At 61.9% G+C, this 57,671-nt stretch carries 48 protein-coding genes and 2 tRNA genes (1 of these 50 running past the window's edge); 19 read left to right on the forward strand and 31 right to left on the reverse strand.

Annotated elements, in window-relative coordinates:
- Positions 1-56: 56 nt before the first annotated feature.
- The 6 genes from OOT43_RS02230 to OOT43_RS02255 all read left to right on the forward strand — a co-directional run bounded on the left by OOT43_RS02230 (position 57) and on the right by OOT43_RS02255 (position 3,860).
- Entirely contained in the window at positions 57-332 is a 276-nt protein-coding gene (locus tag OOT43_RS02230) for a hypothetical protein (protein ID WP_266023050.1), read from the forward strand.
- Entirely contained in the window at positions 329-553 is a 225-nt protein-coding gene (locus OOT43_RS02235; protein ID WP_266023051.1) for a hypothetical protein, read from the forward strand. Before OOT43_RS02230 ends, OOT43_RS02235 begins: the two co-directional genes overlap by 4 nt.
- 93 nt (positions 554-646) lie before the next feature.
- Entirely contained in the window at positions 647-901 is a 255-nt protein-coding gene (locus tag OOT43_RS02240) for a hypothetical protein (RefSeq protein WP_266023052.1), read from the forward strand.
- Positions 888-2,075: an AAA family ATPase gene (locus tag OOT43_RS02245; protein WP_266023053.1), complete on the forward strand. Its 1,188-nt coding sequence runs from the start codon at positions 888-890 to the stop codon at positions 2,073-2,075. Before OOT43_RS02240 ends, OOT43_RS02245 begins: the two co-directional genes overlap by 14 nt.
- A 278-nt stretch (positions 2,076-2,353) precedes the next feature.
- The gene (locus OOT43_RS02250; RefSeq protein WP_266023054.1) at positions 2,354-2,656 is read left to right on the forward strand and encodes a helix-turn-helix domain-containing protein; all 303 of its coding nucleotides are present in this window, start codon (positions 2,354-2,356) and stop codon (positions 2,654-2,656) included.
- Positions 2,657-3,278: 622 nt separating this feature from the next.
- Positions 3,279-3,860 carry a recombinase family protein gene (locus OOT43_RS02255; protein WP_266023055.1) on the forward strand — a complete coding sequence of 194 codons (582 nt, stop codon included), beginning with the start codon at positions 3,279-3,281 and terminating at the stop codon, positions 3,858-3,860.
- Positions 3,861-4,122: 262 nt separating this feature from the next.
- Here OOT43_RS02255 and OOT43_RS02260 read toward each other — a convergent pair whose 3' ends face one another.
- Positions 4,123-4,497, reverse strand: coding sequence for a hypothetical protein (locus tag OOT43_RS02260; protein WP_266023056.1), 375 nt, complete (start codon positions 4,495-4,497; stop codon positions 4,123-4,125).
- A gap of 440 nt (positions 4,498-4,937) precedes the next feature.
- Between OOT43_RS02260 and OOT43_RS02265 the strand changes: the two genes are divergently transcribed.
- On the forward strand, positions 4,938-7,415 hold the full coding sequence (locus OOT43_RS02265; protein WP_266023057.1) for a putative bifunctional diguanylate cyclase/phosphodiesterase: 2,478 nt from the start codon (positions 4,938-4,940) through the stop codon (positions 7,413-7,415).
- Between the two features lies 1 nt (position 7,416).
- On the opposite strand, the gene OOT43_RS02270 is transcribed toward OOT43_RS02265, so the two are convergent.
- The 15 genes from OOT43_RS02270 to OOT43_RS02340 all read right to left on the reverse strand — a co-directional run bounded on the left by OOT43_RS02270 (position 7,417) and on the right by OOT43_RS02340 (position 21,469).
- Positions 7,417-7,725: a hypothetical protein gene (locus OOT43_RS02270; RefSeq protein ID WP_218806482.1), complete on the reverse strand. Its 309-nt coding sequence runs from the start codon at positions 7,723-7,725 to the stop codon at positions 7,417-7,419.
- 120 nt (positions 7,726-7,845) lie between these two features.
- Positions 7,846-8,349, reverse strand: a complete 504-nt coding sequence (locus OOT43_RS02275) for a phosphatidylglycerophosphatase A family protein (RefSeq protein ID WP_266023059.1) — start codon at positions 8,347-8,349, stop codon at positions 7,846-7,848.
- A 2-nt stretch (positions 8,350-8,351) separates the two neighbouring features.
- Positions 8,352-9,341, reverse strand: a complete 990-nt coding sequence (thiL, locus tag OOT43_RS02280; protein ID WP_317134037.1) for a thiamine-phosphate kinase — start codon at positions 9,339-9,341, stop codon at positions 8,352-8,354.
- Positions 9,338-9,934 carry a transcription antitermination factor NusB gene (nusB, locus tag OOT43_RS02285; RefSeq protein WP_266023060.1) on the reverse strand — a complete coding sequence of 199 codons (597 nt, stop codon included), beginning with the start codon at positions 9,932-9,934 and terminating at the stop codon, positions 9,338-9,340. The genes thiL and nusB overlap by 4 nt, the downstream gene beginning before the upstream one ends.
- Positions 9,931-10,410, reverse strand: a complete 480-nt coding sequence (ribH, locus tag OOT43_RS02290) for a 6,7-dimethyl-8-ribityllumazine synthase (RefSeq protein ID WP_218806478.1) — start codon at positions 10,408-10,410, stop codon at positions 9,931-9,933. Before ribH ends, nusB begins: the two co-directional genes overlap by 4 nt.
- Before the next feature lie 12 nt (positions 10,411-10,422).
- Complete coding sequence (ribBA, locus tag OOT43_RS02295) at positions 10,423-11,538, reverse strand: bifunctional 3,4-dihydroxy-2-butanone-4-phosphate synthase/GTP cyclohydrolase II (RefSeq protein WP_266023062.1); 1,116 nt, start codon at positions 11,536-11,538, stop codon at positions 10,423-10,425.
- Positions 11,535-12,194, reverse strand: coding sequence for a riboflavin synthase (locus tag OOT43_RS02300; RefSeq protein WP_266023064.1), 660 nt, complete (start codon positions 12,192-12,194; stop codon positions 11,535-11,537). Before OOT43_RS02300 ends, ribBA begins: the two co-directional genes overlap by 4 nt.
- A 4-nt stretch (positions 12,195-12,198) precedes the next feature.
- A complete protein-coding gene (ribD, locus tag OOT43_RS02305; RefSeq protein ID WP_266024976.1) occupies positions 12,199-13,335 on the reverse strand; it encodes a bifunctional diaminohydroxyphosphoribosylaminopyrimidine deaminase/5-amino-6-(5-phosphoribosylamino)uracil reductase RibD in 1,137 nt (378 codons plus the stop codon).
- A gap of 25 nt (positions 13,336-13,360) precedes the next feature.
- Entirely contained in the window at positions 13,361-13,858 is a 498-nt protein-coding gene (gene nrdR, locus OOT43_RS02310) for a transcriptional regulator NrdR (RefSeq protein WP_266023065.1), read from the reverse strand.
- Between the two features lie 53 nt (positions 13,859-13,911).
- Positions 13,912-15,168: a serine hydroxymethyltransferase gene (glyA, locus tag OOT43_RS02315; RefSeq protein ID WP_266023066.1), complete on the reverse strand. Its 1,257-nt coding sequence runs from the start codon at positions 15,166-15,168 to the stop codon at positions 13,912-13,914.
- 140 nt (positions 15,169-15,308) lie between these two features.
- Entirely contained in the window at positions 15,309-17,333 is a 2,025-nt protein-coding gene (locus OOT43_RS02320) for a methyl-accepting chemotaxis protein (RefSeq protein WP_266023067.1), read from the reverse strand.
- Positions 17,330-18,616: an ABC transporter substrate-binding protein gene (locus tag OOT43_RS02325; RefSeq protein WP_266023068.1), complete on the reverse strand. Its 1,287-nt coding sequence runs from the start codon at positions 18,614-18,616 to the stop codon at positions 17,330-17,332. Before OOT43_RS02325 ends, OOT43_RS02320 begins: the two co-directional genes overlap by 4 nt.
- A gap of 36 nt (positions 18,617-18,652) precedes the next feature.
- Positions 18,653-18,979 carry an STAS domain-containing protein gene (locus OOT43_RS02330; protein ID WP_266023069.1) on the reverse strand — a complete coding sequence of 109 codons (327 nt, stop codon included), beginning with the start codon at positions 18,977-18,979 and terminating at the stop codon, positions 18,653-18,655.
- Between the two features lie 35 nt (positions 18,980-19,014).
- Positions 19,015-20,742 carry a solute carrier family 23 protein gene (locus OOT43_RS02335; RefSeq protein WP_266023070.1) on the reverse strand — a complete coding sequence of 576 codons (1,728 nt, stop codon included), beginning with the start codon at positions 20,740-20,742 and terminating at the stop codon, positions 19,015-19,017.
- A gap of 10 nt (positions 20,743-20,752) precedes the next feature.
- Complete coding sequence (locus OOT43_RS02340) at positions 20,753-21,469, reverse strand: carbonic anhydrase (RefSeq protein ID WP_266023072.1); 717 nt, start codon at positions 21,467-21,469, stop codon at positions 20,753-20,755.
- 121 nt (positions 21,470-21,590) lie between these two features.
- Here OOT43_RS02340 and OOT43_RS02345 point away from each other — a divergent pair, with 121 nt between their 5' ends.
- The 8 genes from OOT43_RS02345 (at position 21,591) to mrcB (ending at position 30,269) form a co-directional block, all read left to right on the forward strand.
- A complete protein-coding gene (locus OOT43_RS02345; RefSeq protein WP_266023073.1) occupies positions 21,591-22,064 on the forward strand; it encodes an ATP-binding protein in 474 nt (157 codons plus the stop codon).
- Positions 22,065-23,154: 1,090 nt separating this feature from the next.
- Positions 23,155-23,700: a hypothetical protein gene (locus OOT43_RS02350; protein ID WP_266023074.1), complete on the forward strand. Its 546-nt coding sequence runs from the start codon at positions 23,155-23,157 to the stop codon at positions 23,698-23,700.
- Positions 23,701-23,745: 45 nt separating this feature from the next.
- Positions 23,746-24,489 carry a pyridoxine 5'-phosphate synthase gene (gene pdxJ / locus OOT43_RS02355; RefSeq protein WP_266023076.1) on the forward strand — a complete coding sequence of 248 codons (744 nt, stop codon included), beginning with the start codon at positions 23,746-23,748 and terminating at the stop codon, positions 24,487-24,489.
- 114 nt (positions 24,490-24,603) lie between these two features.
- Complete coding sequence (locus tag OOT43_RS02360) at positions 24,604-25,263, forward strand: hypothetical protein (protein ID WP_266023077.1); 660 nt, start codon at positions 24,604-24,606, stop codon at positions 25,261-25,263.
- A gap of 67 nt (positions 25,264-25,330) precedes the next feature.
- On the forward strand, positions 25,331-26,380 hold the full coding sequence (gene dusA, locus OOT43_RS02365) for a tRNA dihydrouridine(20/20a) synthase DusA (protein ID WP_266023078.1): 1,050 nt from the start codon (positions 25,331-25,333) through the stop codon (positions 26,378-26,380).
- A gap of 12 nt (positions 26,381-26,392) precedes the next feature.
- Positions 26,393-26,950 carry a GTP cyclohydrolase I FolE gene (gene folE, locus OOT43_RS02370; RefSeq protein ID WP_266023079.1) on the forward strand — a complete coding sequence of 186 codons (558 nt, stop codon included), beginning with the start codon at positions 26,393-26,395 and terminating at the stop codon, positions 26,948-26,950.
- Positions 26,951-26,954: 4 nt separating this feature from the next.
- Positions 26,955-27,932, forward strand: coding sequence for a ferrochelatase (hemH, locus tag OOT43_RS02375; RefSeq protein ID WP_266023081.1), 978 nt, complete (start codon positions 26,955-26,957; stop codon positions 27,930-27,932).
- A gap of 78 nt (positions 27,933-28,010) precedes the next feature.
- Positions 28,011-30,269 carry a penicillin-binding protein 1B gene (gene mrcB, locus OOT43_RS02380; RefSeq protein WP_266023082.1) on the forward strand — a complete coding sequence of 753 codons (2,259 nt, stop codon included), beginning with the start codon at positions 28,011-28,013 and terminating at the stop codon, positions 30,267-30,269.
- Positions 30,270-30,365: 96 nt separating this feature from the next.
- Here the strand turns inward: mrcB and OOT43_RS02385 are convergent, their stop codons facing one another.
- The 4 genes from OOT43_RS02385 to hypE all read right to left on the reverse strand — a co-directional run bounded on the left by OOT43_RS02385 (position 30,366) and on the right by hypE (position 39,614).
- Positions 30,366-34,403, reverse strand: a complete 4,038-nt coding sequence (locus OOT43_RS02385; RefSeq protein ID WP_266023083.1) for an EAL domain-containing protein — start codon at positions 34,401-34,403, stop codon at positions 30,366-30,368.
- A 59-nt stretch (positions 34,404-34,462) separates the two neighbouring features.
- Positions 34,463-36,535 carry a methyl-accepting chemotaxis protein gene (locus OOT43_RS02390; RefSeq protein WP_266024977.1) on the reverse strand — a complete coding sequence of 691 codons (2,073 nt, stop codon included), beginning with the start codon at positions 36,533-36,535 and terminating at the stop codon, positions 34,463-34,465.
- Positions 36,536-36,683: 148 nt separating this feature from the next.
- Positions 36,684-38,399: an ABC transporter ATP-binding protein/permease gene (locus OOT43_RS02395; protein ID WP_266023084.1), complete on the reverse strand. Its 1,716-nt coding sequence runs from the start codon at positions 38,397-38,399 to the stop codon at positions 36,684-36,686.
- Between the two features lie 189 nt (positions 38,400-38,588).
- Positions 38,589-39,614, reverse strand: coding sequence for a hydrogenase expression/formation protein HypE (gene hypE / locus OOT43_RS02400; protein WP_266023085.1), 1,026 nt, complete (start codon positions 39,612-39,614; stop codon positions 38,589-38,591).
- Between the two features lie 125 nt (positions 39,615-39,739).
- Between hypE and OOT43_RS02405 the strand changes: the two genes are divergently transcribed.
- A tRNA-Gly gene (locus tag OOT43_RS02405) sits at positions 39,740-39,815 on the forward strand.
- 53 nt (positions 39,816-39,868) lie between these two features.
- Positions 39,869-39,942 (forward strand) — tRNA-Cys (locus OOT43_RS02410).
- Positions 39,943-40,170: 228 nt separating this feature from the next.
- Here the strand turns inward: OOT43_RS02410 and glnA are convergent.
- The 4 genes from glnA to secA form a co-directional block, all read right to left on the reverse strand.
- On the reverse strand, positions 40,171-41,580 hold the full coding sequence (glnA, locus tag OOT43_RS02415) for a glutamate--ammonia ligase (protein ID WP_266023086.1): 1,410 nt from the start codon (positions 41,578-41,580) through the stop codon (positions 40,171-40,173).
- A 167-nt stretch (positions 41,581-41,747) separates the two neighbouring features.
- Positions 41,748-42,668, reverse strand: a complete 921-nt coding sequence (locus OOT43_RS02420) for a Nudix family hydrolase (protein ID WP_266023087.1) — start codon at positions 42,666-42,668, stop codon at positions 41,748-41,750.
- A gap of 37 nt (positions 42,669-42,705) precedes the next feature.
- Positions 42,706-43,932: a bifunctional glutamate N-acetyltransferase/amino-acid acetyltransferase ArgJ gene (argJ, locus tag OOT43_RS02425; RefSeq protein ID WP_266023088.1), complete on the reverse strand. Its 1,227-nt coding sequence runs from the start codon at positions 43,930-43,932 to the stop codon at positions 42,706-42,708.
- Positions 43,916-46,633, reverse strand: coding sequence for a preprotein translocase subunit SecA (gene secA / locus OOT43_RS02430; RefSeq protein WP_266023089.1), 2,718 nt, complete (start codon positions 46,631-46,633; stop codon positions 43,916-43,918). Before secA ends, argJ begins: the two co-directional genes overlap by 17 nt.
- 176 nt (positions 46,634-46,809) lie before the next feature.
- On the opposite strand from secA, the gene uvrC reads away from it, so the two are divergent.
- Complete coding sequence (gene uvrC, locus OOT43_RS02435) at positions 46,810-48,642, forward strand: excinuclease ABC subunit UvrC (protein WP_266023090.1); 1,833 nt, start codon at positions 46,810-46,812, stop codon at positions 48,640-48,642.
- 3 nt (positions 48,643-48,645) lie between these two features.
- Positions 48,646-49,215 (forward strand): CDP-diacylglycerol--glycerol-3-phosphate 3-phosphatidyltransferase, encoded by a 570-nt coding sequence (pgsA, locus tag OOT43_RS02440; RefSeq protein ID WP_266023091.1) that lies wholly within the window; start codon positions 48,646-48,648, stop codon positions 49,213-49,215.
- 59 nt (positions 49,216-49,274) lie between these two features.
- Here pgsA and OOT43_RS02445 read toward each other — a convergent pair whose 3' ends face one another.
- The 7 genes from OOT43_RS02445 to OOT43_RS02475 all read right to left on the reverse strand — a co-directional run.
- Positions 49,275-51,533: a PAS domain S-box protein gene (locus OOT43_RS02445; RefSeq protein WP_266023092.1), complete on the reverse strand. Its 2,259-nt coding sequence runs from the start codon at positions 51,531-51,533 to the stop codon at positions 49,275-49,277.
- Positions 51,530-51,682, reverse strand: coding sequence for a PAS domain-containing protein (locus OOT43_RS02450; protein ID WP_266023093.1), 153 nt, complete (start codon positions 51,680-51,682; stop codon positions 51,530-51,532). The genes OOT43_RS02445 and OOT43_RS02450 overlap by 4 nt, the downstream gene beginning before the upstream one ends.
- Before the next feature lie 11 nt (positions 51,683-51,693).
- Positions 51,694-55,071 (reverse strand): NAD-glutamate dehydrogenase domain-containing protein, encoded by a 3,378-nt coding sequence (locus OOT43_RS02455; protein ID WP_266023094.1) that lies wholly within the window; start codon positions 55,069-55,071, stop codon positions 51,694-51,696.
- 29 nt (positions 55,072-55,100) lie between these two features.
- On the reverse strand, positions 55,101-55,529 hold the full coding sequence (locus OOT43_RS02460; protein ID WP_266023095.1) for an ATP-binding protein: 429 nt from the start codon (positions 55,527-55,529) through the stop codon (positions 55,101-55,103).
- 13 nt (positions 55,530-55,542) lie between these two features.
- Positions 55,543-55,878, reverse strand: a complete 336-nt coding sequence (locus OOT43_RS02465; RefSeq protein WP_266023096.1) for an STAS domain-containing protein — start codon at positions 55,876-55,878, stop codon at positions 55,543-55,545.
- 94 nt (positions 55,879-55,972) lie between these two features.
- On the reverse strand, positions 55,973-57,613 hold the full coding sequence (locus OOT43_RS02470) for an ATP-binding protein (protein WP_266023098.1): 1,641 nt from the start codon (positions 57,611-57,613) through the stop codon (positions 55,973-55,975).
- 31 nt (positions 57,614-57,644) lie between these two features.
- Positions 57,645-57,671, reverse strand: partial view of a hypothetical protein gene (locus tag OOT43_RS02475; RefSeq protein ID WP_266023099.1) — the 3' portion only. It continues 111 nt past the right edge of the window; only the last 27 of its 138 coding nucleotides appear in the window; its start codon lies beyond the right edge, outside the window; the stop codon is at positions 57,645-57,647.

Below are 57,671 nucleotides of genomic sequence, written 5' to 3' on the forward strand. Positions count from 1 at the left end.
ATTGCACCGTGGAAAGTGCCGGTGACGGTTCCCAGCTACAGCATAGGAGCCACACCATGACACCCAAGCCTACGGGCGACCACCGCCCGGATTCCGTCCTGACCCTCCCCCAAACCACGGCCTTGGTCCGCGACTGCGGTTTCTTGGCCGGCGAATTGAACGCCTTGGCCAACTACGCCGAGAGGTTGTCCATCGCCAGCCCTGGCGACGGCCGAATCGACGACATCGCTAAATGGGCCGATGACGCCTACAGCCTGCTTCGTAGCGCCTATCGCGCCGCGTGTGCATTACAGGTTTCTGCCGAGGCGGGCAGCCAAGTGGGTGCGGCATGAACGCTCTAGACCGCGTTACCGCCACCCAAACCAACCCAGTGATTTCCCCGCTGGACCGCGCCGACACACTGGTCCAGGCGGCGATGGTTATCCGGCATGTGGCCTATGGCGTGTTGCCCGGCCGTGAACCTCTGTCTTTACAGCAAACGCAACTGCTTCTGGAAGCGGCGGCTCGGGCCTTGGAGTTCGAGGCCGGACAGGGAGGGCAGCGCCATGCTTGAGCGCATCGAGCTGTTCCTGACGGCCTTGGGGGCGGTGGATGTGGTTTGCACGGTGGCGGATGCGGTCGCGGCCTGGCTGGCGGGAGGTGGGGTATGAACGGCCGGAACGAACCCATCGACCTGAACACGGCGATGAACAACGGCATCCTGATGTCGCAGGCCATCGCGGCGGGGCTGGAACTGTTGCGGGTGAACCGCAGCGATGATCCCGGCCTGTCGGACGATCGCTACGCGGCGTTCTGCTGGTGGCTGGAGCAATCGGCCTTGGAACTGGAACCGCTGTTCCTACAAGCGATCGAGGAGCAGAACCGCCGGCAGCAACAGGAGGCGGAACGTGGCGATCCGTGACGGTAAACCGGTCACGGCGGCGAGCCTGGCACAACGGGTGGTCGATCTGGCGGAGCGCGCCAAGGCTTGCCCTGAGCGCAGCCGAACGCCGGGGCAGCCGGAAACGCCCTGGCCTGCGCCTTTCCCGGCTGAGCGCAACTGCGGACGGATACCGTTGGGGCTGGCCCTGGTGCAGGGTTCCAGCATCCAGCCGAAACCCATCCGCTGGCTGTGGCCGGGCTGGCTGGCGAAGGGCAAGCTGCACGTGATCGCGGGCCAGCCGGGGACGGGCAAGACCAGCATCGCCCTGGCCCTGGCGGCGACGGTGACGGCGGGCGGGTGCTGGCCGGACGGAACCGGAACCGATCCGGGCAATGTGCTGGTGTGGTCGGGCGAGGACGACTTTCACGATACGCTGGCGCCGCGCCTTCTGGCTTCCGGCGCCGATCTGGGGCGCTGCTTCTTCGTGGGCGACATGCAGGCCCACGACGGCCGGCGGCCGTTCGATCCGGCGCAGGATATGCCGGCCTTGGCGAGAGCGGCGCGTGAAGTAGGCGACATCCGCTTGATCGTGGTCGATCCCATCGTGGCGGCCATTGCCGGCGACAGCCACAAGAACGCCGAGACCCGGCGCGGATTGGCGCCCCTGGTGGAACTGGCGGCGCGGCTGGATTGCGCCTTGCTGGGCATCTCGCACTTCAGCAAGGGATCGGCCGGACGCGATCCGCTGGAGCGGGTGACCGGCTCCTTGGCCTTCGGCGCCCTGGCCCGGATCGTGTTCGCGGCTTTCAAGCAGTCCAAGGACGACGGCGGCGGGCGCTGTTTCTGCCGGGTAAAGTCCAACATCGGGCCAGACGATGGCGGGTTTGCCTACGACCTGAGCATCGAGGACTTGGCGGACCACCCGGGCGTGACAGCTTCGCATGTGGCCTGGGGTAATGCCGTGGAAGGCTCGGCACGGGCGCTACTGGCTCGGGCGGAGGCCTCGGGGAGTCTGGATGAGATATCGGCCTTGGAGGAGGCTTGCGCCTTTCTGGTGGAGCTGCTGGCGGATGGGCCGGTGACGGCCAAGACCGTTAAACAGGAAGCCGAAGACGCCGGTATTTCCGAAAGGACGCTGAAACGGGCGCGGAAGAAACTTGCCCTGTCCGTGACGAAAACCGGGATGGAGGGCGGCTGGGTCTGGTCGATCTGATGCCGAAGGGGGCCAAGCCGTTGGCACTCTTCGAAGGGGGCCAAATGTACCGAAGAGGGCCATACTTTTCCTTGGCACTCTTCATGGGCGTTTGGCCCCCTTCGGGAGCAGGAACCCCATGCCGGCCCCTTGCCTGTGGGTAGCGTTTCAAGTCCAGTGCGCCCCAAACATTCGAACACCCTGCCACAGACCGCCTATCCAGCCACGCCGGTCCTTGCAAAGACCGAGAACCGGCGATGGTGAGACAACGAAAACTACATATGGAGAGGAATTACTTTATGAAAGAAACCCTGGATACCGTCGAAGCTGCAGAACTCATGCGTGTGTCTCTTGGAAAAATGACAGAATTAGCCAGGACTGGAGAAGTACCCGCCGTAATGCTCGGCACGCACTACCTGTTTCTGCGCGACGAACTGCTAGAGTACCTCCGCACGCGCGCAAAAGAAGAACAACGGCTGCGCAGGGAGATGGCCGACGCTGCCCGCCGCATGGGAGATCAAGCAGCAGAAAAACGCGGTCGTGGACGCCCACGCCGTCGCCCGCCTATTGACCTAAGAGCCTATCCAGACCCGGCAGATTAACGGGCATCCGACCCGGCGCAAGCTGAAGAGATTTACCCCCAGCTGATCGCCGCCGCGAAGACCGACACAGGAGCGGAAGCGACAAATGCCAAGCGCTCCAAGAACGGGCACATAGTGCCGGCGACTCACCTGGATGGCTCGGAAACCGGCGCCAATGGCACAGCCAATACGAATACGCCTCTGAGCGTCTTAGCTGTCAACCTTCGGGCCAAACTATAGGAGGTTCACTTCGAAGCGCTCCAGCACCGGCTAGCATACCCGGCCTGCCTTAGCTCCAAGAGGCGTTGAAGGGGATCTTTTCCGAAGATAGCACGTGAAGTACCGCGGCGCGGCCGCGAGGACGGACACCAGCCACCTTACCGGCGGGGATGACACAGCTCGCCCCGCCACCGCGGGCGGGATGATAGCAAAGCCCATGCTCGAACGTCCTGCCCGATCCTGCCGCGATGCGCGTCTATCATTTTGTATACCTGTGAGAGACGTGATAGACCTGCCTGCAACCCGCATTCTACCGTCTACCTTAAGTTTATTTTTCGCTTTTGATAGACGGATGATCTTTTCTTTGAAGACTTATGATAGACTTCCTATCGTGTTCAATTCGTCTCCGTGGGGAGTGCTTGCCATGAAACACCAGACCATCGGTTACATTCGGGTTAGCTCGGTCGGCCAAAACACTGACCGGCAGTTGGTAGGAATAGCGTTGGATCGAGTCTTCGAGGAAAAGGCCAGCGGGAAGACAATCACCGCTCGTCCTGTCCTGGCAGAATGCCTATCCTACGTCCGGGCTGGGGATACGCTGGTTTGTCATTCCATGGATCGGCTGGCGCGCAACACGGAGGAGCTGCTGGGCTTGGTCCGGGCATTAACCGGCAAAGGCGTGACGGTCCAGTTCGTTAAAGAAAACCTGACCTTTTCAGGGTCCGACGCCGATCCGTTCAAGAACCTGATGCTCAGCATGCTGGCAGCGTTCGGGCAATTCGAGCGTGAGCTGATCAACGAAAGGCGGCGGGAAGGTGTAGCAGCTGCCCGTGCGAGGGGAAAGAAGTTCGGGGCACCGCCCAAGCTGACACCGGAACTGTGCCAGCAGATCGATACGCTCTTGGCATCTGGCGCGAACAAGCGGACCACTGCTAAGACGGTCGGAATTGGGGAGGCTACTCTGTATCGCTATCTGAGCGAAAAGAGCTTGAACACACAGATGTAAAAATAGGGGGCATATTTGGGGGCATGAAGCCCGGTCACCAAGATCATGTGATAGGTAGAATGCGGCTTACGAGGCACGTTCGATTGCCTCTCTCCCATCCGACTGTTCCAGGCAGTCCCAGAATGTCCCCAAGCCCGCTGATCTGCGGGCTTTTTCGTTGAGCTTTCCAACTCGGCATTTTCCATTCCCAGGCAGGTGCCGGCCGTTCCCCGCTCCAATGCCGGCGAGGAGACCGGCCAGATACCCTGCTCGGCCCCGGCCGCTACCGCTTCACGCCGCTGGAAATGCCGCCCGTACCGAAGTTGTTGCTCCACTGCCCCACGAAGACCTGCTTGTTTCTGGCAAGCTGAAGATCAAAAGTCGAGCTGCCGCCGCTGAAATCCATTTGCAGGGACGCTTCACAATTCTTGTCCGCACTGGCGGTTCCGGTTACATCGAATGCCATGTGATGGCCCATCACACAATGGCCGGTGAATGCTCCCCCCACGACGTTGATTTGGCGCCGTCCGGTGTGCTGCTCCGCGAGATTGGACTGGTACATGATCCATGTGCCGTTGAGGTCTGGGGTTTTGCATCCGGCCTGCAGTTGTGCACTGAACAGGACGGCAGGGAGGGCAGCAAGCAGCAGTTTTTTCATCTTCGTAATGCCTCATTTTCCTTCTTTTGGGACCGATCGCCCCATCCACAAGCACAAGGCGACATTTCTTGCGCGCGATGTCGCGGCCTGTCGCCTTTGCAAACCTCGTGCCCCACACATCGCGGAGCCATCCGATTGATTTCTGAGTGGGGGAAAGGAAGGATTTGTGCCTTGCATGCTTGTATAGAGTCATATACCGCAGTTCATGAGCGATATCACATACCCGCATAGGACCGCAGGCGACCATACTCAAGCTGGAACATTACTCGCCGAGTGATAAGCTTATTTTCGATGGCCACGACGCTCGAGGACAAATTCATGACGAAGGTCCCGCTCACTCAAGCGTTATTCCCTCATCCGGGCAGTCCAAGGCATCGCGCCGAGGTCGCCGGCACCCCCGCCGCCTCAGACTGAATTGCGGCCAGGAGGACGGAACAGCCATGGCACCAATCACGGTACTGAAGGCTTCACTGGATTACCTGCCCCATGGCTATTGCTATGCGTGGGTTCCCGAGCTGCTCTGGCTGCACGTGGTCTCCGATCTGGTCATCGCCGCCGCCTACTATGCGATCTCCATTGCCCTCCTCTATTTCGCGAAACGACGGCGAGACGTGGTTTTCCGCAGCGTATTCCTCCTGTTCGGCCTGTTCATACTGGCATGCGCCAGTACGCACTTCATGGGGGCCTGGACGGTCTGGTATCCCGCCTACTGGACCGACGGCGCCATCAAGGCGATTACGGCAGTGGTGTCCCTCGGTACCGCGATTCTGATCTGGCCACTGATACCGCAAGCCCTGCAGATTCCTTCTCCCAGACAATTGCTTGAACTTAACGAGAATTTGGCGAGTGAGGTCATCGAGCGCAAACAGGCGGAAGAACGCTTGCGCAAGCTCATCGACGCGGAACCCGAATGTGTCAAAACGGTAGGCGCTGACGGCACCCTCCTCGACATGAACCGGGCGGGCCTGCGAATGATCGAGGCGGAATCGATCGAAGATGTCCGAGGAAAGTCAGTCTCCTCGCTCGTCGTTCCTCCGGATCGGGAGCGGTTCGAAGCTTTCAATCGGCGGGTATTGGCAGGCGAAAGCGGCACGCTGGAATATCAGATCATCGGCCTCAAGGGCGGAAAGCGCTGGATGGAGACCCACGCAGTGCCTTTCGCAAGCAGGCCCGGCGCCCCCGACACGGTGCTAGCGGTCACCCGTGATATTACCGAACGTAAACTGGCGGAAGAAGCCGTCCGGCTGGCGGCAACGGCTTTCGAGACCAGCGAAGCCATCATGATCACCGATGCCGCGGGTATCGTGCAGCGCGTCAACTCGGGCTACACCGCGATCACCGACTATACCTCCGATGAAATCGTCGGCACGCCTTCGGAATTTCTACGCCCTGGCGCGAACGAAGGCAGGATTTCGTCGCCGACAATTTTGGAAACCTTGACCGCGACCGACTGCTGGAAAGGAGAGGTCACTGCCCGACGCAAGAACGGGGATGTCTTTCCGGTATGGCTTTCTATCAAAGTGGTACGGAACGACGAGAAAATCCTGACACATTATGTCGTGACGTTCGTCGACATCAGCGAGCGCAAGCGCGCACAGCAGGAAATCGAACAGTTGGCCTATTTCGATTCGCTGACGGGACTGCCGAACCGGCGCCTATTTCTCGAGCGGTTGAATCAGGCCGTCGGCGACAGCCGCGTCAACGGATCCCGCTGCTCACTGCTATTCGTCGATCTCGACCGGTTCAAGCATCTCAACGATGCGCGCGGCCACACGGTGGGAGACCAACTGCTGCGCAAGGTAGCCGAACGACTGACTGAGGGCATTGGTCGCGACGATATGGTCGCCCGCCTGGGCGGCGACGAGTTCGTGATCCTGCTCGACAACCTGGATGACGAAATCGAACCTGCATACCGGCGTACCATGGAAGTTGCAGAAAATCTCCGGCTGATGCTGCAACGGCCCTTTCTCCTTTCCAGCGGCCAGCATTACGTCACCGCGAGCATCGGCACCGCTGTGTATCCGTTCGATACCGGCTCGGCCGACGATCTGCTGAAAGCGGCGGACATGGCCATGTACCAAGCCAAGGCGGCAGGCCGAAATACGGTGAGGGCCTATGCGTCGACCATGCAGGCGGTGGCCGAAACGCGCCTGACCCTGGAGAGGGACATGCATGCGGCATTGGAACGCGGTGAGTTCCGGCTCTACTTGCAACCGCAGGTCGATGGGGCTGGCAGAACCGTCGGAGCGGAGGCGCTGCTGCGCTGGCAGCACCCGACCGAAGGACTCCTGCTGCCCGACAAGTTCATCGCACTGGCCGAAGAAACTGGGCTGATTCTGCCGATTGGGGAATGGGTATTCGAACAAACCTGCCGCGAAAGCGTCCGTCTGTCACAGGCCGGACATACGCTGAGCCTGTCCGCGAATATCAGCCCCCGCCGTTTCCAGCAATCCGACTTCCTCGAACGGGTCCAGCGAATCCTCACCCGAACTGGCGCCAATCCTCACGATCTGATCTTCGAAATCACGGAGGGGTTACTGGTTTCGGACATCGACGATGCCATCGCGAAAATGAGCGCCCTGGAGCGGGTCGGAATCCGGTTTTCGGTCGACGACTTCGGCACCGGTTACTCGTCGCTGGCCTACCTGAAGCGCCTGCCACTCAGCGAGTTGAAGATCGCACAAACCTTCGTGGAAGACTTGCCAGACGACCCCAACGACGTTGCGCTGGTCGAAACCATCCTGTCGATGGCCTACCATCTGAACCTGGAAACCATCGCCGAAGGCGTCGAAACCCGCCCCCAGCTTGAATTTTTGAAAAACAGAGGCTGCACGCGATTTCAAGGGTATTATTTCAGCCGGCCGCTCCCGGCTGCGGAATTTTTCGAGAGGCTGGCTGACGCCAGCCCCTCGCCTTGACTCAATCTGCCGGTCGCATCAGAGGCGTTTCGATACCGATCTCGCTCTCGCATTTCGGGCATGCATACCACGTCTCGGCGTCCGATCCCCAGGCATAACTGCCGTTCCCGTCCGCCTCCATCGGCACGAGTTCCCTGCCCCGCCCCCGCCAACCGCATTCCGGGCACAAGTACATGGACCGCTCCATCTCATCCAAGAAACGCTGAAAGGCGACGAAGCTCATCTTGTCCATCGACATTCGGGCGGAGCTGATATGAAAGCGGATCCCTGCCGCCTTATCGTCGCAATCCTTGATAATGCGTCTGGCCATGGCGATTCCCCGTTATTGTTGTTGGTAAGCTGGCGCCGGTAATTGTGCTATCTGTGTCGAATAACGTACTCCTTCTTGGATTAACAGGTCAAATCCCACACCCCAGCCGCCCGACCGTGGTCAGCGGAACAGGCCTGTCACCGACGAGGGCGATATGAGGACATGAAGGATTAGGGACGACAACAGTCCGGCTGCCACATCGTCGAGCATGACGCCCCAGCCGCCGGCCGTGCGGCGGTCGATCGCCCGGATCGGCCAGGGTTTGACGATGTCGAAGAACCTGAAGAGGGCAAAGCCCAGCAATACGTTCGGCCATGAGGCGGGGATGCCCCACATCGTGATGAGAAAACCGACGATTTCGTCCCACACGATCGCGGGGTGGTCGGCTTGACCCAGGGCTCGGCCGCAGCGCCCGCAGGCGACCACGCCGAGCCCCAAGAGCACAACGACGATAGCCGAATAGACCGCTGGACTGGCGCCGGTGAACAGAAGATACAGCGGGATTGCCGCCAGGGTCCCAAAGGTGCCGGGCGCCCAGGGTGCCAGCCCGGCACCAAAGCCGACGGCAATCAAGCTCCAGGGGTTTTGGCATGCCTGGCGGAACTCGATGCAGCGGCGCTTCATCTTTACGTCTCCCCGGAAGAAAAGTGCAGATAGCCGGACCGTGATAACTCGACTGGGCCGCCGGAGCGCCGGACGCTCAGTCCGGATCCGGCACGGATCGTGCCGATGCGCGTCACCGGCGTCGCGGCGGCTTCGGCGGCAAGCGCGATCGCCTGGGCATGGAGGGGTGGCGCGGTGAAGCACAATTCGTAGTCGTCTCCGGCGACCAACGGCATCTCCCAGTCACCGGAATCCGCCACGTACCGGCAGACGCTCGCCGATAGCGGCAGGGCCTCCCAGTCCACCTCGGCTCCGACGGAACTCTGTTCGAGGATATGCCCCAGATCCGCCGCCAGACCATCGGAAACATCGATGCCGGCGCTGGCCAATTCCCCGAGGCGTAAGCCGAAGGCAGTCCTGGGTTCGGGAGCTTCCAGCCGATCCAGCGCCTCCTCGTCCGGGACAAGATAGGCGCCCCGCCTGATCTTCAGGCCCAGGCCGGCCAGGCCGATACTGCCGGTGACATAAACGGCATCACCGGGCTCGGCGCCCGACCGTTTCACTGCCGATCCGCCGTCCACGGTCCCCAATGCCTGGACGGTGACGGCAAGTGGCCCCCGCGTGGTATCCCCGCCGATGAGCTGTACGCCGTAGCGCTCGGCGAGTCGGAAGAAGCCTTGAGCAAAGGCAGCGATCCAGTCGGGATCGTTTTCCGGCAAGGTCAAGGCCAGCAAGGCCCACCTCGGCCTGGCCCCCATGGCGGCCAGATCGCTGAGACTGACCGCGAGCGCCTTGTGGCCGAGCCTCATCGGGTCGGCGTCGGGAAAAAAATGGATGCCAGCGACGAGGGTGTCGGCGGTCAGGGCAAGCCGGGTGGCCGCCATAAAGTTCAGGACCGCGCAGTCGTCGCCGATGCCGAGCTCCGTGTTTTCGTCCACCGCCCGCTGCTCGGAAAAAAAGCGCCGGATGATCTCGAACTCGCCCGGTCGCTGCATGGAACCGGGCAAGCTCAACCCCGTCTGCGAGCCGCCATCTCGACCGCCCGGCAGTCGTGCGCCACCCGGTCGAGAATGCCGTTCACGTAACGGTAGCTCTGGGCTGCGCCGAACTCCTTGGCCAGATTGATGGCCTCGTTCAGGATCACCCGGTATGGCGTCTCGGGGCGACGTAGGAATTCGTAGCAGCCGATTCGCAGAATCGCCCGCTCCACCGGATCGACCTCATCGATGGGACGATCGAGATATTTCGCCAGCGCGGCATCCACCAAGGCCAGATTGCTCGCCACACCGTGCAGGAGCTCCTTGAAATAACCGACCTGGACATCGGGCACCTGGCATTTGCTGGCCCGCTGCTCCAGCGTGGCATCCTCTTCCTCGAATTCGTCCGCTCCCTCGGATCGGCCGAATTTTTCCAGCAGTTCCTCGAGCTGCTCCCTCTCAGGCGGACTCAGTTCGAAACCGTTGGCATGGCGCCGGTACAACGACTTGGCAAGCTGCAGCTCCTCAACGAACTGGCGTTCGATTTCCGGAAGGCTTTCCCGCGCTAGCTGCCATTGGTAGACGGCTTGCACGGCGGCGCGGCGCGCCAGCGTCCGCGCCAGACTCATTCCGCCCCCAACTGCCGCAGCAGATTGACCATTTCGATCGCGGACAATGCCGCTTCCGCCCCCTTGTTGCCGGCCTTGGTTCCGGCCCGTTCCACCGCCTGCTCGATGGTGTCCACGGTGAGCACGCCGAAGGCGACCGGCAGACCGTGCTGTAGCGAAACGCTCGCCAAACCTTTCACGCATTCGCCGGCGACGTAATCGAAATGAGGCGTCGCGCCCCGGATGACCGCTCCCAACGCGATGATCGCGTCAAAACGCCCGGAGCCGGCGATCTGCTTCACCGCCAGCGGCAGCTCGTACGCTCCCGGCGTCTTGGCAATGCAAATGTCGTCCCTGTTGGCCCCGTGGCGGACCAAGGTATCGATCGCACCGCTGACCAGGTGGTCCACGATGAAACTGTTGAAGCGCGAAGCGGCGATGCAGACGCGCAGTCCTGCCGCGTTCATGCCGCCTTCGAAAGTCTTGATATGAGCCATGTCGGTTCCCGATCAGTCGGTTGTCACGTAATCCACGACTTCCAGCCCGTAGCCGGAAAGCCCCAAATATTTCTTGTGCGCGCCCAGAACCCGCAATTTATGCACACCCAGGTCGGCGAGAATTTGCGCTCCGGTTCCTGTCGTGCGCCAGTCCACGCCGGTGTCCTCACGCTGACCGATGTCCACGCCGTGGTCCTCCATCTGGTAATGATGAACACGTTCGACCAGGCAACGGTCGTCTTCCTCGTTTCGGATCACGACCAGAACGCCCCGTCCCTCGTCTGCGATCCGTTTCATCGCCGCGCGCAACGATATGCCGATATCGCCCCGTCGCACGCCGAACAGGTCGGTCAGCAGGTTGCGGCCGTGAACCCGGACCAGCACCGGCTCCTCGCCGGCAATGTCGCCTAGCGTAAGCGCGAGATGCAGCTTGTTGTCCAGACGATCCTGATAGGCGTGGAGACGGAAGCGGCCGTGTTCGGTCGGAAACTCGCATTCGCAGATGCGTTCCACCGTCTGTTCGTTTTGCATCCGGTAATGGATCAGGTCGGCGATGGTGCCGATCTTGAGACCGTGGACCGCCGCGAACTTTTCCAGGTCCGCACGCCGCGCCATCGACCCGTCTTCGTTGAGTATTTCCACGATGACCGCTGCCGGCACCAGTCCGGCCAAGCGTGCCAGATCGCAGCCCGCCTCGGTGTGGCCGGCACGGTTCAACACGCCGCCGGGCTGCGCCATGAGCGGAAAAATATGGCCCGGCTGAACCAGATCGTCGGGTTTGGCGTCCACGGCCACGGCGCACTGGATGGTGCGGGCGCGGTCGCTGGCCGAAATGCCCGTAGTGACGCCGGTCGCGGCTTCGATCGACACCGTGAAGTTGGTCGAGTGCGGCGTCCGGTTCTCGTTTACCATCAACGGCAGCCGCAACTGCTGGCAGCGCTCTCGGGTCAGCGTCAGGCAGATCAGGCCTCGGCCATAGCGCGCCATGAAATTGATGTCCTCCGGCCGCACGTGGCCGGCCGCCATGACGAGGTCGCCTTCGTTCTCCCGGTCCTCGTCGTCCATGATGACGACCATCCTGCCCTGGCGGATGTCTTCGATGATTTCTTCGATCGTGTTTAATGTCATTCTGCGATGAATCCGTGGCCGCGCAGCAATTCGCGCGTGAGTGAACCGGCGGGCCGTGCGGCGGCCTCGCCTTGAATCAGCCGTTCCAGATACCGCGCCAGCAGATCGACTTCGAGATTGACGCGCCGGCCGCCGTACGCTTCTGCCAGCGTCGTTTCCGCCAAGGTGTGGGGAACGACGTTGAGGTCGAAGGCACAGCCATCGACGCGATTGACCGTCAGGCTGATGCCGTCGATGCAGATCGAGCCCTTTTCGGCGATGTACTTAGCCAGGTTCGCAGGCGCATCGATGCGGAACCTGACCGACCGTCCATCCTGGACTCGTGAACTGACGACGCCGACGCCGTCGACATGGCCGCTGACGATATGTCCACCCAGGCGGGTGCTCGGAGTCAGCGCCAGCTCCAGGTTGAGCGCCGCCCCGGCCCCGAGCTCTCCCAGCGTAGTACGGGACAGGGTCTCGCGGGAAACGTCGGCGCTGAAACTGCCTGCGCCGAACTCGACCGCCGTCAGGCACACACCGTTGACCGCAATGCTGTCGCCGAGCCTCAACTCGCCCATGGGCAACTTGCCGGCGGCGATAGTCAGACGGCAGTCGCCGCCCCGGGACTCCTTGCGCTGTAGCTGCCCTATGGCCTGTATTATGCCTGTAAACATGGCTTCAAAGTTCTCCGGGACCGGTCGGCCGTAGGATCAGCCGCATGTCCCTGCCAACCCGCCGTGCGCCGACGATCGCCAGTTCCGGACGGTCCGCCATCCCGGCCAAGCCGGGCAGGCGGAACAGTCCGCGCGCCTCGTCCCCCAGAACACAGGGCGCGAGGTAGACGACCCACTCGTCCACCACGCCGGCCGTCAACAGCGCACCGTTCAGGGTCGCACCGGCCTCGAACAGCACTTCGTTGAATTCCATCTGTCCCAGCATTCGCACGACGGATGACAGTTCCGGCCTCCCCCAAGCATCGGGCTCCACTTCCACCACTTCCACGCCGGCATCGACCAGTGATCGCCGCGCCAGAGAACCTGTCGCCGTGGTCAACACCAGCGTACGGCCGGCGTGCCGGAAGACCCGTGCCTCCGCCGGCGATCGCAGACGGCTGTCCAGGATCACTCTGGCCGGCTGTTCCAGCTCAACAGGTTCGCTCAGCCGGGCGGTGAGCAAGGGATCGTCGGCACGCAGAGTGCCGACACCGGTCACGATGGCGGAACTGCGCGCCCTCAGGCGATGGACGTCGCGCCGCGCCGCTTCGCTGGTGATCCATTTGCTTTCGCCGGATCCCAGGGCGGTGCGCCCGTCGAGGCTCATAGCCAGCTTGCTCCGGACGAAAGGCAAGCCTGAACGCATCCGCTTGACGAAGCCTGGATTCAAGCGCTCCGCTTCCTGCAATAGCAAGCCGCAGGACACTTCCACACCCGCCCGTCGCAGCCGTTCAAGACCCTGTCCCGCCACCCGTGGATTGGGATCCTCCATCGCCGCCACCACACGGCGAACCCCTGCCTCGATCAGGGCGTCGGCGCAGGGCGGCGTCCGGCCGTGATGCGAACAGGGCTCCAGCGTCACATAGACCGTCGCATCCCTTGCCCGCTCCCCGGCATCCCGCAGCGCAACGACCTCGGCGTGGGGGCCGCCGGCCCGCTGGTGCCAGCCTTCGCCGATCACTTCATCCCCCCGCGCCAGGACGCAGCCCACCCGAGGGTTGGGGTCGGTCGTATACAAACCCTTTTCGGCGAGGCGCAAGGCGCGCGCCATGAAGCGGTGATCCTCGGGGGACCAGCCAGCGGCATCGGGCAAGAGGGTCATCGAGACCGGCGGGGAACGCCGGTTTTCAGGCATCGAACGCATCGGCCTGTCTGCGGGCGATCTCGGAGTCCGGTTCGTTCTCCAGACGGTCGATCACTTCACGGAACTGGTTGACGTCCTCGAACCGGCGATAGACCGAGGCGAAGCGGACATAGGCCACGTCATCGAGCTGGCTCAGTTCGTTCATCACGAACTCACCGACCAGGCGCGACTGCACCTCACGCTCACCGGTCGCCAGCAGGCGCTTCTTGATGCGGGTGATCGCGGCCTCCACCCGATCGCTGGGTACGGGGCGTTTCTCCAGGGCGCGCAGCATGCCGGCCCGCAGCTTCTCCTCCCGGAACGGCTGCCGGCTGCCGTCCGACTTCACCACCCTGGGCATGTTGAGTTCCGCCGCTTCGTAAGTAGTGAAGCGCTCCTTGCACTCGCCGCACTCGCGGCGGCGGCGTACCTGGTCTCCCTCCTGGGACAGCCGGGAATCCACTACTCGCGTATCTTGAGCACCGCAGAAAGGACACCGCACGGGCGAGCTTCACCCCTCACAAACCGCGCGGCTCCGGTGAGCGGCCCGCACTTTCAGTTGGCATAGACCGGGAAACGCCGGCACAGATGGGTTACCTCTTCGCGCACTTGGCCGATGACCGTTTCGTCCCCCGGATTGTCCATGACGTCGCACATCCAGCCCGCCAGCAAACGGCATTCCTCGATCCCGAATCCGCGCGTCGTCACCGCGGGCGTCCCCACCCGGATCCCGCTGGTCACGAAGGGAGACTGCGGATCGTTCGGCACCGCATTCTTGTTGACGGTGATATGCGCCCTGCCCAACACCTCTTCGGCCAGCTTGCCGGTCAGGCCTTTTTCGATCAGATCGACCAGGAACAGATGATTTCGTGTGCCGCCGGACACGATGCGATAGCCCCGTTCGATGAAGGTCTTTGCCATGGCGTCGGCATTGTCCATCACCGCAGCCTGGTAGTGCTTGAAATCGGGCTGCAAGGCCTCTTTCAACGCTATGGCCTTCGCCGCAATGACGTGCATCAGAGGGCCGCCCTGAATGCCGGGGAAAACCAGCGAGTTGAGTTTTTTTTCGACGTCGGGATTGGCCTTGGCCAGGATCAGGCCGCCACGCGGACCGCGGAGCGTCTTATGAGTGGTGGTCGTCGTCACGTCGGCGATCTGCACCGGGCTGGGATACAGGCCGGCCGCGATCAACCCGGCGACGTGGGCCATGTCGACCATGAGCCAGGCGCCGACCGAATCGGCAATCGCCCGGAAACGCTGCCAATCGACTACCTGGGAATAGGCGGAAAAACCGGCCACGACCATCTTCGGGCGGTGCTCCCGGGCCAGTTCTTCGACCTGGCCGTAATCGATTTCACCGGTTTCCGGGTTGAGCCCGTACTGAACAGCATTGTAAATCTTGCCTGAAAAATTGACCTTGGCGCCGTGAGTAAGATGCCCGCCGTGCGCCAGGCTCATGCCCAGCACCGTATCGCCGGGATTCAGCAAGGCCATGTAGACGGCCGCATTGGCCTGCGAACCGGAGTGCGGCTGGACATTGGCGTAATCGGCTCCGAACAGTTGTTTGGCGCGATCGATGGCCAGGGTCTCCACCACGTCGACGTACTCACAGCCACCGTAATAGCGCTTGCCGGGGTAGCCTTCCGCGTATTTGTTGGTCAGCACGGTTCCCTGGGCCTGCATCACCCGGGGACTGGCATAGTTCTCCGAAGCGATCAGCTCGATGTGGTCCTCCTGCCTTCGCTCCTCGTCCTGGATTGCAACCCAGAGTTCGTCGTCGAATCCGGCAATCTCCATACCCTTGCTGAACATTGGGAACCTAAACCTCTTCCGTCGGAGTGAAAAAACGCGCCGTGGCGGCGCAAGATCGAACGCGGAAGTTTACACTGATTGATCGCTGCCTTCCAAACGCCGTCCAGGGGAGCGGTCCGGAATCCGCGCGCCCAAGCGCATCACGATAAACGGAAAATGGCGATTTCCTTGCGCAGCTCGGCGATCGCTGTTTCCAGCCGCTGCGAGGCCCGGTTGGTTTCCTCCAATGCCTGCGCGGACTGCATAGCGCTCTCCGACAGGGCCACCATGGCGTCGCGAATCTGGAGCGCGCCGGCTGACTGCGAGCGCATACCTTCGTGCACGGCGTCGAATCGCGGAGTCAGCTCGCCCACCTGTTCGATGATCCGCGAAAACTGCTGGCTGATCCGGCTTGTCTCGTCGACCCCTCGCCGGACCTGCTCGGAAAATTTGTCCATTTCCATGACCCCGACCGATACCGCGGCATGCATCTCCCGCACGACGGTTTCGATGTCCAGCGTAGCCACGGCGGTCTGGTCCGCGAGGCGGCGGATCTCGCGGGCGACGACGGCGAATCCCAAGCCGAACTCTCCGGCTTTCTCGGCTTCGATCGAGGCGTTGAGCGACAGCAGATTGGTTTGTTCGGCCACCCGCTTGATGGTGGTAGTCATCGTGGAAATGTCGCTGGCCCGCGCACTGATGGCATTGAGCTTGTCGGCGATGGAGCCGGTAGACTCGGCCAGGGTGCGCATCACCTGCTCCATGTCCGCCAGTTCGTTACGCCCGGCATTTGCCATCTCGGCCGTGCTCCCGGCCATACGGGTCACATCCGACATCGTGCGCAACAACTCTTCCGAAGTCGCCGAAATTTCCCGCGAAGCCGCGGCGATCTGATTCGTAGTCGCACCGAAGGCTGAAATGTCCTCTTCCTGGGCCCGGTTCATCGCCGTCAGCGTGTTGGAGGTCGAGACCAGCTCGATGATCGACTTCTGTACCTGTCCGACCAGTGAATTGAGATAGGTCGTCATACGCCCCAAGGCCCGGAGCAGTTTGCCGGTTTCGTCGTTCCGGGCACTGTCGAGATTCGCCGTCAGGTCGCCGGCGGCGACCGTCTCTGCCGCGGCGATAGCTTCGCCGACCGGGCGGGAGATGGTGCGGGAGACCAGGGAAGCCGCCAGGGCGGTGGGAATCAGCAGCAACGCCAGCAGCCCGCCGTTGACCAGACGCTGCGTGTCCACCAGGGCCAGCGCCTCGTCCACGTCCATCTGTACCGAGAGGCCCCACCGGAAGGACGGTAGATAGGTCCAGCTCGCCAGCACCGGCTCCGTGAATATTCCGGGAATCTCACCGAAGTCGCGGTTTCCGAGGACGGCTTTCTGGATGCCCTGACCTTGGCGGTCCCCCATCTGAATACGGAGCTTCTGCGCCGCCTCGGGCTGGTTTCTCAACGGCGAAATGATGCGGATCTCGTTGTGGTCGAGGAGGCCGACGACTGTCTGTCCGGTGTCCCCCAGCCCGCTGTAATCAAGGAACGGCGCGAATACCTCGTCCGTATCCAACTGCAATGCGACGATGGCGACGAGTTCTCCCCCGCTGTCGAACAACGGTGTCACGACGTATCCCACCGGCTTGTCGCCGCCCGGATAGGCACCGAAATCGGAGATTTCGGCATCGAGCAGCGTAGTGGCGTGCTGTACCGCTTTGGCAAGCGGCGATTCTTTCAGTTGGCCTTCAAAGACGTTGTTCCCGATCTGCTGGACCGGATGCGACTGGTACAGAACCTCCCCTCGGGGATCGAAGGCGATCAGATTTTTGAAAGCCAGGTTTTCGATCATGAAATCCAGCACGGGGCGCGCATCGAGATCGAATGCCTGCTGCTCCCTGGCGTAGCGTCCCGGTTCACGCCGGTACTTCTGTAAAGCGTTCATCGACGCAACCAGATAATGGTCGTTGCGCAGGACTACCGCCGCCCTGATCCGCTCATAGGCATAGGTTTCGACGTCCTCGGCCTTAGACAGGGCGATGAACATCAGCTCGCCCTGGACGCGGTCGCGCAGCGCCTCCGCGGAAAGATAATTGGTGACCAGGGTCAGCGCGATGGCCGGAACCGTCGCCAGGATCAGAAACCAGCGGAGTATGCGTCCCGCGATGGTGCCTTGTTCGAGCCAGGAAGCCGAGATTTTCACTGCCGCTTGTCCTTTCTTTCGACGGTCGCGACGGGCGGCACGGGATTTGCCCAGTTATGGTTCCAGCCGATGTAAAGTTCATTCAGGAAGCTCTCCCATTCGCCTCTGCTGCGGGTCCTGGGATATGGCACGGGCCTGATCGGATGATCCGTCGACCAGACGATTTCGACCTGGCCATTGTCGAGGATGCGCCCCATGTTGAACGACCGCCAGGTATGGCGCGTAGCGGGATCGATCGTCACCACGCCCTCGGGAGCGTCGATGCTCTGGCCGAGCATGTACTCGTTGACCAGACCGGCCTCGGGCGATCCCGCTTCGCGCACCGCCTCGGCCCAAAGCAGGATGCTGAAATATGCCGTCTCCGGGAAATCCGCGGTCACCCGGTCCTGGCCGTAACGCTCCCGGAACCGCCTGACGAAGGAGGTGTTTTCCTCGCGGGCGACCGCCTGAAAATAGCCCCACGCGGAGTAATGCCCGGCGGCGTCCCGCGGCGGAATATCGCGGAGCTCTTCTTCCCCAACCGAAAGCGAAACCACGGGAACGTCTTTCGCCTGGATGCCGGATTCCCGCAGCACACGATAGAAAGCCAAATTCGATTCTCCCGCGATCGTGCTGATGACGACGTTCGGACGTAGGGTGGCGATTTTCTCGACCACGTTGCCGACGTCGCTGCTGCCGAAGAAAACGTATTCCTCGCCCACGATTTCGCCGTCGAGCCCCTTGATCCAATCCCGCAGAACGGCATTGACGCTGTGCGGCCAGACGTAATCCGACCCCACCAGAAAAACGCGCCTGCCCAGTTTGTCCAGGCTCCATTTCAAGGCGGGGACGATCTGCTGGTTCGGCGCCAGACCCGTATAGATGATGTTCTTGGAAATCTCCAGGCCTTCATAGGCCATGGGATAGATTAGGAGATGATTGTATTTTTCCACCACCGGCTTGACGTTTTTCCGGCAGGCCGAGGTCCAGCAGCCGATAATCGCACTGACTTTTTCTTCGGTGATCAGTCTGCCCGCCTGCCTGGCGAAAGTTCCCCAGTCCGATGCGCCGTCGGCCACCACCGCTTCGACGCGGCGCTCCAGCAGTCCGCCCGCGGCATTGATCTCGTCGATGGCCATGAGTTCCGCATCCACGGCCGATTTCTCGCTGATGGCCATGGCGCCGGTCAGCGAATGCAATATGCCGATCCTGATCGGCGGCCGGGCGTGCTCCCAAAAGGCCCATGCTCCGGCTACGGCGGCCAGGACCGCGAGCACCGCGCCCGAAACGACCAGTTTCTTCATGACAAATCCCAGTATGGCCGCGCGGGCATTTTTCGTTCAGGTCACATGTTCCAGCGACGGATAGATCGAAAACAGCCGGCTGAATCCGCTGATCTCGAAAACGTCGTTCACCGCCGGCGTGAGCGCGCACAGCTTTACCGAGCCTTCCGCCTCCTTGAGCTTCTTGGCGATCAGCAGAAAGACCCGTAAGCCGGCGCTGCTGATGTAGCTGATGGACGAAAGATCCATCACCAGATTTCGGGTTCCCGCCTCCAGCCAGGCCTGCGCCTGCTCCTCGAAGGCGCGGGACGCGGCGGCGTCGATGCGGCCGCTCAGATGCGCGACCAACACCTCGCCCCGGGTTTCACAAGTGATATCAAGCATCGGTTTGCTCCAGGCAACAAATTGAAATGCAGGAATTATTCGACAAAGGTGAGCCGGAACTCCGCCATCCCCTTGGAAAGCTCGCGCGAACGGACCCTGTCAGCGAGCTTGTAAAGCAGATAGCCAGCCATCTCCAGGATACCCGTGTCAGACTCCAGAAGCTCCTCATGGCTGGGGGCATGGGTGGCAACCGGGATGGCCTCGCCGCGGTAACGGGCGATTACCGTGAACGTGAATTCATCGACCAGTGTCTCGACCTCGACAACCCCTTGGCCTTGTTCGTTCCGCGCCACGAAGCCGTGGTCGTGGAGAATCTCGAACGCCTGCCATATCGCGTATTCGCTGCGCCGCACGACTTCCGCACAAGCGCCCCAAGCCCGTCCCTGATGGTCCAGGTAGGCGATGACATCGTCCAGCCGCGACTCCCCCAGAACGAACGAACGCCGCCGCCGCGTGCCCGCGCCGATACGGAACACGCCCGAAAGCAAGGTCGCACCGGCCACGCCGAGAGCGACGCTCGACTGCGTGACCGGCACGAGGAAGGAAGGCAGTTCTTCACGATAATAGTGCTTCAAAGGCTCATGGCTGACCCCCAACAAGAGCCCGATGCCGACGGTGAGAATCTTCCGGTTGTCGAGCATGCGCGACGCAATCATCTGCAAGCCTGCCAGCAGAGTGAAGGAAGACAGGAATACCGCCGCCGCCCCGATCACCGGTACGGGAAGAACCAACCATAGCACCGTGATCTTCGGTACGAATGCCAGGACGATCATGATACCGCCGAGCCAATAGGCAATATGTCGGCTGGTACAGCCGGTGGCAGCGGCCAGAGAGACGGCACCGCCGCTGGAAGTGAGCGGGAGACTGTTCACCAGGCCGGCAATCAGGTTGGAAACGCCTTCTGCGCGAATACCCCGCGATATCTGCGCCATGTCGGGATGCCGCCATTCCGAATCGTTGAAGCGTTGGGCCGCGGCGAGCGCACCGAATCCATGCAGGGAAAACGCCAAGCCCAGCACGACGTACGGCACGACCAGCGCCGGATCGAATGCCCAGCCGAACGTAGGCAACTGGGGCAGCGCCAGTAAAGGTGTGACCGCGTAGGTCTCGACGTCCTCGGGCCGAATGCCGTCGACCAGAACACTGACGGCCAACCCTGCGGCTAATCCGGCAAACGCCGAAAACAGGCGAAGGCTGCTGGACGACCAAACGTTGCAGGCGATCATGACCGCAAGCGCCAGAAAACCGATGGCGATGTCGTGCTTCCATAGTCCACCGGGCGCATCGATGCCACCGAGCAAGGTGACCCCCTTGTAGCCGAGGCCCAGCCCGACCAAGGTGACGGCCACCCCGGCGAGTTCAACCGAAAATATGCTGCGCAGCCGTCGGAACACCTCGCCGAACACGATCTGCGCCGCCCCCATCACGCCCACCATGCCAAAAGCGAGTTCCAGTCCCCCGGCGAGCCGTGCCAGCTCCATCGTCGCGAACGACGCCGAAGTTGCCTGCAGTGGGCAAAAATACCCCGAACCTATGCCGAGCCGCCCCGCCGCCTGCAACATGACTCCGAGGCCCGAAACCAGAAGCGTAGTCGCCATCAGAATCTGCGAGTCGTGGTCTCCGATGTTTTCGGTTCGCACGAACAACGGGGAGATCACGAGATAAACGCCGAGAAACGACATCTGCTGCAGGCCGACGAACGCCGAGATCGCGGCCGGCGGCTTGTCGTTCAACCAATAGACGATGTTCTCTGGCTGTTTCATCCGGCGGAGCTCAGTCGGTCACGGGCAAGAACTGCGAATTGTCCCCGCCGGTGACCCACAGGTCTCCGGATTCGAGATCGAACCACCAGCCCTGCAGGAAGAGCCGCCCTTTTGCCACTGCCTCCCTGATCCAGGGATAGGTCAGCAAATTCCCCAGTGAACCCTGAATGGCGGCCCGTTCGACCAAATAGGAGTAGTCCTTCAGACGTTCCAGAGAAACCTGCCGGAGCCCCTCTCCGCTGGCGTCCGGTACGTATTGCCAGCAGGCATCCATCGCCATTGAGACCCACTCGCCGATGAAGTCGCTCTCGAACCGGGCACCGGTCGCCATGTTGAGCAAGGCCTTGATTCCACCGCACTGGGCATGTCCAAGAACGATGATATGGGGAACTTCGAGGTGCCTGACGGCATATTCCAGCGCCGCGCCCACACCGTCCGGGGCAAACGAGGCATGGTAAGGCGGGACGAGGTTGGCGACGTTGCGCACCACGAACAGGTCGCCCGGAGCCACGTTCATGAGCAAAGCCGGATCGACCCGTGAGTCGCTGCAGGCGATCATGAGCGCAACCGGACGCTGTCCTTGCTCAACGAGCCTCTGCATGTGCTCCGGGTAGCGTCCGTAAAAGCGATCCTTGAACCCCTTGACTCCGGAAATAAAGCGCTCGAGATCGCAGCAGGAGCTTTCGATCCCGTGCTCATCCTTGCCTTTAATGTCAGACTCTTGCACGATTTCCGTCCTTAAGCTATTAGATGCGGCCCGGGCGCGGTCCGCGGCGTCGAGAGACGCTTACTCAAAAGCGGCGTTATTCTACACCGGAATTTCTCAACCCAATCCACATCGAGCCTCCATGGAACCGAACGAGCCCGACGTGCAATGTGCCAAATTCGAGCGCACCATCGAAGCCGGAATTGAGCCGCTGATCGAGGTCATGGAGCAACTGGAATCGTTCTGCGCGGCTTCCGGGGTACCCGAACCGGTTGCTGTCCAGTTGAATCTTGTCCTGGAAGAGCTCGCGACCAATACCATCAAATATGGTTATGAGGCCGAAACACGGGGAGAAATCGGCATCTGTCTCACGCTGAGCAGCGGCCGCGCCTCGCTCACCGTCACCGACGACGGCAATGCGTTCGATCCTACGGCAGCCCCTTCACCCGACGTACACCGCAAGCTGGAAGAACGCGCCATCGGTGGACTGGGGATTCTCCTCGTGATGAGAATGATGGACTCGGTTTGTTACCAGCGCCGGGACGGAACAAATGTCGTTGCGGTAAGTAAGACGTTCGCTCCAATCCGGCAGGAAAGCACCCATGAAAATCGCTAGTGTTGACAGCAGGTCGTACGGCTTGCGCGAAAACCGGATATGCTGATTCAACGAGCGATACTCACACGCATGTGTTTCTTGGCTACACAATAGAACTGCCGCCCGATAATAACCGATTGATGATAGTGGAGTTTTCATACACCAAAGGCCGGCGCCGAGGCCGCAAAAGCTATCCATGAATAAACTCAGTCGGTTTCCAGTGCGAAGTATCAAGCAGTGAGAAGTCGTCACTCCCGCAAAGGGATTGCTCGACGGAGACTCGCGTTCGCGCACGCATTTTATTCTCTTGTATTTGTTGATCTGTCACTCGGCATGAGGGTTTGTCTTGGATGCTCTGGGTTGCGTCCGAGGAAGATGAGCACTAGCTTTACTCCGGTAGTCGGAAGCGGCACCCAAGCAATCCACGTCCAACCAGACGTCGGCACCGTCAAGCCACAACGATGGGGGATCGAACAGTTGCATCATCGAAGCAGCCCCATGAACGCTGCCGGGCACAGCACCTCCAACGAATGGAATTTACCGCTCGAGGGCCGAGATGACTAAGGTTTTACTAACAATAGAGAAAATAATGCAACATATATCCCTTTTCCCTCAGGGAGAGGGCCTGGGTGAGGGAAGCTGGTATATGGCATTACTTTTTTTAACTTGTAGTAAGCCGTATACCGTTATTTTCCTGTTATTGCGACCTTTTGAGTGATTGTCATCCTGATGGCTGACGCCACCGCATTCCATCCCATCAGTGATTAGATCGCCTGGTTTTTCAATCCACTTCATCCTCTCTCCCGGTATAGTCAGCGCAGGCTCCGGCAGCAGATGGATGCCGCTAATTTTTTCATCCACCGCTCATGCGCGCAGGCTTGGCTGGGCAGGCGGCCTTGCCCGGCACCGCCCATAACTTCCTCCGGTCCCCGCCAGATCAGGCGCTTATGTCCTTTAAGATGCGAACGTTGGCGCCGTTGCAAAACGGGGCGAAGTTGGCGGGGTTCCTAACGTTCATGCCAACTGCTAACATGAGATACGGACTTCGGGAAGTCGTCGAATCCGGCAGAGCCGCCACAGTTATGAACGATCCCATTCTAAGGAGGACCTCGTGATTCCTATGTACAGTCCCACTCAATCGCGCCATATTCGAATTTTGGCCGGTGGAGTGCTTTGTCTTTTCATCTCCGCTTGCGCTCATCAGCAGTCGGAACCCAGCCCACCCACAGAGGCTGAAATTTGCCAATCTCTCGATTATGCAATCAAGCAGGCTGCTTCCGATTTCAAGGATATCCGGCTTAACGTCACTCCAGACTATGTCATGAACCGATGGGATACAAAGCCTATCTTTCCAGAAACGGATTGTGACGTATTCGATTGGGGGGGTGGACGTTTTACGTATAATTGCCTCTGGAAAGAGAGCGACCAAGCCACAGCAAAAAACAACTACGAAGCCAACGTGAAGCTCGGCAGCCGGTGTCTCGGTCCGGATTGGCACGCTTCGGAGCAGCCGGGAAAAACCGGCCAAACTACCATTTTTTCGAAGCCAGGGTCGGATACGAAGATTCAATTGCGTTATTTCCAGGAACGGGCACCCGCCACGCTATGGCAGACTTCGGTGAGTATCGGCAGGCACGTCACGCCTGACGCCCGCTAACGAGGAACTCATGATCTTCGAACCCGGCAAGACCTTAGAAACCCCGTGAACGTCAAACGGCCCATTAGGCTCGGAGTCAACGTCGACCATGTGGCGACGATCCGGCAGGCGCGGCACACCCCCTACCCTTCGGTCCTGCACGCCGCCTTCGTCGCCGAGCAGGCAGGGGCCGGCGGGATCACCGCACATTTGCGCGAAGACCGCCGGCACATCCAGGACAGGGACATCGAGCTGCTTCGGGAGCAGGTCGAAACCCGGCTCAATCTGGAGATGGCTGTCACCGACGAAATGGTCGCCATCGCCTGCCGCATTCACCCTCACGCCTGCTGCCTCGTGCCGGAACGGCGGGAGGAGCTGACGACCGAGGGAGGACTTGACGTAGCGGGTCGCTTGGACCGGATCGGCGAAGCGTGTCGGCGCCTTGGCGGCGCCGGCATTGAGGTGTCTCTGTTCATCGACCCGGAAACCGCCCAGATCGAGGCCGCAGCCCGCGCCGGTGCGCCGGTGATCGAACTGCACACCGGCCGTTACGCGGATGCGGGGACCGGCGAGGAAATGTCCGCCGAGTTCGAAAAACTGCGGCATGCCGCGCGGGTTGCGGAGGCGTTGGGACTGCGGGTCAATGCGGGGCACGGCCTGACCTACGCCAACGTTGCCGCGATCTGTAACCTTCCTCAGATCGTCGAGCTGAACATCGGCCACGCCATCGTCGCCCGTGCCTTGTTCTCGGGGCTGGGAAAAGCCGTGGCGGACATGGTGGACATCATGCGGACCGCCCGGTACGAATGAAATTGACCGGCCGCGGGTGATCTGTCATATTTGAAAATCAGTTCCGGTCCGGCTGAACCGCTGTGAGTGCGCGCAAACCAATCTTCAATGCCCATGGATAAAAGGGGGAGCAAGATGTCCCACGGCCATCCTCGCCCGGATTTCGGCGGACTCATGGTTGCCCGGCCGGTAGGGGCGGAGAACCGCGGAGCCTCCTGGCTGCGCACGGCGGGAATATTTTTCCTGTGGCTTACGCTTGCGATCATGGCGTTGATCCTGTGGCGAGGAGAAACCTTGATCAAAGGATTGAATGCGTCTTACAGCCAACGGGCCGCCATCGAAAATCCCGATCTGCAGCAATATCAAAACGAACTCGATTCCCTCCAGGGAAGGGTCGCTGGTCTGATGAAGGACTCGGTCGAAAACAAGCTCAGAATGCTCGAAAAGAGCGTCCAGGGCGGACGCTTCGGACCGGAGGAAGCCGGGCTCCTCGAGGCCCTGAAATCCGAACTCCGGTTCCTGCAGAATTACGCAACCCAGGGCGGCCAGTTCAAGTCGGCAGGGGAGCACGAGCGCTACCGCATGTCCCCGGAGCTGGCCGAGGATTCGGCCGCCGCCCAAACCGCGCGGGCGTGGGTGGAGTTCGAGAAACTGCTTTATCTCGGTGCCGGAGCCCTGGGAGCCGGCACGCTGATGCTGAGCGGAGCTTGGTTGAGTGCGCGCTCAGTTCAGTATCAACCCTCACGGGAAGACGTGTTCCTGACAGGCCCTTCGGAAGAAAATTCCGGACCGTGACGTTTCCTTGAGCGCTTTCAACGTCCGCCCATCGGGCAGCGATCCAGCCGTGGCACTGGCGATGCCAATGCTGCCGACCGACGCCCAGGGACCCCGGCGCCGTCTGAGCGTCGCGCCGATGATGGACTGGACGGACCGGCATTGCCGCTATTTCCTGCGGCTGATTTCCCGCCATACCCTGCTCTATACGGAAATGGTGACGAGTGCCGCCATCCTCCATGGGGACCGGGAGCGACTGCTCGGCTTCCACCCTGCGGAGCATCCCCTGGGAATCCAGCTAGGCGGCAGCGAGCCTAAGGATCTGGCGGAATGCGCGAAAATCGCGGAATGCCGGGGCTTTGACGAAATCAACCTCAACGTGGGCTGCCCCAGTCCCAGAGTCCAGAACGGCCGCTTCGGCGCCTGCCTGATGGCCGAGCCCGAGCTCGTGGCTGACTGCGTCCGCGCCATGTGCGAAGCGGTCTCGGTGCCAGTGACCGTCAAGACCCGCGTTGGCATCGATGACCGAGACTCCTACGACGACTTGGTTCGGTTTGTGACGACCGTAGCCGATGCCGGTTGCCGTACCTTTATCGTCCATGCCCGTAAAGCCTGGCTGCAAGGCCTTTCGCCCAAGGAAAACCGGCAGACGCCGCCGCTGCGCTACGACATGGTCCAGCGGCTCAAGTCCGATCTGCCCCATCTCGAGATCGTGCTGAACGGCGGCATCCAAACCTTGGAAGAAGCCGAGCAACATTTGTCCTCGTGCGACGGCGTCATGATCGGGCGGGCTGCCTATCACAATCCCTACCTGCTCGCCGATGCCGACCGCCGCTTTTACGGGCGCGGCGATCTCAAGCCCCGAACGCGAGAAGGCGTCCTCGAGCACCTCCTTCCCTACTTCCGGGAAGAACTGGCCAAAGGCACCCGACTGCATGCCCTCACCCGCCACATCCTGGGGCTTTATCATGCCGTTCCGGGCGGAAAGCGCTGGCGCCGGCGGATCAGCGAAGGCTCGTCCCGGCGGGAAGCCGACGAAACCCTGCTGCTGGAGGCCGCGGATTCACTCGGCGTGGACGAATACCATGAAAACTTGAGCCGGCCCGTGCGGCGCGTCTCCGTCCTTTCACCCGTTTAAGAGGCCTACCCCATGCACAGTGCAATGGAAAATCTATTCAGCCAACTCATTCAGGAAATCGGCGAGGACGTCTCCCGTGAAGGGCTCGTCGACACCCCGAAAAGAGCGGCAAGCGCTTTCCGGTTCCTCAACAGCGGCTACCACCAGTCGCTCGATCACGTCCTCAACAATGCGGTTTTCGAAGCGGACTCAGAGGACATGGTGATCGTCAAGGACATCGAACTGTATTCGCTGTGCGAACACCATCTGCTGCCTTTCATCGGCAAGTGCCATGTCGGCTATCTGCCGCAGGGCAAAGTCATCGGCCTGTCCAAGATCGCGCGGATCGTGGAAATGTACGCGCGCCGGTTGCAGATCCAGGAACGCCTGACCAAACAGATAGCGGACGCGATCCAGACGGCAGTCAATCCCCGGGGCGTGGCAGTGGTGGTCGAGGCCAAACATTTGTGCATGATGATGCGTGGCGTCGAGAAGCAGAATTCGGTCATGACCACTTCTTCCATGCTCGGCCTCTTCCGCAAGCAGAGCAGCACCCGATCCGAATTCCTGGATCTCATCAACCGCAAGTAGCGCCATGAACTCCGGCACTGCCCGCCTTGGGGTCCTGCTCGTCAACCTCGGAACGCCGGATGCGCCCACACCGAAAGCGGTCCGGCGCTATCTGCGCGAATTCCTGTCCGATCCGCGGGTGGTCGAGATTCCCCGCGCGCTGTGGTGGCTGATCCTCAACGTGATCGTATTGCGGGTCCGGCCTAGAAAATCGGCCCATGCCTACCGGACGATCTGGACCGAACGCGGCTCGCCGCTGCTGACCCATACGGAGGACCTGCGCGATCTGCTGGCCGCCGACGGCAGATTCGCCGCCGTCGAGATAGCCATGCGCTACGGTAACCCCTCTATCCGTTCGAAGCTGGAGATCCTCAAGCGCCAAGCCGAAACCATTGTAATTCTGCCGCTGTATCCCCAGTATTCGGCCGCCACGACGGGATCGGTGTTCGATGCCGTATGCGACACGGCGAAATCCTGGCGCCACGTCCCGGGCCTGCATTTCGTCAGCGACTATTACCGCGCACCGGCTTACCTCGAGGCCGTCGCTTCGAGCATCCGCTCGTTCTGGCAGGAGCAGGGCCGCCCCGATCGCCTGCTGTTTTCATTCCACGGGCTGCCCAAACGCTGTGTCGATCTGGGCGATCCTTATGCCGGTCAGTGCCGGCACACGGCCAGAGACATCGCCGCGCGGCTCGGCCTGAACGACGAAGAATGGCTGCTGGCCTATCAGTCGCGCTTCGGCCGCGCCGAATGGCTCAAACCCTATTGCATCGACACCCTGCGGGAATTACCGGTCCAGGGCATCCGGCGGGTAGACGTGGTGTGCCCCGGCTTCGCCGTGGACTGCCTGGAAACCCTGGAGGAAATTGCGATCGCCAACCGCAGCGAGTTTCTCGGCGCAGGCGGAGAATGCTATCGCTACATCCCGGCATTGAACGCACGTCCCGAGCATGCCAAGGCCCTGATCGGCCTGCTGGAACCCTATCTGGCCCTCCCCGGCTGAACACTGCCGGTCCGCCGTTGTTCGGATCCCCCAATCCGGTGATCCCCAGTGCCGTATGACTCTACGCTCCTGACGCGCATGACCCGCAAGTTTCTCTATATTCCGGCTTTGCTTTTCCTGATCGCACTGATGGTCTATCTCAGCTATCAGGATTCGGTGATTCGCGAAAAATTCGAAGGACGTCGCTGGGCCCTGCCCGCCAAGGTGTACGCCATGCCGGTGGAACTCTATGCCGAGGCTCCGGTCTCTGCCAATCAACTGGTATGGATGCTGGATCAGCTCAGGTACCGCAGCGATCCCGATCTGACGTCTCAAGGCAGCTACACCCGCAAGGGCGGCGAGATATGGCTCAGGACCCGGGAGTTCCTGTTTCCGGATAAATCGGAACCGTCCAGCACCGTCCGAGTCGAGTTTAACGGCGGCGCCGTGCAGTCGCTGGAGAGCGTGGACTCGACCGACGCCCCGGCCCTGGTACGGCTGGACCCGGTGCAGATCGGCAGCTTTTATCCCGCATTGAAGGAAGACCGGATACTGGTCAAGCTCGAGGAAGTGCCCAAGCCGCTGATCGACGCACTGCTCGCAATCGAAGACCGTGATTTTTATGAGCATTTCGGCCTCTCGGCCAAGGGCATCCTGCGGGCTACCTGGCAGAACGTCAAGGCGGGCGGCTTCGTCCAGGGTGGCAGCACGCTGACCCAGCAGTTGGTCAAGAATTTCTTCCTCAGCTCCGAACGTACGCTGGAGCGTAAGGTCAGCGAAGCCTTCATGGCACTGATACTCGAAGCCCGCTACAGCAAGGACGCGATTCTCGAGGCCTATCTCAACGAAATCTACCTGGGTCAGGACGGCACCCGCGCCATCCACGGGTTTGGCCTGGCAAGCCAGTACTACTTCAGCCGGGGCCTCAACGAACTGGAACTGCATCATGTGGCACTACTGGTCGCCCTGGTGCGGGGACCGACCTATTACGATCCGCTCAAACACCCCGAACGCAGCCGGGAGCGGCGCGACCGCGTGCTGGATGCCATGGTGGAACAGGGCTTCGTTACGGCGGCCGAGGCCGACACTGCCAAACAGCGGCCTCTGGACGTGATCAAGAATCCGCACCAAGCCATCAGCCGCTATCCCGCCTTTCTCGATCTGATCCGGCGCCAACTTCAGGAGCAATACCGTCCGGAGGACCTGACTTCCGAGGGGCTGCGCATTTTCACGACGCTCGATGTGTTCGCCCAGGAACACCTCGAATCCGCGATCGCCAAAACCTTGGCACGGCTGGACCATTCCACCCGGCCGGAAGAACGGCTGGAAACCGCCGCCGTCTTCACCCGGCGCTCCAACGGAGAGATCGCGGCCTTCGCGGGCGGCCGCGATGGGGAGTCCTCCGGCTTCAACCGCGCGCTCGACTCGGTCCGCCAGATCGGCTCCCTTTACAAACCGGTGGTCTACCTCACCGCGCTGGAGCAGCCCGGCGGCTATACCGTCGCTACGCCCGTGCTGGATGAAACCATCAAAGTGGAAGGCGGCGGCAAACCATGGATACCTAAAAACTATGACGGCAGGGAGCATGGGCAGGTACCGCTCCACACCGCGCTGGCCAACTCCTACAACCTGGCGACGGTACGGCTGGGCCTTGGCATCGGGGTCGAACGTACCGCCGAGACGCTCAGAAAGCTGGGCGTAAACCGTGAGGTGGACACCTATCCCTCGCTGCTGCTAGGTGCGGCCAACCTGTCGCCAATCGAGGTCGCCGCGCTATACCAGACATTTGCGAGCGACGGTTTCGTCACGCCTCTTCGAGGAATCCAGGCCGTGCTGTCACAGGAAGGCCAGACCCTTCAGCGGTTCGGGCTGGAGCTTCGCCAGGCGGTGGATCCGGGTGTAGTCTACCTGCTGAACACCGTCCTGCAGGAAGTCATGAGCGAGGGCACCGGGCGTTCGGTTTACACCTATCTGCCGGAGGATTTCCATGTCGCCGGCAAGACGGGCACGACCAACGACATGCGCGACAGTTGGTTCGCGGGCTTCAGCGGCGACTACACCGGGGTGGTCTGGGTGGGGCGCGACGACAACCATCCGGCGGGCCTGACCGGCGCCCGTGGTGCGTTGCAGATCTGGGGCGCCACGATGCAGAAAATTGCCAAGGAACCCCTCGATCTCATCCCGCCGGACAACATAGAAATCCTGCGGGTGGACAGACATACGGGGCTGCGCGCCGACGATGGCTGCGCCGAGACACAGGATTTGCCGTTCGTCAAAGGCTCGGAGCCGGCGGTCTGGGCGCCCTGCGCCGAAGGCGGGGAAACCGGCGGAGACTCCTGGATCAAGAAACTGTTCTGACGGCGCCGGCCATTCCGGTCCACCGATTCGCCCGTTGCGAGCAGTGCAGAAACAACCCAGGCGCCAGGCTTCCGCATCGAAAGCAGACGGGCAGGGTCAGTCCCGATAGCGCATGTCCGTCTCCAGCCGCATCGCATGCTCCATACGCCACTTGGTGAACTCCTTGGAGCCCAGGGGACGCGAGAACAGATAGCCCTGGCCGAAATCGCAGCCCTGCTCCAGCAGGATACGCCGCTGTTCCTCGCTTTCGACCCCTTCCGCGATGACCTTGAGCCCCAGGCTGTGGCCTAACGCCACCACCGTGCCGGAAATCGTCCTGTCGTCGGCGTCGAAGGCGATATCGCGGACAAAGCTGCGGTCGATTTTCAAGGTGGCGATCGGCAGGTTCTTCAGGTAGGACAGGCTGGAATAGCCTGTGCCGAAATCGTCGATCGAGAGGCTGCATCCCAACGCGATCAGTTCCTGCAGCACGATCATGGTTTGGGCGTCGGCATCCAGCAGCGTGGATTCGGTCAGTTCGAGCTGCAAGGACGAGCCCGGGACGCCATAACGGCACAGCAACGACTCGACCCGCCGTACCAGCCGCGGATCACGGAAATGGCGGGCGGATAGGTTGACGCCGACGGTGATCGGCGCCAAATCGGCTTTCTTCCATTGGACGAGATGGCGGCAGGTGTCCTCCAGCACCCAGTCGCTGATGGCGACGATCAGATCATTGCTTTCGGCGATCGGAATGAACTGATCTGGCGTCAACAGCCCCCGCGCGGGATGCTGCCAACGCACCAGGGCTTCGGCCCCCACCAGCTTCCCGTCGGCCAGATCGATCTCGGGCTGGAAGAAGGTCCGGAGTTCGCCGGCAGGGATAGCCTCCCTGAGTTCGGACAGCACCGTCAGCCGCGCCAGGATGTCCACGTTCATCCCGGGATCGTAGAAACGGAACTGGTTGCGGCCCTGCTGTTTCGCGTGGTACATCGCAGTGTCCGCGTTGCGGAGCAAGGTTTCGAAATCGGTTCCGTCATGGGGAAAAAGGCTGATACCGACGGAGCCCGTCACCGCGAACGCCTGGCCCGAATGTTCAAAGGGTTTGCGCAGAGCCCCAAGTATCTTTTCGGTGACTTGGGACACGCCGTCGCGGCCCATGTCCGGCAGAAGCAGCGCGAACTCGTCTCCCCCAAGGCGTGCGATCGTGTCCGTGTCACGCGTGAATTCCTTGATTTGTGCCGCCACCCGGACCAGCAGTTCATCGCCTACCTGATGCCCGAGGGAATCGTTGACATCCTTGAAGTGGTCGACATCCAGGAACACCACGGCCAGCTCTTCTTTTCGGCGTTCCGCCAAGGCCAGCGCGTATTCCGCCCGCTCCATCAGGTAGCGCCGGTTGGGCAAGGCGGACAAAGGATCATAATAGGCCAGATGGTGAATATGCTCTTCCGCCTCCTTGAGGCTGGAAATGTCCGCGGCGACACCGATGTAATTGACCGTCGCCCCGGTCTCGTCGCGAACCGCCACGATCGTCTCCAGAACCGCAAACAACTCGCCATTCTTGCGCCGGTTCCAAAACTCGCCCTGCCAGGACCCTTCCTGTTCGACCGCCCGCCACATCGCCGCATAGTATTCCTTGCCATGCCGGCCGGACTGCAGAAACGCAGGTGTCCTGCCCACGGCGTCCTCTGGGCTGTAGCCGGTCATGTCGCTGAAGGCCGGATTGACCGCCACGATTATGCGGCTTGCATCAGTCACCATGATCGACTCGCGTACCGCTTCAAACACCTTGCCGGCCAGAAGCAGGCGTTCGTCGCCTTTTTTCCGGTCGGAAATGTCGATGCATGAGCCGACATAGCCGACGAATTCGCCCCCCGCATCGAACCGCGGTGTCGCCTTGCCCAGCATCGTGCGGTACTCCCCATCGCGACGGCGCAGGCGGTATTCGATCTCGAACGGCTTCCGGGAGTCGAACGCAAAAGCATAAACGCCGGCCCAGCGGGAGCGATCGTCGGGGTGTACGCCCTCCAGCCAGCCGTCACCCAACTCGTACTCGAGCGAACGCCCCGTGAAATTCAGCCACATTTCGTTGAAAAAAGTGCAGGCGCGCGCCGTATCTCCCATCCATATCAGCACCGGCGCAGAATTGGCCGCCAGCCGGAACCTTTCCTCGCTTTCCCTGAGCCGCATTTCGCTCCTTTCCCGTTCCGCGTCGCGGGCCAGGATTTCCAGTGCGAAAGAGACATCCAGGGCCATGGTGTCGAGCACGGCGACGATGTCTTCCGAAAAGAAACCCGGTTCGCCCGCATAAAGGTTGATCGCACCTACCACCTTCCCAAACCGCCGCACGGGAAAAGCGCCGGAAGCCCGAACGCCCGCGGCCCGGCCTGCTTCATGCCAAGGCCGGCTGGCGGGATCGGCAAGAAAATCGTCGCTGATCACATGGTGGCCGGCGGTTACGGCCATCCGCGTGGGACCACGATGCTGCGCGGCGTCTCCGCCGGAGAGGTTCAGCTTCCCCACGTAACCGGCATCGTCGCCGTAGCGGGCAACTGGGACCAGGGTGCCGGTTTCATTCTCGATCATCCCGATCCAGGCGAAGCGGAAGCCGCCGTTCCTGACAGCGATCCGGCAGATCGAGTAGAACAACTCCTGCTCGCTGGTATGGCGGACGATGATTTGATTGGTCTGCGCCAGCAGGCTGTGCAGATTCTTCTGCCGCGCGAGCGCCAGCTCGATACACTTACGCTCGGTGACGTCCCGCACGATCGCCTGAACGAAATCGGAACCCTCCACGCTGATCGAGCGGACGCTCAGTTCTACGGGGACCGGAACCCCGTCTTTGCGGGTATGCACCGACTCCCAGACGCCTCCACCCCGGGCAACCGCTTCCTCCAGGCGCATCTGCTGGACACCATCCGTGTCTCCCGCCACAACCTCGGCCAGGGCCATTCCCGCCAGTTCCTCTCTGGAGTACCCATAAAGCTCCAGCGCGCGATCGTTGGCATCGATAATGTGGTGATCCCGGTTGGCGAGCAGAATGGCATCATTTGCATACCTGACGAAGTATTCGAAGCGCCTCAACAGGTCGGCCCGTTCCCTTTCCACCCGAAGCGCGACTTGGCCGTGACGCCGGTCGGACCATCGCCCGAGCAATGCCGCCGCAGCGGCGATCGTGCCCAGTAGTCCCAGCAACGACGCGCCGATAACAAACGGCCGGCTTTCCTCCGGGAGCGACGTGGCCGGCATTTCCGCCATGACATACCAGGCTGATCCTGGAATCGGCGCCCCCAGCGACAAGAGTGCCGCTTCGGCGTCCCGTTCCTGCATGAGCAGTCCTCGCTCGCCCTGGACGATTTTGAGCGCCGCTTCAGGAACCGCCGTCGCCTGCGACGAAGGCCGGCTGTCGCGTACGAGAAAATTTCGGTCCAGGGATACGAGACGGTTCCCTCTCTGGCCAATCAGGGAAATCTCCGGTTTGGACTGCGACAGCGATTCAAACAAAGCGCGCAGAAAATGCCCTGCATCGGCTACCATCACGATGGCACCGACGAGACGCCGCTCTCCCTTCATTTCATGAAATACCGGGATGAGCGCATCGGCGAGAAGCTCACCTTCATCCGGTGAAAGGTACCAGTCGCCCAGGACCGGGCGCGCACCCGCCTCCTTCGCCGGCACCGAAACATGCACGTATCCGCTCTTCCCATCCGGCTCGCCCTGAGCCATCAGCGACAAACGGATTTTTCCGGCCGCATCGAGCAGCAGAACATTCCGGTAGCCGCCCGCCTCCCGGGACGACTGCATTTGAGACAACACCAGCCGCGTCGAAGCCGTGTCCTGCCCGCCCACGGCCAGCCAAGCGCCGGCCGCGGCGAGAAACGAAGCGTCCCCGGCCAGTTGCTCCGCATCGGCCAGCCTTTCGGCGCGCCATTGCGCAATGTGCTGGAATTTCGCCTGAACCACCGCTGCCAGCGTATCGCCGGCATGCAGTCGCAAATGTTGCACATGGGACAGATAAAACTGCAACCCGCCGAGGAGGGTAGTGCACACCGTCAACGCGATGATGACCGACCATCGGGGGAAACGTCGGAACGAGCGCACCACCGCAACCCGCTTCACGCCAGGTGATGCACCCTTTGCCTCGTTAATCATTATTGCCCCAGGAAATTACGCGAAAACACAGGGTAAAACCGTACTGCCGCGAAAGCGGCTTACAGCCTAAATTTGCCGATCTCAGCCTGCAGTTCCTGCACTGCAGTGTGGAGCTTGACCACCATTGAGGCCAAGTGCTCGGACGATGTCGCCGCCCCTTGGGCTTCATCCTTCAAGGCAACCATCGCCCCATTGATCTGCTGGGCGCCCTCGGCCTGCGCCCGCATGCCTTCATAAACCCGGCCGAAACGCGGCACCAGCTGGTCGATCCGCTCCAAAACGGCGGTGAAATGGTCGGCAAGCCGCCGCACGTTCGACAGACCGGCCGTGCTCATCTCCTCCTGGAAAGACTCCAGAACCTGGACGCCCCCTGCGACCGCCCTTTGCATGTCGCGTACCATCGCCTCCACATCCAGTGCCGCGACCGCACTCTGGTCCGCCAGCCGCCTGATCTCGCTGGCTACGACGGCGAACCCGGCCCCCTGTTTCCCTGCCTTCTCAGCCTCGATCGATGCATTCAATGAGAGCAGGTTGGTTTGGACGGCAATATCCGTCATGGCGTTCATGATCCGGTTGATACCCTTCGCCTGCTCACCGATGGCTGCGAAGCGTTCCACCACCGACGACATGCCCTCGCTCATGCGATGCATCGCCGCCTCTGTCTCCGCCAGGCTTTCTCTCCCGGCCGAGGCGACTTCCGCCGTTTCGGCGGTTGCCTGAGCGACGTCGGCGACGTTGCGCACCATCTCGTCGCCAGTTGTCGAAATCTCGCGGACCGAAGCGGCGATTTGTTGCGTCAGCGCGCCGAACTCATGAGCCAGGCTTGCTTCATGCCGGGCCGCCACGGTGATTTCCTCGCCAACGGCGACCAACTGTCGGCTGGACCGTTTCACCCGCCCGATCAAATCGGCCAAAGCCTGCCGCATGGCCGCCATGGCTCGTACCAGATCACCGATTTCATCCGTATCGGCAGCCTCCAGCTTTGAACTCAGATCGCCGGCCGCGACTTGCGCCGCAACGCGCGCGGTGTCCTCGATGCGACGGGTCACCGCCCGCAACGCTAACAGCGCCGCCCCGAGGACCGCCGCCAGAATAGCGGCCGACACACCCAAGGCGCCTTTGACAGTACCGATCAGGCCAGCCAGAATTTCCGCCCGGCTGGCGGCCAAAACCAAAGTCCAGTCGCCTGTCGCCAGTCGGGTTGATACGAAATAGGTTTCGGCGCCGTTGCGGGGATCGGGGGCCAATTGGAACGTACCTTTTCCCGTATCGAGATACGCCCGTTCCAATATAGGCAACCATGAGGTGTCTTCTATTGGACGGGCACGGGCGGAAGCATCAACCGTTGACGCGATCACACGCCCCCGTTGGCTCAAGAGGAAAAATCCGCCGGCCTCATGGCGATGCATCCCCCGGAGTGTTTCGTCGATGTCGTTGAGCGCCTTATCCACTCCCGCAATACCCAAGAACCGCCCGTCCCGCATCAAGGGGACGGCATTTTCGACCATGTACTTCCCCTCATAATCATAGGGCTCGGTCACCATCGCAAAGCGCTGGCCTTGCGCCCCGCTCCAGGAATGGCGGTAAAGCCGGCTGATCCCTCCGGCCAGACTGATGCCCTCCTCCTCGACCTTTCCTTCGTGGCGATTCTTGACCCCGCGGTAATAGTAACTCGACTCCATGTTAGCCAGCGGCGACAACTTTATCCGTAGTGGGTTTTCGCGGTCGCGAAACCAGTAAGGGAGAAACCGTCCCTCCCGGCTCAACGCATCGGATGGAACCTCGCCGGCCTCGGAAGCGGAGCCGTCGTTGCCATCGCCATCCGGTTCATAGCCGAAATAGGCACCGGTAAACTCCGGAAAAGCCTCCAATATCTTGCGGGCGAACTCCAAGGATACCAGCCGATTGCCGAACAGCCCCGCTTCTTGCGCCAGCGCCATGGTTTTCGGGACGGTCAAGGCAGTGATATTGGCCAACTCGATCCGCAGCGCCGCCTCGTTAACCTCAGCGCGAAGTCTCAGTTCCGACTCCCGTACCAGGTCCTGATAATAGTTCCACATGACGAACCCCAGCAGTAAACCCATCGCCAGAGCCATCGGAAGAACGCAGGCGAGCAAGAGGCGCGCGCGCACCGTCAATCGGAATCGCATATCGAAACCCTAAGAATAGCTAACAGGGGAATTGGAACACGCAGTCTCCCCTTGCCGGTGTAGGCATGGCACTGGACGGCACCACAAGGATGCTGCACCTGCCAAGGGCTGGAATTTTCGCTAAACGGCGTCAGCCGGCCGGTTCGGAGACCGCGCCATCCCGAATTGCTTTCCAGGACCAGCGACCCTCGGGCTCCAGATCCAGCACGGCATCGTAGAACGACAGATTGTCGTGGCTGTTGCCCAGAGTGATGTAGGCGATCGAATGGTCATGCAGCATTTGCAGCACCCGATCCAACTGCTCGGCATCGAGCGCGGTCCCTGGCCGGTCTAGGAACACGAAGCGCGGCCCAAGGAGCAGGAGATGCGTAAAAGCCAGAAGCTGCTGCTCTCCCAAGGACAGGACGTCGTCCCAATCGGCCTCCGTATCCAAACCGCCGACCCTGGCAAGAATGGAATCAATGTCCAACGACCGCAAAGTCTCCATGATCCTGTCGTCCGGAGTCTGATCTTCACCGCCCGTACGAAGCAAAGACTCCCGCAAAGTTCCGGGAGGCAAATACGGTCTTTCCGGCAAGAACAGGGTATCCTCGAGGCCCGGACGGATGATCTTCCCGCTTCCAGCATCCCACAGATCCGCCGTCGCTCTGAACAATGCCACCTTCGCGGTCTGGTTCTCGCCCCGGATCAGAAGCCGGCCACCCGCCGGAATTTCCACAGAAAGCTGGTCGATCAGAAGCCGACCGTCCCGCGGCGATTGCAGGCTGAGCCTTTCATAGGCGATCCGGTCGCACATCTCACAGACTTCGATCGGTGATGCGGTCCCCGAGCGCACTGTCTCGACGGCCTGGACCAGACCGCGAAGCCGGGCTATCACGGCGGTGTAAGCCGAAATGGACTGAAACTGTGTCACGATCAGCGAAAACGCGCCGAGCAGATAGGTAAATGCCATCGCCGATTGGGTGATCACACCGAATTCGACCTTGCCATCGATGAACAAAGGCGCCACAACCAGCGCAGGTATCACGGGGATCAAATAGTTGTACCACGTGGTGAAGAATCCGAGATTGCGGTTGACCGCGATCAGCCTGCGGAAATTGGCGGTGAGCGCCCCGAGTTGACGTAGCAGGCGAGACTGAATTCGCCGTTCGCGATGCAGCAGCGCGATGGATTCGGCATTTTCGTGGACATGGATGAGACCCGCCCGAAAATCCGCCTCGCGGTCAAGCTGGTCATAATTCAGCTGGACCAGAGGCCTCCCCAGCCGGACGGTAAAATAGGAGCCCGCCACGGCGTAAACCACCGCAACCCCGAACAACAGCGGACTGATACTCCACATCACGCCGGAAAAAGCCAGCACAGTAAACGAACTGTTGAGAAGCATCAAAGTAAAAGACAGCGTAGTGACGGTAAATGCCTTCACGTCCTCTGCGATGCGCTGGTCGGGATTGGCGACCTCCTGGCTCTCGTCGAGACGGTAATAGATACGTTCATCCAGATAAGCGTTCACCAATCTTCGCGTCAGCCATTCCCGCCAAAGCAGACCCAGCCGCTCCTCGCAAAACCGGTAGATCACAGCAGTGACGGTGGTCGCAGCGAACACGCCGAGATAGAGTACCGCATACCAGATGAACCCCCCCATGTAGCGATTTTCGATCGCAGTCATGAAATCCCGGCCTACATAGCTGTTAAGCACGTTCAGGCCGTTGATCGCGAGCATCAACAGAAGGAGCGACGCAAACAGAACCTTGGCCTTCCAGCCCACTTCCGAGCCTGCGAAATCCCTTACGCTGCCAAGGATGCGCTTCAGGATCAATCCATGTTTTGAGACTGGTTCGGCGCTCATGATTGTTCTTCTCGAATGCTTTTCCCGCAGATGCCGAAGCGAAGATCCACCCGTGCAAAAAAGGCACCGGCGCGGCCAAACTGCAGTTCACCCTGCCGGCACCGGAACTGGACGGCGTTGAGGCATTATCGACAAAACGTGGAAAGACACAATCGACGCATCGGCTACCAACGAATATCGTGCGCCGATTCAGCAAATGCGGGGGAGCGGATCGTCTTCCAACTCAGGGAGGATTCTCTCCCCCCCCAGGGAAGTCTGAAGAACGACTCGGGGAGCCCCTGCTTCGATCGCGCCCGCAATGCTCGCCTCCATGAACCCCCCATGGTGGAGCGCTGCCACCGCATCAGCCGCGACAGCAGCATCAACGATCGCCACGACCCGTCCTTCGCAGGCTAAGTAATAAGGGTCATAGCCCAGAATTTCACATACGCTGCGCACCTCCGGCCGAACCGGCAAGTCAAGCTCTTGCAGCCGAACGGTCGCACCGGTAGCCCGGGCAATCTCGTGCGAGACGGTTGCCACGCCTCCGCGGGTGGGATCCCGCATGAAACGCAGCCCTGGGAAGCCGAGCAGAATTTCAGCAATCGGCAGGACGCTCCCCGCATCGGATCGAAGACTGCCGGATAACCCGAATTGCTCCCGAGCCAGCATTACCGCAGCGCCGTGATCGCCCACCGGCCCACTCACGATGACCCGGTCGCCCGGACGAACGCGGTGCAAGCCCAGGTCGACGCCCGGTTGCCTTTGCCCTATGCCGGTCGTCGCCAGATAAAGTCCACCGCCCTGCCCCCGCCGAACCACCTTGGTATCCCCGGCCAACACCCGCACACCGCAATCCAGGCAGGCACGCGCCATGGACGCAACGATCCGCTCGAGAATCTCGACGTCGAGCCCTTCCTCGATGAAAACGTTGAGGCTGAGAAAGCGCGGTACCGCCCCGGACACTGCAAGGTCGTTGATCGTGCCATGAACCGCGAGACTCCCCACGTCGCCGCCCGGGAACTCCAGGGGCTCTACGGTGAAGCCGTCCGTCGTGATCATCCACTCCCCGTCACCGGCATCCAGCGGAAGCCTTGCCGCATCCGCGGCGGTGTCCAGATCTTCCCGGCCGAGGTGGAACACGAATATTTCTTCGATGACCTCCCGCGTCAAACGGCCCCCATTACCATGGGCCAGCGAAATCCGAACGGCATCACAACGGTCGTCGTCATTCATGAGCGGTGCTGGCAAAGATTGTCGTCAAAACGGATCAGATGGTAGCAGAGTTAACGGTCACCGTAGCCTTTGAACAAAGCTTGTTGACATCCCAATCAGGATCAGTATAATTTTCGAAATCGAATGCGGGAATAGCTCAGTTGGTAGAGCACAACCTTGCCAAGGTTGGGGTCGCGAGTTCGAGTCTCGTTTCCCGCTCCATTGCTTTCGGAAAAGCCGCGCACCTAACCGCGGCTTTTTGCTTTATCTTCAAAGGCTGAGTGGCAGAGTGGTTATGCTGCGGATTGCAAATCCGTCTATGCCGGTTCGATTCCGACCTCAGCCTCCATCTTTCTTCTTCCGGATCGGAATTTTAAGACAAGCCGCGGCACAGCCGGTCTTGCCAAAATACGACCAAATCCGGTAGGAAATCGGCCCAAAATCCGCCCCTATCAAAGCTCCTCCGACTAGAGCCAATCTGCTGCTAGCGGGTTGCACTTTCCGCCCGAAATCGCGCTGACGCCAAAAACCCGCCTGGTCATGGACCAAGCGGGTTATCCACTACCTCAGACCGGGCTTAGAGACTGTAGTACATATCGAACTCGACCGGGTGGGTGCTCATGCGCAGACGAGTCACTTCCTGGCCCTTGAGTTCGAGATAAGCGTCGATCATGTCGTCGGTGAACACACCGCCGCGGGTGAGGAACTCGCGGTCGTTGTCCAGTGCTTCCAGAGCCTGGTCGAAGGAATAGCAGACCTGGGGGATGGCCTTCTCTTCTTCCGGCGGCAGATCGTAAAGATCCTTGTCCATGGCGTCGCCCGGATGGATCTTGTTCTGGATGCCGTCGAGGCCGGCCATCAGCATGGCTGCGAATGCCAGGTAGGGATTGGCGGTGGAGTCCGGGAAGCGGACTTCGATACGGCGGGCTTTAGGGTTCATCACGTAGGGTATACGGATGGAGGCCGAACGGTTGCGAGCCGAGTAGGCCAGCATCACCGGCGCTTCGAAACCAGGCACCAGCCGCTTGTAGCTATTGGTGGATGCGTTGCAGAAGGCGTTCAGGGCCTTGGCATGCTTGATAATGCCGCCGATGTAGTACAGCGCCGTTTCGGACAGGCCCCCGTACAGATCGCCGCTGAACAGGTTCTTACCGTCCTTCGCGATCGACTGGTGCACGTGCATGCCGTTGCCGTTGTCGCCGACCAGCGGCTTCGGCATGAAGGTTGCGGTCTTGCCATAGGCGTGCGCCACGTTCTGAACGACGTACTTGAGCAGCAGAACTTCGTCAGCCTTCTTCACCAGGGTGTTGAATTTGACGCCGATTTCGCACTGGCCGGCAGTCGCAACCTCGTGGTGATGGACTTCCACGCCCATGCCCATGTCTTCCAGGGTGTTGCACATGGCGGAACGCAGATCCTGGAACGAGTCGACCGGCGGAACCGGGAAATAGCCGCCCTTGGTACCAGGTCGGTGGCCGATGTTGCCGTCTTCGTAGACTTTCTCGGAGTTCCATCCGGCTTCTTCCGAATCGACCTTGTAGAACGAGCCGGACATGTTGGCGCCCCAACGAATGTCGTCGAAGATGAAGAATTCGTTTTCCGGACCGAAGAATGCGGTGTCTGCAATGCCGGTGGACTTCATGTAGGCTTCGGCCCGCTTGGCGATGGAGCGCGGATCGCGTTCGTAACCCTGCATGGTGGCCGGTTCAACGATGTCGCAACGGACGATCAGTGTAGGATCGTCGAAGAACGGATCCATCACTGCCGTGGATGCGTCCAGCATCAGAATCATGTCGGATTCGTTGATGCCTTTCCATCCGGCGATCGAAGAACCGTCGAACATCTTGCCCTCTTCGAAGGCAGCCTCGTCGATCGTCGAAGCGGGAACCGTTACGTGCTGTTCTTTGCCGCGGGTATCGGCGAAACGCAGGTCCACGTAGCGGATTTCCTTTTCCTTGATGATCTGCAATACGTCTTTCGGTGTCATAGTAAGCTCGTCTCCTCCAGCTAGGATTGGGTAACTTCAAGGTTACACAGGAATTGTACCAAGGCTACTGGGCAAATATCTTCTTGATTTTACGCCCGAGCCAAGCGCCATGCGAAACGATAGGCGCACTTTAATAGTGCCAACTGCACCTCCATAGAACATCGCTATCACGGAAATCCCCGAATGCCCGCTATCCCCCAGGCGCCCGCCGATCGGGCGCTGGCGAGATGCTCCGCCGTCATCCCGCCCAATGCGTATACCGGAAGGTTGACGGCCTGGAGGCATTCGGAGAAATGCCCCCAGCCCAGCGGAGCCGACGCCGGATGGGACCGGGTCGGCAGCACGGGACCGAACACGGCGAAATCCAGTTGCAGCGATTCCGCCTTTTCCAGTTCGCCCACGTCGTGGCACGATGCGGCGACCCAGAATCTGTCGTCCAGCGGTCTTGCATCCAGGTTGTTCAAGCGCGCGCTGGTAAGATGAACGCCACCGGCACCGAGTTCGACCGCCAGTTCCGGCTCTGCGTTCAAAATCAATCGAGTATGATCGTGGGCACAGTAGTCCAAGCATTCCCGGGCGAACGCGCGGTAGTCCGTCCGCGACAGCGCTTTCGCCCGTAACTGGATCAGCGAATAGCCCGCAGCCACCAGCCGACGGAATCGGCGACGCATGGCCGTGAGATCGCCTGCCGCCTCGTCCACGATCGGATAATGGTACGGCAGCCGCGCCGCCGCCACGATGAAACGGTTCGCTGCCGGAAATTGGAAATCGACCAGTTCGTCGGGGCTGACCCAGCGAATGGGCTGTCCCAGACAGCCGCGGGCGACGCCGGAAAACCGCTGAACCCGCCAGATGTCCAGGACGACCCGCCGCGAGGGATAGTCGTGGCGTACCACCAGCATCGGTTCGGCACTCTCTACGGCGATACCGATTTCCTCCATCAGCTCACGGTGCAAGGCGTCCAACGGGGTCTCACCCGGTTCGATCTTGCCGCCGGGAAACTCCCATAGACCGCCCTGATCCACCTTCGGCGGCCGTTGCGCGATCAGGATGCGGCCGGTGGCGTCTTCGACGACACCGGCGGCCACGCGAATCTCCTTGTTTCCGAGGGACGCCAACGGAAATTCAGGTCCGGTACTCGGCGTTGATACGGACGTAATCGAACGAGAAATCGCAGGTCAACACGCGGGCGGAAGCCTTACCCATTCCCAAGGATACCCGCACGGTGATCTCCGGCCGCTGCATCACGGCGACGCCCTGCGCCTCGGTATAGCCGGGGTCGCGTCCGCCGCCGGCAACGATCTGGACTTCGTCCAGCCAGATTGCCACCCGCGAAATGTCCAGGCCCTCGCATCCCGCCCGCCCGACCGCCGCCAGGATGCGGCCCCAATTGGGATCGCTGGCGAAAAAAGCGGTCTTGACCAGGGGCGAATGCGCGATGGTTTTCCCGACCTGCCTGGCTTCGTCTTCCGAAACCGCTTCTTCGACCACGATGCGGATGAACTTGGTGGCGCCTTCCCCATCGCGGACGATCTCTTCGGCCAGTTCATCCAGCACCGCGTCGACGGCGGCCTGGAAGGTCTCGAGGTGGGAACTGCCGGGTTCGATCCGCGGCGCTGTCGAGCGCTGGCTCGCCATCAGCACGCAGGCGTCATTGGTCGAGGTGTCGCCGTCGACGGTGATGCAATTGAACGAACGATCGGCCGCATGTTGCAGGACACTCTGCAGCAGCTGGGCCCCGATACGGGCATCGGTGGCGACGAAGGCCAGCAGAGTCGCCATGTTCGGGTGAATCATGCCGGCGCCCTTGGCGATACCGGATACAAAGACCGGATGCCCCTCTATCTCGATTCTGCGGGTCGCGGTCTTCGGCCGGGTGTCGGTGGTCATGATGGCGCGGGCGGCGGCCTCCCAGCCGTCCTCCGACAGAGCCTCGAAGGCTTTCGGCAAGGCTGCGCGGATCTTGTCGACCGGCAGGTATTCGCCGATCACCCCGGTGGAAAAGGGCAGGACCTGTTCGGCCTGCCCGCCGGCGAGCGCGGCGACCGCCTCGCAGCTCGCGCGGGCATCCGCCAAGCCACGCTCACCGGTACCTGCATTGGCGTTGCCCGAGTTGACCAGCAGCCAGCGCGGTGCCTGGGGCAGATGTTCGCGCGACACGGCGACCGGTGCAGCGCAGAAGGCGTTCTGGGTAAACACGGCTGCACAGGCCGAATCTTCCGCCATTTCGATGAGCAGCACGTCGTCGCGCCCGGCATGCTTGATGGCCGCCGCCGCGGTGCCGAGGCGAATCCCGGCGATCGGACTGATGCGGGCGTACGCCGCTCCTTTCTCGTCAGGCAAGACGGCCATGGCACTGCTTGTATTTTTTCCCGGAACCACAAGGGCAAGGATCGTTGCGGCCGACCTTGTCGCCGGGACGCACGAATGGCCGGGGACCTTCCGGAATCGCATAGTCCTGCGCTTCATCCGGCGCGGCGGGCGGCTCCTCCATGGTCAGGGCGCTGACCTCGGCATGCTGAAACTGCATTTCCTGCGGCTGGCGGCTCTGCTCCTCCATCTCCTGCACTTCCTCCTCGGAATGGACCTGCACGCGGGAGACGATGCCGACCACCTCCTGCTTGATGCCGTCGAGCATGCCGGTGAACATCTCGAAGGCTTCCCGCTTGTATTCCTGCTTGGGGTCCTTCTGAGCGTAGCCGCGCAGATGTATTCCCTGGCGCAGATGGTCCATCGAGGCCAGATGCTCCTTCCAGGAATTGTCGAGCACCTGGAGCATTACCGACTTCTCGAAGTGCCGCATGACCTGCGGTCCGATCGCATCGACCTTGGCGGCATACGCGGCGTCGGCCTCGTCGATGAGGCGCTCCAGCAAGGTTTCCTCATGGAGGTCGGGTTCGTCATCCAGCCATTGCCGTATCGGCAGGCTCAAGCCGATCTCGCGCCCGACCACCTCCTCCAGCCCCTGGGCGTCCCACTGCTCCTCGAGGGTATGCGGAGGAACGTGTTCCACGAACATGCGACCGAGCACATCATGGCGGATATCCTCGATGGTCTTGGAAATATCGTCCGCACGCATCAGCTCAGTGCGCATGTGGTAGATCACTTTGCGCTGGTCGTTGGCGACGTTGTCGTATTCCAGCAACTGCTTGCGGATGTCGAAATTGCGGGCTTCCACCTTGCGCTGGGCGTTCTCGATGGCCCGGGTCACCCAGGGATGCTCGATCGACTCCCCTTCCTTCATGCCGAGGCGCTGCATCAGCACCGCGACCCGGTCGGAAGCGAAGATCCGCATCAGGGGATCTTCCAGCGAGAGATAGAAGCGGGTAGAACCCGGGTCCCCCTGACGTCCCGAACGGCCGCGCAACTGATTGTCGATGCGGCGCGATTCGTGGCGCTCCGAGCCGATGACATGCAGGCCGCCGGCAGCGACGGCCGCGTCGTGGCGCCTCTGCCACTCCGCCTTGACCTGCTCGGCCAAGGCGGGATCGGCCTGGGCCAGATCCTCTTCCAGGCTGCCACCCAGCACGATGTCCGTGCCTCGACCTGCCATGTTGGTGGCGATGGTGACCGCTCCCGGCCGGCCGGCCTGGGCGATGATGTGCGCCTCCTGCTCATGGTGCTTGGCATTGAGCACCTGATGCGGCACGCCGGCCTGGCGCAGGATGCCGGACAGCAGTTCCGAATTCTCGATCGAAGCGGTACCGACCAACACCGGCTTGCCGTGCTCGACGCAATACTTGATGTCCTCGACGATCGCCCCGAACTTCTCGCGGGCGGTGAGATAGACCAGATCGCCCATGTCGTTGCGGACCATCGGCCGGTTCGGCGGGACCATGACCACCTCGAGGCCATAGATCTGATGGAACTCCGGCGCCTCGGTGTCCGCCGTGCCCGTCATACCGGCCAGCTTCTCGTAAAGACGGAAATAATTCTGGAAGGTGATCGAGGCCAGCGTCTGGTTCTCGTTGTGCACCTGCACGTTTTCCTTCGCCTCCACCGCCTGGTGCAGCCCCTCGGACCAGCGCCGGCCGGGCATGGCGCGGCCCGTGAATTCGTCGACGATGATAATCTCGTCGTCACGCACGATGTAGTCCACGTCGCGCTGGAACAGCGCGTGCGCTTTCAGAGCGGCATTGATGTAGTGCATCAGGCGGATGTTGACGGCGTCGTAGAGGCTTTCTTCGGCGCCGATCAGCCCCTGTTCCACCATCACCCGCTCGATGGCCTCGTGCCCGCTCTCCGTCAGGTAAACCTGCCGCGCTTTTTCGTCCACCGAATAATCGCCCGGACCGCCTTCCTTTTCCTGGCGGATCAGATGAGGAATCAGGATGTTGACTTTGTGATAGAGATCGCTGCGGTCCTCGGTCGGGCCGGAGATGATCAGCGGCGTACGCGCCTCGTCGATGAGGATGGAGTCCACTTCGTCGACGATCGCGAAAAACGGATCGCGCTGCACCCGCTGATCCAGGGTGAACGCCATGTTGTCGCGCAGATAGTCGAAGCCGAATTCGTTGTTGGTGCCGTAGGTGATGTCGCAGGCATAGGCCTGGCGGCGCTGCTCCTGGTCCAGGTTGCTGACGATGACACCGGTGCTCAGGCCCAGGAAACCGTAAAGCTTGCCCATCCACTCGGCATCGCGCCGCGCCAGATAATCGTTCACCGTCACCACATGGCAGCCTTTGCCGGGCAACGCATTGAGGTAGGCGGCCAGGGTAGCGACCAGCGTCTTGCCTTCGCCGGTTTTCATCTCGGCGATCTTGCCGTCGTTCAGCACCATGGCGCCGATCAACTGAACGTCGAAATGGCGCATGTTCAGCACGCGCCGCGAAGCCTCCCGCACCACTGCGAAAGCCTCCACCAACAGTTCGTCGAGAGTCTCGCCGCTGCTCAGCCGCTCCCGGAATTCCAGGGTTTTCCGTCCCAGCGCCTCATCGGTCAGCGCCGCGATCGTGGGTTCGAGCTGGTTGATCTTCTTGACCAGACGCCTCTTGCGTTTGATGATGCGGTCGTTGCGGCTGCCGACGACCTTTCTGACAAGCTTGCCAAGCATGATTCGGTGAATTCCGGACGAAAACGTAATCCGCTCATAATACCGCAAAACCCGACCCCTGGAGAAATGCGGGGGCCGGCCGCCTGCGGGCGACCGGGCGGGCGAAATGGGGAAAGCGGCTGCGGCGGAATATAATCAGGCATCGGCAATCTCCCAGGCTTACTCCTTTCGGCACCATGAGCACCGCGGCAGCGGCTTTCGACATCAAGGCCTTCCTGGCGACCCTGACCGGTGCGCCCGGCGTCTATAAAATGCTGGACGGCAACGGCGAGGTGATCTACGTCGGCAAGGCCAAGAACCTGAAGAAGCGCGTGGCCAGCCACTTCGCCCAGCGCGACAATTCGCCCAAGCAGAACGCAATGGTGGCGCGGGTGCAGGCGATCGAGGTCACGGTGACCCGCACCGAGGGCGAGGCGCTGCTGCTGGAAAACCAGCTCATCAAGCGCCACAAGCCGCGCTACAACATCAACCTGCGCGACGACAAGAGCTATCCCTACATCTATGTCTCCACCCAACAGGAATTTCCGCGGCTGGCCTTCCATCGCGGCAGCCGGGCGCGGCCGGGGCGCTTCTTCGGGCCATTCCCGAGCGCCGCCGCGGTACGCGACAGCCTGAAAACCCTGCAGAAGATCTTCCCGGTCCGCCAATGCGAAGACTCGTATTTCGCCAACCGCACCCGGCCCTGCCTGCAATACCAGATCGAGCGCTGCACCGGCCCTTGCGTGGGACTGGTCGGGCCGGAGACCTACGGCGAGGACGTCGCCAACACCCTGCTGTTTCTCGAAGGCCGGGGGGAGGCGCTGATCGACCGGCTCGCGCAGCGCATGGAACAAGCCGCCCAGCGGCTGGAGTTCGAAAAGGCAGCGCGTTACCGGGACCAGATATCCAATCTCAGGACCGTGCTGGCAAAACAGCTCGTCGCCGGTGAGCAGGGGGATCTCGACATGATTGCCTGCGCCATCAGGGGCAATATCGCCTGCGTCCACGTCGTATTCATCCGCAACGGCCAGCAGATCGGCGACCGCAGCTTTTTTCCGAGAATGCAGGACGAACACGACGCCGCGGCAGTGCTCGAGGCCTTCATACCCCAGTTCTACCTGGATAAGGAGATCCCGCGGGACCTGCTGCTAAGCCACGAGATCCGCGAACGCGAGCTGTTCGAAACCGTGCTCGGCCAACAGGCCAAGCGCGGCGTCAAGATTTCCTGGCGGCTGCGGGGCGAGCGCGCCAGGCGCCTGGAGCTGGCTCAGGCCAACGCCGAATACGCGCTGAAGACCAGGCTGGCCAGCCAGCTGAACATCGCAGATCGCCTGCGGCACCTGACCGAGATGCTGGGTCTGGCGGAACCACCCAACCGCATGGAATGCTTCGACATCAGCCACACCCAGGGCGACCAGACGGTTGCGTCGTGCGTCGTATTCGACAGCAACGGGCCGCTGAAGTCGGCCTACCGCCGCTTCAACATCGAAGGCATCACCGGCGGCGACGATTATGCGGCCATGGCCCAGGCGCTTTCGCGCCGCTACCAGCGGGTTCGCGCCGGCGAGGTCGAGGCGCCGGACATCCTGTTCATCGACGGCGGCAAGGGCCAGATTCACGCGGCGGCCGAGGCGCTGGACAAACTTGGCGTGGGAAATATCCGTATAATCGGCATCGCCAAAGGGCCCGACAGAAAGCCCGGCATGGAGACCCTGTTCAAAGCAGGCTGCAGCGATCCCATCGTCGTCGAACCCAACAACCCCGGCTCCCTGCTGATCCAGCACATCCGCGACGAGGCGCACCGCTTCGCCATCACCGGGCACCGGCAACGGCGGGCGAAAGCCGCGACCCAATCACCGCTGCAGGCCATAGCGGGCCTCGGTCCCAAACGGCGACAGCAGTTGCTGCGGCAGTTCGGCGGCTTGCGGCAAATCAGCCGCGCCGACGTGGAAGCCCTGAGCAGCGTCGAGGGAATCAACCGGCAACTGGCTCAGCGGATTTACGACATGTTCCACGATCATGGCGCCTAACTCATGCACTTCAACCTGCCCACCTACCTGACGCTTCTGAGGATCGTGCTCATCCCGATTCTCGCGGTGCTGTTCTACGTACCCTGGAGCGCCGCCCATGTCGTCTGCGGCATCATTTTTGCGATCGCCGCAGCTACCGACTGGCTGGACGGTTACCTCGCCCGGCGGATGGGCCTGGCTACCCGCTTCGGTGCGTTCCTGGACCCCGTGGCCGACAAGCTGATGGTCGCCGTGGCTCTGGTCCTGATCGTACAGGCCGAGCCGCAGCCGCTGATCGCGGTAGCCTCCGCCGTCATCATCGGCAGGGAAATCACCATTGCCTCGCTGCGCGAGTGGATGGCGGAAATCGGGCAGCGCAGGCGGGTCGAGGTATCCTCCCTCGGAAAATGGAAAACCACCTTCCAGATGCTGGCGATCACGCTCCTGCTGCTCGGTCTGGATGCCCCGTACGGCGCGGTCAAGACGACGGGAGAATTGCTGCTGGTGGTTTCCGCCGTGCTGACGCTGTGGTCGATGGTCGTTTATCTCCAGGCCGCCATGCCGGTCTTCAAGGCGAGCACCGAAGCGGAATGAGGGCGGTTCCTCCGTGGGCCGGGAAGAGCGGATGGCCGGCCCAGGCAAGGCACTCCGCGTCAGCGCGCCCGCAGGGCCACCATGCTGACGTCGTCCCGCAGAGGGCTCTTCCCGGCAAATGCTCGAAGTTCGGCCAGGAGTCCGGCCACCATCGCCTCAGGCTCCAGTGAACGGCGCGTCGAAAACTGGTGGCAGAGGCGGGCGGTGCCGAAGAACTCCCCTTCGCCGTTCTGCGCTTCCACCACGCCGTCGGTATAGAGCAGCAACCAGTCCCCGGCCTTCAAGTCCACGGTCTTTTCCTCGAAAGCCACGCCTTTTCTGACGCCCAGGACCAAACCGTCGGCGTCCAGAGGAATACAGCTCCTCTCCCCGCTCCTGAGCAGCAACGCGAAATTGTGCCCGGCGTTGGCATAGCTCGCCCTGCGCGTGCGGCAATCGTAGCGGACGTAGAACATCGTGATGAACAGATCCGCCCCAGACAGGTCCTCATGCAACATGTCGTTGATGCCGCCGAGAATCGGGGCGACCCCTTCGCCCGAAGCCGGCTCCGCCAGCGTCCTGCGAGCCTCCGCCCGGAGCACGCTGCGGGCCTCCGCCATGATGAGCGCGGCGCCGACACTGTGGCCGGAGACGTCAGCGATGACCATATCCACCAAATCGCCGCGATGGAAATAATCGAAATAATCCCCCCCCACATGGGTCGCGGGCACGCAGAGGCCGGCGATCTCGGCCGTCGCGAGGTGAAGCGGAGCCTCGGGCAGGAGCGATAGCTGGATCTGCTTTGCGATTTCCAGCTCGTGCCGCTCCTCCTCCGCCCGGCGGCGCTCGGTCACATCGGTCTGTATCCCGATGTAGTGGGTGATGACTCCCGCCTCGTCCTTGACTGGCGAGATCAGCAGCTCATTCCAGAACGGGGTGCCGTCCTTGCGGTAGTTCTTGATCGTTAGCTGGCAGGGCTGTCCCGCCCGGATCGCATCGCGTATTTCTTCGATCCGTTCCGGATCGGTCTCCGCTCCCTGCAACATCCGCATGCTGTGATCGAGCAACTCCTCGCGGGAATATCCGGTGATGCGGCTCAGCGCCGGATTGACGTAAACGTTCGGCAGTCCCTTCGACTGTGCATCAGCGATGTTGATGCCGACGCTTGCCGACTCGATCGCGCGATTGCGCACTCGCAGTTCATCCTCGTAACGCTTGCGGGAGGTGATGTCGTGGTCCACGCCCCGCCATTTGATCAGTTCGCCCCGCTCACCGAAGATTGGCGCTCCGGTGGATTCCGTATAGACCTCGTGACCGTCGTTGTGCCGGTAGCGGTTGATTAGGCGGAAGAACGGTTTTTCGCTCGCCTTGGAGGAAGGCAAGGCATTCATCCAGTGCTGCCGGTCCTCGGGCGTCAGCAGGTCGAAGTAATGTTTGCCCCGCACCTCCTCCGGGTCGAAGCCGAGGATGGCCCGCACCGCTCCGCTGCTGTAGAGATAATGCCCCTCGGGGTCCTGTTCCCAGAGCCACTCCCCGGCCATTTCCGCAACCTGGCGGAATCGTTCCTCGCTCTCGGTGAGCGCCTCCTTGTCCCGCTTTTGTTCGGTGATGTCCTGCTGGATGACGAGATAGTGCGTCACCTCGCCGGTTGCGCTGCGAATCGGGGTGATGCTTTCCAGCGCCCAATAGATTTCGCCGTTCTTGCGGATATCCCTCACCTCTCCGCGCCATTCCCCTTGCGAGCGGATGACATGGCGCAGACGTCCGAACCGGTCCGCATCCCCTGCCCTCGCCACACCGGGCCGCGTGCCGACGAGTTCCTCCGCCCCGTACCCCGTCAGCGCCGTGAAACCTCGATTCACGTACTGGATGCGGCCTTGCGGATCGGCGATCAGCACGCCCGAGGGGCTTTGGTCCACCGCGCTGGAAAGCATGAGAAGACGGTCCTCGGCCTGATTCCGCGAGGTGAGATCCCGCGTGACGCCGACGAACCAGCGGCGCTGATCCATGCGCAGCTCGCCGACCGCCAAGTGAACCGGGAACACCCGCCCGTTCTTCCGCCGCCCCTGAACCTCCCGTCCGATCCCGATGATCCTCGGCTCTCCGGTGCGCAGATACCGGGCGATGTAGCCGTCGTGCTCCTCGCGATACGGCGATGGCATCAGCAGTCCGACATTGCGTCCGAGAACCTCATCGGCGTCGTAGCCGAACATGCGCTCCGCCGCCGGCGTGAACAACTGGATGATGCCCTTGTCGTCGATCACGACGATGCCGTCGACCAGCGTATTGAGCACGGCGCGCAAAGTGGCTTCACTGTCCCGGCGGCCGGCGTCGCTCACGGAAGCACTCCCGCGAACGCCTGCACCCTGAAACCGAACAGGCGTTCCGCCGCGGCATTCAGCCCGATGAGGTTTCGGGCCGAATCCAGCAGGCAGAGTGCCTCATCGAAGGCGTTCGGCAGCGCGCGCGACAGCTCCGGTTCCTGCATGGGCCGCTCCGTCAGGCACCCGACGACCGGCCGAGATCGACGAGCGCTTCCAGCTCCGCGCCCAGCACCGCGAAAGGCGTCAAGGATGGCGAAGAGGCTTCCTCCAGTTCGTTCAGCAGCCTCCGGAACCGCGCCAGCCGAGACCGAAGCCGCGGTTCGGAAAACCAGGTCGACGGTTCGCGCCCGCCTGCTTGCAATGCCAGCCGCGTCAGGCACACCGCACTCTTGCGAAACCGTTCCAGGAGGGCGGCCTGCGCCCGCCGCTCCCAGCGATCGCGCGGCCCGACGCTCCGGAGCAGATTCAGACAGCGGCGAAGTCCCAAAAGGTCGGCGATGGCATCGTCCAGGCCGGCAACCCGCTCCAGCGACGCGCCGGCCGACCGGGCAAGATTCGCCAGCATCGGAAAGTCCCGGAGACCGCCAAGCAGCGCCAAGGTGCGCGCCTCCCGTTGGTCGAAGCCGAGACCCTTCAGTTCGGCCATATGCTCGGCCAATGCCGTGCGCTCGTTGTCGCCGAGCGCAGTCTCGCTATAGTCCAGATAATCCGCCAGATCGGACTGCCAGGAGCCGATTTCGGTATCGCCGGGACGCAGCCCGATGCCTTCGCGGATCGCCCAGTCGCAGCAGGCGCACAGGACTCCTTCCAGTTCCAGCAGCATCCGGTATCGCCGGTCCATCTCAGCGCCGTCCGCAAAGCCGGAAATTTTCCTCCGCAACTCGGCTCCCCCGATGGCGGCATCGAAGCACAGATAGGCACCGGCCAGATCAGCCGCAGTGGCCGGATCGAGTTCGTCGGCCAGAACGAGGAAAGACGATCCGGCCTGGTCCAAAATGCGGTTGCAGATGACGGTGGCCGTGATTTCACGGGCCAGGGAATGCTTGTGGAGAACCGATCCGTAACGCTTCCTCACCTTGGGAGGAAAATACCCAGCCAGAATCGGACGGGACCATTCGGCATCCAGAAAACCGGGCGCGTCGAGCAGCGCCCGCTTCAGGGCCAGCTTGGCGTGAGCGAGCAGGACCGCCAGTTCCGGCCGCACCAGTCCGCGCCGTTCGCGGGCCTGAACCTCTTTTCGGCCGGGGAAGGACTCGTAGCTACGGTCCAGGCTGCCGGAGCTCTCGAGCCGGTCGGCGAGTTCGAGAAAGGACTCCGCGTCGCGAAGGCAGCGCTCCCGGTCGAGCGAAAGGCACAGGCTTTGGGATGCGTTGTCGCGCAGCACCGAATCGCAAACGGTTCGGGTAAGTTCGGTCAGAAACCGGTTCCGCTCCTCCCCGCCGGCCATCATCCCCTGCTCCCGCAGCAGGCCGGTCAGGATTTTCAGGTTGACCTCGTGGTCGGACAGATCGACTCCTGCCGAATTGTCCACCGCATCGGTGTTGATGCGGCCGCCGGCCAGGGCGAACTCCACGCGCCCTTGCTGAGTGAAGCCGAGGTTGGCACCTTCCGCCACCACTGCCGCGCGCAGCTGGATGCCGTCCACCCGCACCGCGTCGTTGGCCCGGTCGCCGACGTCTTCATGACTTTCCGAACTGCCTTTCACGTAAGTCCCGATGCCGCCGAGCCAGAGCAGGTCGACCGGCGCCGTCAACAGCAGGTGGACGAGTCCCTCGCCGTCGATGGAACGGTACCGGACGCCGAGCCAAGCCCGGACCGGCGGAGCCAGGGGAATGTCCTTTGCATCGCGCCGGAACACGCCGCCGCCGGAAGAGATCGCCCGGCTGTCGTAGTCCGCCCAGGTGGAGCCCGGTAGATCGAACAGCCGCCGGCGCTCCCGGTAGGACGTCTCGGGATCCGGATCAGGGTCCAGGAAAATGTGCTGGCCGCTGAACGCCGCCACGAGCCGGATATTCCGGGAATACAGCATGCCGTTGCCGAACACATCGCCATCCATGCTGCCGATGCCGACCGCCGTGAACGGCTCCCTGTCAATGTCCCGATTCAACTCCGCGAAATGGCGCTTCACGCATTCCCACACGCCGCGGGCGGTGATGCCGAGCCGCTTGTGGTCGTAACCCTGCGAACCGCCTGCGGCAAAGGCATCCCCCAGCCAGAAGGCGTATTCCTCCGCGATGGTATTGGCGGTGTCGGACAGCCGCGCCGTGCCTTTATCGGCGGCGACGACCAGATACGGGTCGGGATCGTCGTAGGCGACGACCGACAGTGGATGCATGACGCCTCGTGCCGTGACATTGTCGGTCAAATCCAACATGCCCCGGATCAGCGTGGCATAGGCTTCCCCCGCCAGACGCCGGCACTCGCCGGGATCGCGGCACGGAGACTTCAGGATGAAACCGCCCTTGGCACCTTGCGGCACGATCAGGGCATTCTTGATCATCTGGGTTTGCATCAGGTCCAGAATCTCGACCCGGAAATCGTCCAGGCGGTCCGACCACCGAATGCCGCCGCGGGCCACTGGCGCCCCGCGTAGATGGATGCCCTCCATGGCGGCGGAATGCACATAGATTTCGAACAGCGGTTTCGGCGCGGGCATGTCGATGACGCCCAGGCCGCTGATCTTCAGGGCGATGAAATAATCCGGATCGTCCCGGCGCCGGTAGAAATTCGCGCGCAGCGTAGCGTCGATCAGGTTGAAAAGCGACCGGAGTATGTGATCTTCGCCGCTGTCCGTCACATCGTTCAGCGCCGTGATGAAGTCCTGCCGGAGCGCCGACAGCACTTCTTCGTCGCCCTGCCCGCGAGGCTGAAACCGACTCTCGAAATACCGGTAGAGAAGGCGGGTGGCTTCGGGGTTGTTGAACAACGCCCGGAGGAAACGGGAACGCCCGAACCGGCTGCCGAGTTGCAGGCGATAATTGTGATAAGCCCGAAATATGTCGATTTCCTTCCACGACAGGCCCGTGGCGAGGATCAACGCATTAAGGGCGTCATTCTCCACACGCCCGGCCATCAAGGCCGCCAGGGCTTCCAGCAGAGGTCCGCGCACGGGCATAAGGTCGCCGCCAGTGGCTGCACCCGAGGCTACGGCGAAGCTCCGGATAAAACAGCATTGCCCTTGAAATACCAGCCTGAACTGGATCTGGTCGATAATGCGGAGATTGAGGTTCTGCAGAAACGGCATGACCCGGTCGAGATCCTGCTCGACCGGGCTGTAGATTCGCAGCCGGTGGTGACGGTCGCCGAAGCGCGGTGAAGGCCGCCAGAGATCGGCGGTATCGGCGCCCGTCCGCACCACCGTTTCCAGCCGGATCGCATCCCTCAACGCCGCCGCCGGCGGAATCCGCGAGCGGTATTCAGGAGGAAAATTCCAGGCGCCGGGCAGAGAATCCGCAGCGATCCCGCGGCTACGGCAGAATCGTTCCAGCCTACGACTGTAGGCGCTTTCCCAAGACTGGCCGGCTTCCGGCCAGGCACGGCGGCTATCGTTCATAACCGCGCCCTCCCAGGCGATTCGGCCGGCTAGGCCAGCTTCTTGCGCATTTCCAGGACATTGCCGCTCTCGGTCCGGCGATAGCTCACCGAATCCATCAACTTGCGGATGAAAAAGATGCCGCGGCCGTGTTCGCCGGGATCGTCGAAGTCGGGCATCGGAACGGACTCCAGATCGAAGCCTTGGCCGTGGTCGTAGACCCGGATGCACAGGTCTTCGTCTTCGATATGGATCCAAACCCTGACTGTCTTGTCCGTCTCGCCCGGCGTGGCGTGCTCGATCGCGTTGACCATAGCCTCGGTCAGCACTAGGTTCAGGTGGTAACCCAGCGTGTCGCGGTCGCCGCGGTAGTCCACCAGTTCCCTGGCGATCTGCTCCGCGATGTTCCCGATCAGCCCGAGGTAACGGGTCTGATTGGGGACCACGATGTCGACATTGACATCGGTTTCGCCATGCATGGCCACCTCCCGGCTACTCGCCGCGCAATGCTTCCTCGAGCGTGGAATAGATCTCGAACACCCGGTGCAGGCGGGTCAGCTCGAACATGGAGCGCACCCGCGGCCGCAGACCGGCCAGCAGGAAGACGCTCGAACGCAGGGTGGCATTCTTCTGCCCGGACAACAGGGCGCCCAGCCCCGAACTGTCGATGAATCCCACTCCGCTCAGGTCGACGACCAGATGGCGACTGCCGCCCTCCAGCAGCTTGAGCATGAAATCCTTCAGTTCGCCGGAATTGTGGGCATCCAGGCGCTGCTCGCCCAGCCTCAGGACGGTCTTGCCGTCGATGATTTCGGTCGTAAGGTTCATGACTCCGGTTCCCAAGCTTGCGGAAGGCGTCGCCCTGCGTGGATGAGCCTACTCATACACCGAAGGCGGCGGACAGACAAGCGCAAGGAGCGGCTTATCGCCCCTGGCTCCACCAGCGCCGGACGATCGCCTCGATGTCGAGGTCGTCCGCATCGGCATTCCAGGCTTTATGGAAATCCACGTCGTTGCTGTTGGGCGGCGGATCGGGCTTGAATATCTGGCAGCGCACCGGCAGCGGGGTCGCCTCCCCCAGGATCAGGGCTTCGCCCCGGCCCAGCGCAGTGAGGACCTCCACCAGATCGGCCTCGCCTTCGGGCACCAGCTTGCGGACATAGGCCTGGTCGTCCGGGTTGCTGATCCTCAGGCAGATGTAGGACCCGCACTGCGAAAGCACCGTCTCGGAAAGTTCGTGCGGGCGCTGGCTGACCACGGCGAGGCCGACGCCGTATTTGCGTCCCTCCTTGGCGATGCGCTCCATCGACTTCCGCGTACCTTCGTACTGGGTGGCGCGTTCGCGAGGGACGTAGGCGTGCGCCTCTTCGCAGACCAGCAGGATGGGGAATTCACGCCGGTCCGGATTCCAGTAGTTGAATTCGAAAGCCAGCCGGCCGATCTGAGCGGAGACGGTCGGGCGCACGTCGAACGGCACGGGACTCAAGTCGATCACGCTGATCTGGCAGCGCGGCTCGCCCAATCCAACGAAATCCCGCAGCAAACCGGGTAAGGTTTCCGAACGGTTGCGGCGGCTCGGGTTGAGCAGGAAATCGTAGCGCACGTCGTGCAGCCGGCTGCCGAGCTTGAGCAGGAATTCGTCGAATTGCCCGAACAGCGGGCCCTTGGTCTTGCCGAAATCGGTCCGGTGTTCGTTGGCCTCCTTGAAACGCTCGTACACCTCCTGTAGTGAGAAATACACCGGCGCATCGATCGACACACCCTCCAGACCCAGCTCGCTGGCGCTCCGCCGCTTGAGTTCGAACACAGCTTCGCGCAGGAAAGCCGTCTGGATCGAGGCCGCCGGATCATCGCGCTCGATCAGGAGATCCACCAGCTCGGCGAAACTCATCAGCCAGTAGGGAATTTCCAGCTCGCGGGCATCCATCGCCCGGGTGGCCTCGAGCGGAAATGCGCTGTGGAGTGCGCCTTCGGCGCTGCGCCAGCAATATTCGCCGTGCAGGTCCAGCAGGATGATGTGCGCCTTGGGACTGGAGACGAGCATGCGCTGGATCAGGCTGGCCACGGTCCAGGACTTGCCGGCGCCGGACTGGCCGAGGATGGCGAAATGCCGGCTGCACAAAGCGGAGGGGTCGAGATAGACGCCGGTCGCGGGATGATTCGGCAGATAGCCCGGATTGAACCGCAGATTGCGGGTGCGGGCGAACACGGCGTTGATCTCTTGAGGAGAGGCAGCGTGGACCTCGGCGCCCGGCACCGGATAACGCCGCACCCCGCGGCTGAATGCGCCCTTGTCGTTGAATTCGCCCAGGGGTACCAGCTGCATCGAGCTGCCGGCGGCCGATCCAGCGGCCCCGCCGGAGACCTCCCGAACCAGGGCGAGAATACGGAAAGCGCCATGCCGGACCGACACGTACGCGCCGATCTGGCCGGGCCGTTGTGCTTCTTCCCCCACCGATATTTCGCTACGGAAACCTTCCGCCTCCGACAGCAGACGGGCGGCGAAGCGCCCGGCCCTAACCTCAGTGATCCGACCGATCAGCGAATTGTCGGAGGCATTCATGGCGTCCTGGCTCCCCGTTTGCAACAAGCCCTCAGTCCTCATCGTCCCAGTATGGCTG

The organism is Methylococcus mesophilus (assembly GCF_026247885.1).
Classification (GTDB): Bacteria; Pseudomonadota; Gammaproteobacteria; order Methylococcales; family Methylococcaceae; genus Methylococcus; species Methylococcus mesophilus.

Bases quoted from the DNA above. Each gene is read 5' to 3' on its own strand.
- OOT43_RS02230 (WP_266023050.1), top strand. From the start codon at position 57: ATGACACCCAAGCCTACGGGCGACCACCGCCCGGATTCCGTCCTGACC.
- OOT43_RS02235 (WP_266023051.1), top strand. From the start codon at position 329: ATGAACGCTCTAGACCGCGTTACCGCCACCCAAACCAACCCAGTGATT.
- OOT43_RS02240 (WP_266023052.1), top strand. From the start codon at position 647: ATGAACGGCCGGAACGAACCCATCGACCTGAACACGGCGATGAACAAC.
- OOT43_RS02250 (WP_266023054.1), top strand. From the start codon at position 2,354: ATGAAAGAAACCCTGGATACCGTCGAAGCTGCAGAACTCATGCGTGTG.
- OOT43_RS02255 (WP_266023055.1), top strand. From the start codon at position 3,279: ATGAAACACCAGACCATCGGTTACATTCGGGTTAGCTCGGTCGGCCAA.
- OOT43_RS02260 (WP_266023056.1), bottom strand. From the start codon at position 4,497: ATGAAAAAACTGCTGCTTGCTGCCCTCCCTGCCGTCCTGTTCAGTGCA.
- OOT43_RS02265 (WP_266023057.1), top strand. From the start codon at position 4,938: ATGGCACCAATCACGGTACTGAAGGCTTCACTGGATTACCTGCCCCAT.
- OOT43_RS02270 (WP_218806482.1), bottom strand. From the start codon at position 7,725: ATGGCCAGACGCATTATCAAGGATTGCGACGATAAGGCGGCAGGGATC.
- OOT43_RS02275 (WP_266023059.1), bottom strand. From the start codon at position 8,349: ATGAAGCGCCGCTGCATCGAGTTCCGCCAGGCATGCCAAAACCCCTGG.
- nusB (WP_266023060.1), bottom strand. From the start codon at position 9,934: ATGAGTCTGGCGCGGACGCTGGCGCGCCGCGCCGCCGTGCAAGCCGTC.
- ribH (WP_218806478.1), bottom strand. From the start codon at position 10,410: ATGGCTCATATCAAGACTTTCGAAGGCGGCATGAACGCGGCAGGACTG.
- ribBA (WP_266023062.1), bottom strand. From the start codon at position 11,538: ATGACATTAAACACGATCGAAGAAATCATCGAAGACATCCGCCAGGGC.
- OOT43_RS02300 (WP_266023064.1), bottom strand. From the start codon at position 12,194: ATGTTTACAGGCATAATACAGGCCATAGGGCAGCTACAGCGCAAGGAG.
- ribD (WP_266024976.1), bottom strand. From the start codon at position 13,335: ATGACCCTCTTGCCCGATGCCGCTGGCTGGTCCCCCGAGGATCACCGC.
- glyA (WP_266023066.1), bottom strand. From the start codon at position 15,168: ATGTTCAGCAAGGGTATGGAGATTGCCGGATTCGACGACGAACTCTGG.
- OOT43_RS02325 (WP_266023068.1), bottom strand. From the start codon at position 18,616: ATGAAGAAACTGGTCGTTTCGGGCGCGGTGCTCGCGGTCCTGGCCGCC.
- OOT43_RS02330 (WP_266023069.1), bottom strand. From the start codon at position 18,979: ATGCTTGATATCACTTGTGAAACCCGGGGCGAGGTGTTGGTCGCGCAT.
- OOT43_RS02335 (WP_266023070.1), bottom strand. From the start codon at position 20,742: ATGAAACAGCCAGAGAACATCGTCTATTGGTTGAACGACAAGCCGCCG.
- OOT43_RS02345 (WP_266023073.1), top strand. From the start codon at position 21,591: ATGGAACCGAACGAGCCCGACGTGCAATGTGCCAAATTCGAGCGCACC.
- OOT43_RS02360 (WP_266023077.1), top strand. From the start codon at position 24,604: ATGTCCCACGGCCATCCTCGCCCGGATTTCGGCGGACTCATGGTTGCC.
- dusA (WP_266023078.1), top strand. From the start codon at position 25,331: ATGCTGCCGACCGACGCCCAGGGACCCCGGCGCCGTCTGAGCGTCGCG.
- folE (WP_266023079.1), top strand. From the start codon at position 26,393: ATGCACAGTGCAATGGAAAATCTATTCAGCCAACTCATTCAGGAAATC.
- hemH (WP_266023081.1), top strand. From the start codon at position 26,955: ATGAACTCCGGCACTGCCCGCCTTGGGGTCCTGCTCGTCAACCTCGGA.
- mrcB (WP_266023082.1), top strand. From the start codon at position 28,011: ATGACCCGCAAGTTTCTCTATATTCCGGCTTTGCTTTTCCTGATCGCA.
- OOT43_RS02385 (WP_266023083.1), bottom strand. From the start codon at position 34,403: ATGATTAACGAGGCAAAGGGTGCATCACCTGGCGTGAAGCGGGTTGCG.
- OOT43_RS02395 (WP_266023084.1), bottom strand. From the start codon at position 38,399: ATGAGCGCCGAACCAGTCTCAAAACATGGATTGATCCTGAAGCGCATC.
- hypE (WP_266023085.1), bottom strand. From the start codon at position 39,614: ATGAATGACGACGACCGTTGTGATGCCGTTCGGATTTCGCTGGCCCAT.
- glnA (WP_266023086.1), bottom strand. From the start codon at position 41,580: ATGACACCGAAAGACGTATTGCAGATCATCAAGGAAAAGGAAATCCGC.
- argJ (WP_266023088.1), bottom strand. From the start codon at position 43,932: ATGGCCGTCTTGCCTGACGAGAAAGGAGCGGCGTACGCCCGCATCAGT.
- secA (WP_266023089.1), bottom strand. From the start codon at position 46,633: ATGCTTGGCAAGCTTGTCAGAAAGGTCGTCGGCAGCCGCAACGACCGC.
- uvrC (WP_266023090.1), top strand. From the start codon at position 46,810: ATGAGCACCGCGGCAGCGGCTTTCGACATCAAGGCCTTCCTGGCGACC.
- pgsA (WP_266023091.1), top strand. From the start codon at position 48,646: ATGCACTTCAACCTGCCCACCTACCTGACGCTTCTGAGGATCGTGCTC.
- OOT43_RS02450 (WP_266023093.1), bottom strand. From the start codon at position 51,682: ATGCAGGAACCGGAGCTGTCGCGCGCGCTGCCGAACGCCTTCGATGAG.
- OOT43_RS02455 (WP_266023094.1), bottom strand. From the start codon at position 55,071: ATGAACGATAGCCGCCGTGCCTGGCCGGAAGCCGGCCAGTCTTGGGAA.
- OOT43_RS02460 (WP_266023095.1), bottom strand. From the start codon at position 55,529: ATGCATGGCGAAACCGATGTCAATGTCGACATCGTGGTCCCCAATCAG.
- OOT43_RS02465 (WP_266023096.1), bottom strand. From the start codon at position 55,878: ATGAACCTTACGACCGAAATCATCGACGGCAAGACCGTCCTGAGGCTG.
- OOT43_RS02470 (WP_266023098.1), bottom strand. From the start codon at position 57,613: ATGAATGCCTCCGACAATTCGCTGATCGGTCGGATCACTGAGGTTAGG.